At 71.1% G+C, this 56,327-nt stretch carries 50 protein-coding genes and 3 pseudogenes (2 of these 53 only partly in view); 26 read left to right on the top strand and 27 right to left on the bottom strand.

All coding sequences use genetic code 11. The features are described 5' to 3' along the window. From ACIQI8_RS36335 to ACIQI8_RS36320, 4 genes are all read right to left on the bottom strand, one after another. Positions 1 to 794, bottom strand: partial view of an ABC transporter substrate-binding protein gene (locus ACIQI8_RS36335; protein ID WP_402360412.1) — the 5' portion only. The gene continues 232 nt to the left of window position 1, outside the view; the window shows 794 of its 1,026 coding nt (coding positions 1–794); it begins with the start codon at positions 792 to 794; the stop codon falls past the left edge of the window. Between the two features lie 105 nt (positions 795 to 899). Then, positions 900 to 1,646, bottom strand: coding sequence for an ABC transporter ATP-binding protein (locus ACIQI8_RS36330; protein ID WP_402360409.1), 747 nt, complete (start codon positions 1,644 to 1,646; stop codon positions 900 to 902). Further along, positions 1,619 to 2,521, bottom strand: coding sequence for an ABC transporter permease (locus tag ACIQI8_RS36325; RefSeq protein WP_402360406.1), 903 nt, complete (start codon positions 2,519 to 2,521; stop codon positions 1,619 to 1,621). The genes ACIQI8_RS36330 and ACIQI8_RS36325 overlap by 28 nt, the downstream gene beginning before the upstream one ends. 252 nt (positions 2,522 to 2,773) lie before the next feature. Continuing rightward, on the bottom strand, positions 2,774 to 2,857 hold the full coding sequence (locus ACIQI8_RS36320; protein ID WP_402361345.1) for a putative leader peptide: 84 nt from the start codon (positions 2,855 to 2,857) through the stop codon (positions 2,774 to 2,776). A 121-nt stretch (positions 2,858 to 2,978) separates the two neighbouring features. Between ACIQI8_RS36320 and ACIQI8_RS36315 the strand changes: the two genes are divergently transcribed. Then, positions 2,979 to 3,401, top strand: coding sequence for a secondary thiamine-phosphate synthase enzyme YjbQ (locus tag ACIQI8_RS36315; protein ID WP_402360403.1), 423 nt, complete (start codon positions 2,979 to 2,981; stop codon positions 3,399 to 3,401). 61 nt (positions 3,402 to 3,462) lie between these two features. Here ACIQI8_RS36315 and ACIQI8_RS36310 read toward each other — a convergent pair. Next, positions 3,463 to 3,567: pseudogene (locus tag ACIQI8_RS36310) on the bottom strand (IS5/IS1182 family transposase); the annotation flags it as partial. 24 nt (positions 3,568 to 3,591) lie between these two features. Here ACIQI8_RS36310 and ACIQI8_RS36305 point away from each other — a divergent pair. Both ACIQI8_RS36305 and ACIQI8_RS36300 read left to right on the top strand, forming a co-directional pair. Continuing rightward, a pseudogene (locus ACIQI8_RS36305) lies at positions 3,592 to 4,434 on the top strand (RHS repeat-associated core domain-containing protein); the annotation flags it as partial. Between the two features lie 27 nt (positions 4,435 to 4,461). Beyond that, the gene (locus tag ACIQI8_RS36300; protein ID WP_402360400.1) at positions 4,462 to 5,013 is read left to right on the top strand and encodes a hypothetical protein; all 552 of its coding nucleotides are present in this window, start codon (positions 4,462 to 4,464) and stop codon (positions 5,011 to 5,013) included. Between the two features lie 149 nt (positions 5,014 to 5,162). Here ACIQI8_RS36300 and ACIQI8_RS36295 read toward each other — a convergent pair whose 3' ends face one another. Then, entirely contained in the window at positions 5,163 to 5,705 is a 543-nt protein-coding gene (locus ACIQI8_RS36295) for an EF-hand domain-containing protein (RefSeq protein ID WP_402360397.1), read from the bottom strand. 245 nt (positions 5,706 to 5,950) lie between these two features. On the opposite strand from ACIQI8_RS36295, the gene ACIQI8_RS36290 reads away from it, so the two are divergent. The 5 genes from ACIQI8_RS36290 to ACIQI8_RS36270 all read left to right on the top strand — a co-directional run bounded on the left by ACIQI8_RS36290 (position 5,951) and on the right by ACIQI8_RS36270 (position 13,416). Continuing rightward, positions 5,951 to 6,850, top strand: coding sequence for an NAD-dependent protein deacetylase (locus ACIQI8_RS36290; protein ID WP_402360394.1), 900 nt, complete (start codon positions 5,951 to 5,953; stop codon positions 6,848 to 6,850). A gap of 423 nt (positions 6,851 to 7,273) precedes the next feature. Next, positions 7,274 to 8,842, top strand: a complete 1,569-nt coding sequence (locus ACIQI8_RS36285) for a class I adenylate-forming enzyme family protein (protein ID WP_402360391.1) — start codon at positions 7,274 to 7,276, stop codon at positions 8,840 to 8,842. 91 nt (positions 8,843 to 8,933) lie between these two features. Beyond that, positions 8,934 to 10,163, top strand: a complete 1,230-nt coding sequence (gene hemA / locus ACIQI8_RS36280) for a 5-aminolevulinate synthase (protein WP_402360388.1) — start codon at positions 8,934 to 8,936, stop codon at positions 10,161 to 10,163. Between the two features lie 88 nt (positions 10,164 to 10,251). Further along, a complete protein-coding gene (locus tag ACIQI8_RS36275) occupies positions 10,252 to 11,820 on the top strand; it encodes a long-chain fatty acid--CoA ligase (RefSeq protein ID WP_402360385.1) in 1,569 nt (522 codons plus the stop codon). 75 nt (positions 11,821 to 11,895) lie between these two features. Further along, positions 11,896 to 13,416: a DHA2 family efflux MFS transporter permease subunit gene (locus ACIQI8_RS36270; protein WP_402360382.1), complete on the top strand. Its 1,521-nt coding sequence runs from the start codon at positions 11,896 to 11,898 to the stop codon at positions 13,414 to 13,416. A gap of 293 nt (positions 13,417 to 13,709) precedes the next feature. Here the strand turns inward: ACIQI8_RS36270 and ACIQI8_RS36265 are convergent, their stop codons facing one another. The 5 genes from ACIQI8_RS36265 to ACIQI8_RS36245 all read right to left on the bottom strand — a co-directional run bounded on the left by ACIQI8_RS36265 (position 13,710) and on the right by ACIQI8_RS36245 (position 17,506). After that, complete coding sequence (locus ACIQI8_RS36265) at positions 13,710 to 14,003, bottom strand: chorismate mutase (protein ID WP_402360379.1); 294 nt, start codon at positions 14,001 to 14,003, stop codon at positions 13,710 to 13,712. Next, positions 14,000 to 14,431 carry a MaoC/PaaZ C-terminal domain-containing protein gene (locus ACIQI8_RS36260; RefSeq protein ID WP_402360376.1) on the bottom strand — a complete coding sequence of 144 codons (432 nt, stop codon included), beginning with the start codon at positions 14,429 to 14,431 and terminating at the stop codon, positions 14,000 to 14,002. Before ACIQI8_RS36260 ends, ACIQI8_RS36265 begins: the two co-directional genes overlap by 4 nt. Further along, complete coding sequence (locus ACIQI8_RS36255) at positions 14,428 to 14,880, bottom strand: MaoC family dehydratase N-terminal domain-containing protein (protein ID WP_402360373.1); 453 nt, start codon at positions 14,878 to 14,880, stop codon at positions 14,428 to 14,430. Before ACIQI8_RS36255 ends, ACIQI8_RS36260 begins: the two co-directional genes overlap by 4 nt. Continuing rightward, complete coding sequence (locus tag ACIQI8_RS36250; protein ID WP_402360370.1) at positions 14,877 to 16,289, bottom strand: class I adenylate-forming enzyme family protein; 1,413 nt, start codon at positions 16,287 to 16,289, stop codon at positions 14,877 to 14,879. The genes ACIQI8_RS36255 and ACIQI8_RS36250 overlap by 4 nt, the downstream gene beginning before the upstream one ends. Before the next feature lie 98 nt (positions 16,290 to 16,387). Next, the gene (locus tag ACIQI8_RS36245) at positions 16,388 to 17,506 is read right to left on the bottom strand and encodes a 3-dehydroquinate synthase II family protein (protein ID WP_402360367.1); all 1,119 of its coding nucleotides are present in this window, start codon (positions 17,504 to 17,506) and stop codon (positions 16,388 to 16,390) included. Positions 17,507 to 17,768: 262 nt separating this feature from the next. Here ACIQI8_RS36245 and ACIQI8_RS36240 point away from each other — a divergent pair, with 262 nt between their 5' ends. The 7 genes and pseudogenes from ACIQI8_RS36240 to ACIQI8_RS36210 form a co-directional block, all read left to right on the top strand. Continuing rightward, positions 17,769 to 18,578, top strand: a complete 810-nt coding sequence (locus ACIQI8_RS36240) for a 2-amino-3,7-dideoxy-D-threo-hept-6-ulosonate synthase (protein WP_402360364.1) — start codon at positions 17,769 to 17,771, stop codon at positions 18,576 to 18,578. A 61-nt stretch (positions 18,579 to 18,639) separates the two neighbouring features. Next, positions 18,640 to 18,918, top strand: a complete 279-nt coding sequence (locus ACIQI8_RS36235) for an acyl carrier protein (RefSeq protein ID WP_402360361.1) — start codon at positions 18,640 to 18,642, stop codon at positions 18,916 to 18,918. Continuing rightward, a complete protein-coding gene (locus ACIQI8_RS36230) occupies positions 18,915 to 19,163 on the top strand; it encodes an acyl carrier protein (RefSeq protein ID WP_402360358.1) in 249 nt (82 codons plus the stop codon). The genes ACIQI8_RS36235 and ACIQI8_RS36230 overlap by 4 nt, the downstream gene beginning before the upstream one ends. Beyond that, positions 19,153 to 20,346, top strand: a complete 1,194-nt coding sequence (locus ACIQI8_RS36225) for a beta-ketoacyl-[acyl-carrier-protein] synthase family protein (protein WP_402360355.1) — start codon at positions 19,153 to 19,155, stop codon at positions 20,344 to 20,346. Before ACIQI8_RS36230 ends, ACIQI8_RS36225 begins: the two co-directional genes overlap by 11 nt. After that, the gene (locus ACIQI8_RS36220; RefSeq protein ID WP_402360352.1) at positions 20,343 to 21,200 is read left to right on the top strand and encodes a beta-ketoacyl synthase chain length factor; all 858 of its coding nucleotides are present in this window, start codon (positions 20,343 to 20,345) and stop codon (positions 21,198 to 21,200) included. Before ACIQI8_RS36225 ends, ACIQI8_RS36220 begins: the two co-directional genes overlap by 4 nt. 32 nt (positions 21,201 to 21,232) lie before the next feature. Next, complete coding sequence (locus ACIQI8_RS36215; protein WP_402360349.1) at positions 21,233 to 22,492, top strand: FAD-dependent oxidoreductase; 1,260 nt, start codon at positions 21,233 to 21,235, stop codon at positions 22,490 to 22,492. Positions 22,493 to 22,515: 23 nt separating this feature from the next. Next, positions 22,516 to 23,433, top strand: a pseudogene (locus tag ACIQI8_RS36210) (LLM class flavin-dependent oxidoreductase); the annotation flags it as partial. A 236-nt stretch (positions 23,434 to 23,669) separates the two neighbouring features. On the opposite strand, the gene fabG reads toward ACIQI8_RS36210, so the two are convergent. From fabG to ACIQI8_RS36195, 3 genes are read right to left on the bottom strand one after another with little or no spacing between them, the layout of a single operon-like run. Then, positions 23,670 to 24,374 (bottom strand): 3-oxoacyl-ACP reductase FabG, encoded by a 705-nt coding sequence (gene fabG / locus ACIQI8_RS36205; protein WP_402360346.1) that lies wholly within the window; start codon positions 24,372 to 24,374, stop codon positions 23,670 to 23,672. Positions 24,375 to 24,411: 37 nt separating this feature from the next. Beyond that, complete coding sequence (locus ACIQI8_RS36200) at positions 24,412 to 24,972, bottom strand: flavin reductase family protein (RefSeq protein ID WP_402360344.1); 561 nt, start codon at positions 24,970 to 24,972, stop codon at positions 24,412 to 24,414. A gap of 19 nt (positions 24,973 to 24,991) precedes the next feature. Continuing rightward, on the bottom strand, positions 24,992 to 25,384 hold the full coding sequence (locus tag ACIQI8_RS36195) for a PaaI family thioesterase (protein WP_402361342.1): 393 nt from the start codon (positions 25,382 to 25,384) through the stop codon (positions 24,992 to 24,994). A 340-nt stretch (positions 25,385 to 25,724) separates the two neighbouring features. Here ACIQI8_RS36195 and ACIQI8_RS36190 point away from each other — a divergent pair, with 340 nt between their 5' ends. The 8 genes from ACIQI8_RS36190 to ACIQI8_RS36155 are packed head-to-tail and all read left to right on the top strand — an operon-like array spanning position 25,725 to position 36,076. Continuing rightward, a complete protein-coding gene (locus ACIQI8_RS36190) occupies positions 25,725 to 26,573 on the top strand; it encodes an arylamine N-acetyltransferase (protein WP_402360341.1) in 849 nt (282 codons plus the stop codon). A 32-nt stretch (positions 26,574 to 26,605) separates the two neighbouring features. Then, positions 26,606 to 27,658: a 3-oxoacyl-ACP synthase III family protein gene (locus tag ACIQI8_RS36185; protein WP_402360338.1), complete on the top strand. Its 1,053-nt coding sequence runs from the start codon at positions 26,606 to 26,608 to the stop codon at positions 27,656 to 27,658. Further along, on the top strand, positions 27,655 to 28,755 hold the full coding sequence (locus ACIQI8_RS36180; RefSeq protein WP_402360336.1) for a beta-ketoacyl-ACP synthase III: 1,101 nt from the start codon (positions 27,655 to 27,657) through the stop codon (positions 28,753 to 28,755). The genes ACIQI8_RS36185 and ACIQI8_RS36180 overlap by 4 nt, the downstream gene beginning before the upstream one ends. Beyond that, the gene (locus tag ACIQI8_RS36175; protein ID WP_402360333.1) at positions 28,752 to 29,006 is read left to right on the top strand and encodes an acyl carrier protein; all 255 of its coding nucleotides are present in this window, start codon (positions 28,752 to 28,754) and stop codon (positions 29,004 to 29,006) included. The genes ACIQI8_RS36180 and ACIQI8_RS36175 overlap by 4 nt, the downstream gene beginning before the upstream one ends. 43 nt (positions 29,007 to 29,049) lie before the next feature. Beyond that, the gene (aroA, locus tag ACIQI8_RS36170; protein WP_402360330.1) at positions 29,050 to 32,001 is read left to right on the top strand and encodes a 3-phosphoshikimate 1-carboxyvinyltransferase; all 2,952 of its coding nucleotides are present in this window, start codon (positions 29,050 to 29,052) and stop codon (positions 31,999 to 32,001) included. Beyond that, positions 31,998 to 33,185 carry an acyl-CoA dehydrogenase family protein gene (locus ACIQI8_RS36165; RefSeq protein ID WP_402360328.1) on the top strand — a complete coding sequence of 396 codons (1,188 nt, stop codon included), beginning with the start codon at positions 31,998 to 32,000 and terminating at the stop codon, positions 33,183 to 33,185. Before aroA ends, ACIQI8_RS36165 begins: the two co-directional genes overlap by 4 nt. After that, a complete protein-coding gene (locus tag ACIQI8_RS36160) occupies positions 33,182 to 34,015 on the top strand; it encodes an SDR family oxidoreductase (protein ID WP_402360325.1) in 834 nt (277 codons plus the stop codon). Before ACIQI8_RS36165 ends, ACIQI8_RS36160 begins: the two co-directional genes overlap by 4 nt. Further along, positions 34,016 to 36,076: an FAD-dependent oxidoreductase gene (locus tag ACIQI8_RS36155; protein WP_402360323.1), complete on the top strand. Its 2,061-nt coding sequence runs from the start codon at positions 34,016 to 34,018 to the stop codon at positions 36,074 to 36,076. It begins immediately after the preceding gene. Here the strand turns inward: ACIQI8_RS36155 and ACIQI8_RS36150 are convergent. The 8 genes from ACIQI8_RS36150 to ACIQI8_RS36115 form a co-directional block, all read right to left on the bottom strand. Further along, positions 35,991 to 36,578: a TetR/AcrR family transcriptional regulator gene (locus ACIQI8_RS36150; protein ID WP_402360320.1), complete on the bottom strand. Its 588-nt coding sequence runs from the start codon at positions 36,576 to 36,578 to the stop codon at positions 35,991 to 35,993. The two genes, ACIQI8_RS36155 and ACIQI8_RS36150, sit on opposite strands and share 86 nt — an antisense overlap. Positions 36,579 to 36,814: 236 nt before the next feature. Beyond that, positions 36,815 to 37,411 carry a response regulator transcription factor gene (locus tag ACIQI8_RS36145; RefSeq protein WP_402360317.1) on the bottom strand — a complete coding sequence of 199 codons (597 nt, stop codon included), beginning with the start codon at positions 37,409 to 37,411 and terminating at the stop codon, positions 36,815 to 36,817. A gap of 139 nt (positions 37,412 to 37,550) precedes the next feature. Further along, positions 37,551 to 38,195: a 4'-phosphopantetheinyl transferase family protein gene (locus ACIQI8_RS36140; RefSeq protein WP_402360314.1), complete on the bottom strand. Its 645-nt coding sequence runs from the start codon at positions 38,193 to 38,195 to the stop codon at positions 37,551 to 37,553. Between the two features lie 384 nt (positions 38,196 to 38,579). Then, positions 38,580 to 41,822: a S8 family peptidase gene (locus ACIQI8_RS36135; RefSeq protein ID WP_402360311.1), complete on the bottom strand. Its 3,243-nt coding sequence runs from the start codon at positions 41,820 to 41,822 to the stop codon at positions 38,580 to 38,582. A gap of 245 nt (positions 41,823 to 42,067) precedes the next feature. Continuing rightward, positions 42,068 to 43,087: a LacI family DNA-binding transcriptional regulator gene (locus ACIQI8_RS36130; protein ID WP_402360308.1), complete on the bottom strand. Its 1,020-nt coding sequence runs from the start codon at positions 43,085 to 43,087 to the stop codon at positions 42,068 to 42,070. After that, a complete protein-coding gene (locus tag ACIQI8_RS36125) occupies positions 43,084 to 44,043 on the bottom strand; it encodes an ROK family protein (RefSeq protein WP_402361340.1) in 960 nt (319 codons plus the stop codon). The genes ACIQI8_RS36130 and ACIQI8_RS36125 overlap by 4 nt, the downstream gene beginning before the upstream one ends. Positions 44,044 to 44,108: 65 nt before the next feature. Then, positions 44,109 to 45,830, bottom strand: coding sequence for a class I mannose-6-phosphate isomerase (locus ACIQI8_RS36120; protein WP_402360305.1), 1,722 nt, complete (start codon positions 45,828 to 45,830; stop codon positions 44,109 to 44,111). 135 nt (positions 45,831 to 45,965) lie between these two features. Then, entirely contained in the window at positions 45,966 to 47,903 is a 1,938-nt protein-coding gene (locus tag ACIQI8_RS36115) for an SMI1/KNR4 family protein (RefSeq protein ID WP_402360302.1), read from the bottom strand. A 184-nt stretch (positions 47,904 to 48,087) separates the two neighbouring features. Between ACIQI8_RS36115 and ACIQI8_RS36110 the strand changes: the two genes are divergently transcribed. Then, positions 48,088 to 48,747 (top strand): MSMEG_1061 family FMN-dependent PPOX-type flavoprotein, encoded by a 660-nt coding sequence (locus tag ACIQI8_RS36110; protein WP_402360299.1) that lies wholly within the window; start codon positions 48,088 to 48,090, stop codon positions 48,745 to 48,747. A gap of 57 nt (positions 48,748 to 48,804) precedes the next feature. Here the strand turns inward: ACIQI8_RS36110 and ACIQI8_RS36105 are convergent, their stop codons facing one another. Next, positions 48,805 to 49,905: a dipeptidase gene (locus tag ACIQI8_RS36105; RefSeq protein WP_402360296.1), complete on the bottom strand. Its 1,101-nt coding sequence runs from the start codon at positions 49,903 to 49,905 to the stop codon at positions 48,805 to 48,807. Positions 49,906 to 49,961: 56 nt separating this feature from the next. After that, complete coding sequence (locus tag ACIQI8_RS36100; RefSeq protein WP_402360293.1) at positions 49,962 to 51,275, bottom strand: amidohydrolase family protein; 1,314 nt, start codon at positions 51,273 to 51,275, stop codon at positions 49,962 to 49,964. 133 nt (positions 51,276 to 51,408) lie between these two features. Between ACIQI8_RS36100 and ACIQI8_RS36095 the strand changes: the two genes are divergently transcribed. Together ACIQI8_RS36095 and ACIQI8_RS36090 are read left to right on the top strand one after the other, a co-directional pair. Then, entirely contained in the window at positions 51,409 to 52,179 is a 771-nt protein-coding gene (locus ACIQI8_RS36095; RefSeq protein WP_402360290.1) for an IclR family transcriptional regulator, read from the top strand. After that, on the top strand, positions 52,176 to 53,120 hold the full coding sequence (locus ACIQI8_RS36090) for an ornithine cyclodeaminase family protein (RefSeq protein ID WP_402360287.1): 945 nt from the start codon (positions 52,176 to 52,178) through the stop codon (positions 53,118 to 53,120). Before ACIQI8_RS36095 ends, ACIQI8_RS36090 begins: the two co-directional genes overlap by 4 nt. A 199-nt stretch (positions 53,121 to 53,319) precedes the next feature. Here ACIQI8_RS36090 and ACIQI8_RS36085 read toward each other — a convergent pair whose 3' ends face one another. The 3 genes from ACIQI8_RS36085 to ACIQI8_RS36075 form a co-directional block, all read right to left on the bottom strand. After that, positions 53,320 to 54,816, bottom strand: a complete 1,497-nt coding sequence (locus ACIQI8_RS36085; protein WP_402360284.1) for a HEAT repeat domain-containing protein — start codon at positions 54,814 to 54,816, stop codon at positions 53,320 to 53,322. Between the two features lie 105 nt (positions 54,817 to 54,921). Next, positions 54,922 to 55,668 (bottom strand): phosphotransferase family protein, encoded by a 747-nt coding sequence (locus ACIQI8_RS36080; RefSeq protein ID WP_402360281.1) that lies wholly within the window; start codon positions 55,666 to 55,668, stop codon positions 54,922 to 54,924. 122 nt (positions 55,669 to 55,790) lie between these two features. Further along, on the bottom strand, positions 55,791 to 56,327 hold the 3' portion of the coding sequence (locus ACIQI8_RS36075) for a glucosidase (RefSeq protein ID WP_402360278.1). The gene runs 1,005 nt beyond the window's last position; only the last 537 of its 1,542 coding nucleotides appear in the window; the start codon falls outside the window, past its right edge; it ends in the stop codon at positions 55,791 to 55,793.

Genomic DNA, 56,327 nt, shown 5'->3' with positions numbered 1-56,327 from the left:
TCCTTCGCCCACACCTTGGCCCACTCCTCCTGGTGGCTGTGGACCCACTCCGTGGCCCGGTCGAGGCGCGCCAGATAGTCCTTGATCGCGGCCGCCTTCTCCTTGTTCCCGAGGGCGCTCGGCGCCGCCACCTGGAAGGTCAGCCCGTTGGTCACGCCCTGCCCGGTGGTCAGGACGCGCCCCTGCTTGGCCTGCAGAACCTGAGAGGTGTACGGGTCCCACACGGCCCACGCGTCCACCTTGCCGGACGTGAACGCGGCCAGCGCGTCGGCCGGTTGGAGGTACTTGACCTTCACGTCGCTCAGGCTCAGCCCGGCCGCCTTGAGGGAGGCCACCAACTGGTAGTGCGCGGACGAACCCTGCGCCACCGCGATCGACTTCCCCTTCAGCTCCTGGGGTTTGGTCAGCTTCGAGCCGTCCGGTACGAGGATGGCGTCGCCCTCGGACGTGCCGTGCCAGGCGGCCACCACCGAGATCTTCGAGCCGGCGCCGGCCGCGAAGACCGGCGGGGTGTTTCCGACGCCGCCGATGTCGACGGCCTTGGCGTTGACGGCCTCCAGGAGCGGCGGGCCGGAGGTGAAGGTGGACCACTTGATCTTGTACTTGAGGTTCTTGAGCTCCCCGGCAGCCCGCAGGATGGCCTCCGAACCACCCTTCTGGTCACCGACGTTGAGCGTGACGGAGCCGGTGCCGTCGGTGTCGGTCCCCGTGCTGGCGGACGAACTCCCACCGCAGGCGGTGAGCAGGAGGGCGAAGGGGAGAAGCAGTGCGGCGGGGACGAGGCGACGTCGCATGGAGGTCCGTTCCGTTCAACTGGGGTGTGGGTGTGGGGAAGGCAGGTGGGATGGGGGCTGGGGTGTGGGTGCCGGCAGTTCAGGCGGGACGGGGACTGGGGGAGTTCAGGCGGCTTGCGCGGCGGTGTCGACGCCGAGCCGTTCCAGCAGGCCGGCGCGGAGTTCGGCGAACCGGGGGTCGGTGATGTCGCGCGGGCGGTCGAGGTCGATCTGCTGCTCGTGTGCGATGACGCCGTCGTCCATCACCAGGACGCGGTCGGCGAGCAGGACGGCCTCCTCGACGTCGTGCGTGACCAACAGGACCGCGCAGCCGCGCCGTTGCCACAACTCGCCGACCAGTTGCTGGGCCTTGATGCGGGTCAGCGCGTCGAGCGCGCCGAACGGCTCGTCGAGCAGGAGGAGATCGGGTTCGCGAACCAAAGCCCGTGCCAGGGAGGCGCGTTGGGCCTCACCGCCGGACAGGGTCTTGGGCCAGGCGTCGGAGCGGTGGCTCAGGCCGACCTCGGTGAGAGCCTGTTCGGCGACGGAGCGGGTCGGCTTGCCGGGCAGTCCGAGCAGTACGTTGCGCCAGACCTTCTTCCACGGCATCAGGCGAGGCGCCTGGAAGGCGACGGCCCTGCGGCGCGGCACGAGGACCGTGCCCTGGATGTCCCGGTCGAGGCCGGCGAGGATGCGCAGCAGCGTGGACTTGCCGCAGCCGCTGCGACCGAGCAGGGCGACGAACTCGCCCGGCCGGACGTCGAGTCGGAGGTCGTCGATGACGGCACGGCCGTCGAAGGACCGGGTCAGCCCCTCGACCTGGACGGCGTGCGTGACGGTGGGGCTCACCGGCCGGTGAACGTCGGTCGCCATTGCAGCAGCACCTTTTCGAGGGAGCGGACGATGAAGTCGGCCAGCAGACCGAGGAAGGCGTAGACGATCAGGCAGACCACGATCACGTCGGTCTGCAGGAAGTCCCGTGCCTGCACCATGAGGAAGCCGATGCCCGCGTCCGCGTTGATCTGCTCGGCGAAGACGAGGGCGAGCCAGGCGATACCGAGGGAGTAGCGCAGCCCGGTGAGCGCGCCCGGCAGTGCCCCCGGCAGTACGACGTGTCGGACCAGTCCCCACCGGGACAGTCCCAACGACTCGCCTGCCTCGATGAGTTGGGAGTCCACGCCGCGAATGCCGGCGTACACGTTCAGGTAGAGCGGGAAGGTCACGCCGAGCGTGATGATGGCGACCTTCGGGGCCTCGCCGATGCCGAACCAGATGATGAACAGCGGGATGAGACCGACGAACGGCACGGTCCGCAGCATCTGCACCGGCGCGTCCACCAGATCCTCGCCGATCCTGAACAGCCCGGAGACCAGGGCGAGTCCGGTACCGATGAGGGTCCCGAACAGCAGCCCGAACGCCACGCGCTGGAGCGAGGTGCCCATCGCCGAGGTCAGCGACCCGTTGCCGATCAGATCCCCGGCGACGTGTGCGATCCGCCCCGGAGACGCGAGCACGTCGGAGGTCAACACCCCTGTGCTGCTGAGGAGTTGCCACAGCGCGAGCAGCAGAACGGGCCCGGAGGTCCGGCGCAGCCAGCGCGGGACGCGGGTGCCTCGGGAGGAGGCGGGGGCGATGGGAACGAGGTCGAGGGCTGCGCCCGGACCACCGCCGACCACGCCGTCCTTCTCTACGGATATAGGAGATATATCGGGTTCGGAGGCGCCGGGTGGCGCGTGGCTGATGCTCATGGAAGCTCCACGGGGAGGAGAGCGGCCGGTGGGGGTGGGTCTCGATGCCGCCACACCGGCTGAACCGGCGCTGATCGTCGTCGATCAGTACGGATCAGTACGGATCAATACGGATCAGCGCGGATCAGTGGGCGTGCGGGACGGTCGGCGTACGAGCCCCAAAGGCGGTCGGCGAGAGCCGGAAGGCGTCAAGGCATCAAGGCGTAGGCATGGAACGCCGGGGCCGACATGCCAGGGTGTGGGGAAAAGGCGTCAGCGGCCGCGACAACACGCGGCGGAGGCCACCCGCAGCAGGTCGATGTGACCGCGCGTGGTGAGCAGAACTGAACGCAACATGCGGCGAAAGTAGTCAGATCGTCGGGTCACGGTCAATGGCGTCTCGCGGACTGGACCCCTCGTATCAACCGGCGGTCGTCCCCTCATGTGTCCAACCGGGCGTATGGGTCAGGATGGGGGCATGTCAGATGCCTTCACCACGCGAGTCCTGAACATCACCACGGGTTCGAGGGAACGGGTCGTCGATCTCACGAGCGACTGCGAGGCGTTCCTGAGGGAGGCGGCCGCGGGCCGCGACGGCCTCCTCAACGTTTTCGTCCCGCACGCCACGGCCGGGATCGCGGTCATCGAAACGGGCGCAGGCAGCGACGACGACCTCCTCGCCGCCCTCCACACCCTTCTCCCGGCCGACGACCGCTGGCAACACCGCCACGGCACCCCGGGCCACGGCCGCGACCACGTCCTCCCGGCGTTCGTGCCGCCGCATGCGACGCTGCCGGTGGTGGGCGGGCGGTTGGAGTTGGGGACTTGGCAGTCGGTGTGTTTGGTGGACACCAACATCTCCAATACCAACCGTCACGTGCGATTGAGCTTCCTGGGGTAGACAAGATCATCCTGGGGGTGGTCCTTCATTCCCCGTACCTGGTATGCGGAACAGGAGAAGGGATCCGCAGACGTCGGAAGCCGTGCAGCCACGCGAAACTCCTCTCCACGACCTACCGGTAGGTGCCCAGTTCGGTGCCGTAGAGGGTGCCGCGTCTGGCAACCGCACCTTCCTCAACAAGACCACCGACACCATCACCGGCCTCACTGACGTCGGCGCCCGGGAATTTGCCCCCGTACTCGGCCGCTTCGTCAGCCTCGACCCCGTCTTCGAGGACGACAGCCCGCAGGAACTCGGCGGCTACGCCTACGCCTCGGACAACCCCGTCACGTTGTCCGACCCAACCGGCGAGGAGATCGGCTCGCGCCCCAACTCCTGCCAGTACGATCTGGCGAACTGCTCGAAGAAAGTACAAAAAGAGGTCGGCTACGACTCGAAAACCGGGCTTGCCGACTACCGTCGGGGCACGGTGGTCTCCAAGGGCACGGCGGCCTCCATCAGCAGCCACTACAGCAACCCGGTCACCGACAGCGGCTACACCCCGCCCGCGCCTAAACCGCAGCCGCACCGGTCCTGGTGGTCGAAGTCCTGGAACTGGACCAAGCAGACCTTCGGCACATGGGACGGATGGAAGAACAGGGTTCTGCCCGCCGCTGGCTTCGGCGCATGCCTTGTGGTCTCGGCGGGCCTGTGCACCGGCCTGGGCCTGGTCATCGTGGGAGCGACTTTCGCGGGTGACGGCGTGACCACTGGCAAGTGGGACTTCGGCCAGGCGGGCCGAAGCCTCGCCTGGACCCTTGCCGGAGGGGCTGCGGCAAGGGTGCTCGGAGGTTCCTGGTCGGAGTCCGCCATTATGAGCCGTATTCGCGTCAAGACCGTTTTCCAGGACGAGAACGTCACCATCCATGGCTACCGTCACGTGGTCGACTGGGGCGCCACCTATGCCAATGTGAGCCTCAACGTCGGCATTTCGGCGTCATTCTGCGGAGCCGGTGCCGCGAGCCCCGCTGCTGTCCGTAAGCATGTTTGCTGAGACCTGGAGAACAACATGGAAACGGCGATGAATGCAGTCGTACTGAGGCGGAGTTCTTGGCTGGCCTTTTCAGGGGTGGCCGTCGTCGGCCTCGGGATCGGCATGGTCGCGGCGGTGTATCACGTCACCTCGGTGCACGGATTCCGTGACGGGTGGCAGGGCATTCCGGTATACCTGGCCATCGCGGCGATCCTCGGGAGGATCGCGAACTGCAAGGTCGTCCTGCGGGAGACCGAGCTGCTGGTGGTCAACCCCCTGCGCACCCATGCCGTCCCGGTATCGAGGATCCGTGCGGGGGCGGTCGGTGACGACGGCACGCTAGTGGTGCGTCTCGACGGCGGCCAGGACATTCGGGTCTTCGCGTTCGGTGGCTCCGTCGTCGACCGTTTGCGGGGCACGAGCGGCGAGGCGGCACGGAAGATCAACGACTGGCTCCGTACGGAGCACACGGTGCGCCGCGCCGAAGCAGACGCCGGGGACGTGGCCGTCCGCTGGACCCTGATGCCCGTCGCTGACGCAGCGCTGGTCCTGTGCGTGGCCGTGGCGGCAGGCGGTGCCGTCTGGATGGTGGTCGGCTGAGGACCATAGGAGAGGAACACGGGCGCCACAGTCGCGGACCTTCGATGAGGCTTTGCGTGGGCGACTGCCGGTGTGATGTCCGGTCGCGTATGCAGCTCACCTGGCAGGAGGCCCGCCGTGGCCGGGTCTGGACGGTCGTCGCCGGTGCCTCACCCGGCGTCGATCGGGCCACACATCAGGTTGCCGGGTTCGGCAGGGTCGTCGCTGGTCCAGAACTGGGTCCACAGTGCGGCGAACTCGGGGCGGCTGAGGTAGCCGTCGGCGTCCTGGTCGAGCCGGTCGAAGGCGCCGCCGGTCTCCACGGGCCGCCCGTGCCAGGTGTCGACGAGACGCTGGTGCTCGCCGCGCGAGATGCGTCCGTCGGCGTTCTCGTCGACCGCGTCGAAGATGGTGTCGGCGGTGGCGGTGACGGCCTCGGGGATGGTCGGCAGCAGGTCCACCATGGCGAGGAGGTCGTCCATGTCGATCCGGCCGTCCCGGTCCGTGTCCACGGTCTTTGACAAGTGCTGCCACCAGCCCTTCAGCACGCCATCCACACGCGCCGCGAGTTCCGATCCCTCTCTCACTCGCGGCAGCCGGCCCCAGCGGTCCGCCAGGGCCACGAAGTCCGCCTCCTCCAGATAGCCGTTGCCGTCCGCGTCGAACGCCTCGAACATGGCCTGGAGCTTGGTCCGCTGGAACTCGCTGGACATCACATGTCTCCTTACTTCACTCGCGGTACTGGGGACATGCTGTCCGCGGCAGGCCGCCCCGCAACGGCGCTCGCGCTCACCGCGGCGGATGTCCGCGCGCCCACGAGCCCGCCCGGTGCGCCGGGCGCCGGTTTGCCCGCTGCGGAGGGAGCAGGGGACGTCACACGCACAGTCGTCCGGCGGCCCCTGCACCGGCAACCGTCCACGCCCGCCGAGGGCCGCCGCCGATTCCGTACCCTTGCGGCATGCGCATGCGCCCCACTCTGAGCTGGACCCCCGCGGCGGCGGACCTGCTGCCGGGCACCACCGACCTGGAGCCGGTCGTCGACGCGCTGAGCGCAGGCGGTGTGCTGGTGCTCAGCGGGGCGGGCATCTCCACGGAGTCGGGCATCCCCGACTACCGGGGCGAGGGCGGGAGCCTGAGCCGGCACACCCCGATGACCTACGAGGACTTCACCGGCGGCGCGCAGGCGCGGCGCAGGTACTGGGCGCGCAGCCACCTCGGCTGGCGCACCTTCGGGCGGGCCCGCCCGAATGCGGGACACCTGGCGGTGGCCGCCTTCGCCCGGGACACCTGCCTCTCGGGCGTGATCACCCAGAACGTCGACGGCCTGCACCAGGCCGCCGGCAGCGAGGACGTCGTGGAGCTCCACGGCAGCCTGGACCGGGTTGTCTGCCTCTCCTGCCGCGCGATCAGCCCGCGCCGCGAACTCGCCCGGCGCCTGGAGGCCGAGAACCCGGGCTTCGACCCGGTCGCCGCCGGGATCAACCCGGACGGTGACGCGGACCTCACCGACGCGCAGGTCGGGGACTTCCACGTCGTGCCGTGCGCCGACTGCGGGGGCGTCCTCAAGCCGGACGTGGTGTTCTTCGGCGAGGCGGTTCCGCCGCAGCGTGTCGAGCACTGCCGGCGGCTGGTCCGCGAGTCGACCGCCCTGCTGGTCCTCGGCTCGTCGCTGACGGTGATGTCCGGCCTGCGGTTCGTCCGCCAGGCGTCGCAGGAGGGCAAACCGGTGCTGATCGTCAACCGGGACCCCACCCGTGGCGACCCGCACGCCCGCACCCGGGTGGCGCTGCCGTTGGGAACGGCCCTGACGACCGTCGCCGACCGACTCGGCATCCCCGTCGGTGAGCAGGCGGGCTGAGGAACAGGTCCGGATGACGGCATGGAACGAAGCCGCCTTCACCGGGATCACGCGTTGATGCGTCGCCGTCGACAGTCCTGAGCCGCACACCGAGTTCTCCGGGCTGGTGGCGTTGATGTGCGGTGACGTTCGCCGCCGAGTCCGCAGCGGGGCGGTGGCGCGGTCCGGGGCCGGACCCGCAGCGCGCCACGCACCGCCCGACCCCGGCGCACCGGTCGCGAGGGGCGTCCACGGGCTCGTTCGGGGTGCCCTAACTGCGCCCGTCGTGCGCTGCCTGATCGGTCACCGGGGCCGCGCCCGTCGCTCGTTCAGGCACGCCATTCGCACATTGTCGCCGGGTTCGCCCGCCGGGAAGCTGATCCGCGTCGGTGGAGGACAGCGGCGACCCGTGCCAGGGCCACCGCACGCTGAAACGAGGTGACCATGGGTGCCGCACAGGACCTGCCCGCCGATCCTGGGGGCTACGCCGCCCGGATCCTGGCCCGACTGGCCGCAGCCCCGCACCGGACCGCCACGCACTGGCGCGGACGGGCCACTACGGCGGGGGAGTTGGCCCGGGCCGTGACCGGCGCCGCCCGCACCCTGCGTGGGCTCGGCGTGGGACCCGGCAGCGTTGTGGGCATCCTGGTGGCGCCCAACAGCCCCGACACTCTCGTCGCCCGGTACGCGGCCCACCTGTTGGGCGCCGCCGTCACTCACCTGAGGTCCGCCAATCCCGGCTCGACCGCGCCCGTTCTGCCGCTCGGCGCCCAGCTGCGGATCCTGCTGGACACCTCGACCGACGTGCTGTTCACCGATGCCGAGAACGCCGGGCGTGCCCAGGAGCTGTGCGCTCGCGTCAACCGACGGCCCGCCGTCACCGGGTTCGGAGTCGGAGCCGGCGGCGCCGTACCCGTGGAACCCGCGGACCCGGCTCACCTCGGCCCGCTCGCCGCGCCCGATCCGAGCGACCTCGCCGCTGTCGTCTTCACCAGTGGAAGCACCGCTCAGCCCAAGGGGATCCGGCTGTCGGTGCGCGCCTGGGAGAGCACCGTCGCCGCCACCGCAGCCTCCGTCACCGAGGACGATCCACGGCTGCTCGTCGTCACACCGCTCAGCCACACGGCGGGGCCGATGGCCGACGCCGTCCTCGCCGCGGGCGGAACCGTGGTCCTGCACGAGGAGTTCGAACCGGCGCGCGCCGTGCGGGCGGTGACCGAACACCGCATCACCCGCACCTTCATGGCCACCGCGCATCTGTACCGGGCGGTGGACCACGTCCGCGGCGAACCGGCCGACCTCTCCTCGCTGCGGCAGCTGATCTACAGCGGCAGCACCGCCGCGCCCGCACGGATCGAGGAGGCCGTGCAGACCTTCGGGCCCGTCCTCGTACAGGGCTACGGGACCACCGAGGGCGGCCGGATCACGCTGCTCGACCCCGGAGAGCACATGGACCCGCGGCTGCGGACCACGGTGGGCAGACCCTTCGAGGAGACCGCCGTCAAGATCTGCGACCCCGGCACGGGTGACGAACTGCCCACCGGGCACAGCGGCGAGGTATGGGTGCGCTCACCCCACGTCATGGACGGCTACCTCAAGGATCCCGGCCTGACCGCGTTGGTCCTGCGCGCGGGCTGGTACCGCACCGGCGACATCGGACGCGTCGACGGGCAGGGCTATCTGCACCTGCTCGACCGGGTCGCGGACATGGTGAAGGCCGAGGGCGTCAAGATCTACCCCGCCGTCGTGGAGCGGGAGATCGCCGCGTTGGCCGGTGTCGCGCACGTCGCCGTCTACGGCGTCCGCGACATGGACGGCATCGAGCACCTGCACGCCGCGATCGTGGCGAGGCCCGGCGCCCGGGTCGGCTCCGCCGAGGTCTGCTCCCGGGTCGGCAGCGCGCTGACCGCGGCTCACGTACCCGAGGAGATCCGGTTCCTCGACGAACTCCCGCTCAACGACTCGGGCAAGCCCGACAAACGGCGTCTGCGCCGGCTGTCCGCCACTGTCTGAGCGCCTCTGCCCGAGTACGGCCCTTCTCGCTCCGGTTCCGTCGGATGCCGGCGAAGGCTCAACGACCCTTACCAGAAAGTGAGTTCGCGCCATGACCCAGCATTTGGACTTCTTTGCGAGCGAGATGCAGGAGTTCGCCGACAGCAAGCGGTCCTTCCTCGAGATCGGCCGTCGCGCCGGGCGGTTCCCCAGTGCGGTCGCCCGGACCCCCGGCGACGGCCGCGACCTCGACATCAGCGTCTGGTGCAGCAACGACTACCTCGGTATGGGGCAGCACCCCGCGGTGCTCGATGCGATGCGTACCGCCCTCGACGCGTTCGGCGCGGGCTCCGGCGGCTCGCGCAACATCGGCGGCACCAACCACTACCACGTCCTGCTGGAGAACGAACTCGCGGCGCTGCATGCCAAGGAGAGCGCCCTGATCTTCAGTTCCGGCTACACCGCGAACGACGGCGCGCTGTCCGTCCTGGCCGGCCGGATGCCCGGCACGCTGGTCTTCTCCGACGAGCTGAACCACGCGTCCATCATCGACGGGCTGCGCCACAGCCGCGCCGAGAAGCGAATATTCCGTCACAACGACGTGGCACACCTTGAAGAGCTCCTCGCCGCCGCCGACCCGCAGCGGCCCAAGATGATCGTCCTGGAGTCGGTGTACTCGATGTCCGGCGACGTGGCGCCGCTGAAGGACATCTCCGCCCTCGCCCGGCGCCACGGGGCGACGACGTTCATAGACGAGGTGCACGCGGTCGGCATGTACGGTCCCGAGGGCGCCGGAATCGCCGCCCGCGAGGGCATCGCCGACGACTTCACCGTCATCATGGGCACGCTGGCCAAGGGGTTCGGCACCTCCGGTGGCTACATCGCCGGACCCGCGCCGCTGATCGACGCGGTCCGCAGCTTCTCGCGCTCGTTCATCTTCACCACCTCGCTGCCCCCGGCGCTGGCCGCGGGCGCGCTCGCCGCGGTCCGTCACCTGCGCGCGAGCGAGGAGGAGCGCGACCGGCTCCGGGACAATGCCCGGTTGCTGCACCGCCTGCTGGACGAGCGGGGCATCCCGTACGTCTCGCCGATGTCGCACATCGTGTCCGTGTTCGTCGGCGACGACGCGCTGTGCCGGCAGGCCTCCGCCCTCCTGCTGGAGCGGCACGGCATCTACGTCCAGGCGATCAACGCGCCCAGTGTCCGGGCGGGCGAGGAGATCCTGCGGGTTGCGCCCTCGGCCACCCACAGCACCAGCGACGTGGAGAAGTTCGCCGAGGCGCTCGGCGGCATCTGGCAGGAACTGGACATTCCCAGGACGCGGACCGCGCACACCCTGTGACCGGTGCCGTCCTGCGCGGTGCCCCGGGCCTGCGGGCCGGGGCACCGCGCACGAGAGCGCACGTCGAGCACTGCTGAGCGGAGGCCTCATGTCCCTGTCGGTGGCGGCGATCCTCGCCGAGTCCGCGGCCCGGCGCCCGGACCATCCGGCGGTCGTCTTCGGTGACGATCGGGTGACCTACGAGCAGCTGTGGCTGCGCGCCAGGAAGTACGCGGCGGCCCTGGCCGGCCTCGGCGTCGGGCCGGGTGACCGGGTGGCTCTGCTGATCGGCAACTCGCCCGAGTTCCCGGCCGTCCACTTCGGGGCGTTGGCGCTGGGCGCGGTCGTGGTCCCCGTGCACGCGCTGCTCAAGGCGTCCGAGATCGAGTACGTGCTGCGCGACTGCGGCGCCTCGGTCCTGGTGTGCGAGGGGGCGCTGCTGACCGAGGGCGCGCCGGGTGCGACGCTCGCCGGGGTGCGGCTGGTCACGGTGCTGGCGCCCCGGGCCGCGGACGCGCCCCGGTTGGACGCGGTGGCCGACCGGGCCGAGCCGATCGAGGGCTGGAGGCCGCAGGAGCCGGGCGACCTGGCTGTGGTCCTCTACACCTCGGGCACGACCGGCCGGCCCAAGGGAGCGATGCTGACGCACCGCAACATCGTGAGCAACGTCGAGGTCGGGATGGTCTCGCCGTTCGACTTCCGGCCCGGTGACGTGCTGCTCGGCTGCCTGCCCCTGTTCCACACCTTCGGGCTGGTCTGCGCGATGAGCACCTGCTTCCGGGCCGGGGCGACCATGGTCCTGATGGAGCGGTTCGACGCCGGTCCCGCCCTTGAGCTGATGATCCGTCACGGCTGCACGGTGTTCATGGGCGTGCCCACGATGTACCTGGCGCTGCTCGAAGCGGCGCGGCACGAACCCCGGCGGCCCCCACTCGACCGTGTCTACTCCGGCGGCTCCGCTCTGCCGGTCAAGGTGCTCGACGAGGTCCGGCGGACCTTCGGCTGCCCGGTGTACGAGGGGTACGGACTCACCGAGACCTCCCCGGTGGTGGCGTACAACCAAAAGGCCTGGCCGACCCGGCCGGGCACGGTGGGGCTGCCCATCCGGGGCGTCGAGGTGGAGATCGCGCGGGCCGACGCGGAGGGCCGGATCGAACTGGTGGCGGCGGGCACGGTGGGCGAGATCGTGGTTCGCGGCCACAACGTGATGGCCGGATACCTGGGGCGTCCCGAGGCGACCGCCGAGGTGCTGGTGGACGGCTGGTTCCGGACGGGCGACCTCGGCGTGAAGGACGAGGACGGCTATCTGTCGGTGGTCGACCGCAAGAAGGACATGGTGGTGCGCGGCGGCTACAACGTCTACCCGCGCGAGATCGAGGAGGTGCTCGTGCACCACCCGGCCGTCGCGCAGGTGGCCGTCATCGGCCTGCCCGACGAGCGGCACGGCGAGGAGGTGTGCGCGGTGGTCGTGGCACGGCCCGGGGTGGCCGCCGGGCAGCCGCTCGGCGAGCGGATCGTGAACTGGAGCCGGGAGCGGCTCGCCGCCTACAAGTACCCCCGGCGAGTGGAGTTCGTCGACTCCTTCCCCCTCGGACCCAGTGGAAAGGTCCTCAAGCGCGAGTTGGCCGCACTGGTGGGCGACGGGCCCGCGGTTCCGGCCCGATCGATGCGCGATTAAGCGACACGTGTTGCACACACGACATGTGTCGTGGAACGATCTGGGTCGACGATCCTCCGAAGGGAATGGACACCCATGAGCAAGGACAACGCGGCGCCGTCGGCGGCCGCGGTCGACTCCGAACGCATCGGCCCCGATCTGTGGTGGCTCACCGGCATCCTTGTGCTGGGCGGTTTCGCCACCCTGTTGGACAGCACGATCGTGAACGTGGCGGTCGGCACGCTCGCGAAGGAGTTCGACGCCGAACTGTCCGCCGTCCAGTGGTCCGTGACGGGCTATCTGCTGGCCCTGTGCATGACCATCCCGCTCAGCGGCTGGGCCGTCGAACGCTTCGGCGCCAAGCAGACCTGGCTCTTCTCGCAGGTGGTCTTCCTCGCCGGGTCGCTGCTCGCCGGACTGTCCTGGTCGGTGGAGAGCCTGATCTTCTTCCGTGTGCTCCAGGGCATCGGCGGCGGTCTGGTGATGCCGGTCGGCCAGTCGCTGCTGGCGCAGGCCGCCGGCACCAAGCGGCTGGGAAGGCTGATGGGCATCGTCTCCATCCCGGCCATGTTCGCCCCGGTCGTCGGACCGACGCTCGGCGGAGTCGTCATCGACAACATCGGCTGGCGCTGGACCTTCTACCTCAACCTGCCGCTCGGCCTCGTCACCATCGCGCTGTCCCTGATGAAGATCAGCAATGTGGTCACCCCCGGCCGCTCCCGCCTGGACGTGCTGGGTCTCGTCCTGCTCGCGCCCGGCCTCGGCGCCTTCCTGTACGGCCTGTCCGAGGTGGGTGAGGAGGGCAGCTTCGGCAATGGCCGCACGATCATCGGGCTGATCGCCGGTGTGCTGCTGATCGCGGCCTTCAGCGTGCACGCGCTGCGGACCCGCTTCGCGCCTCTCATGGACCTGCGGCTGCTGCGGGAGCGCAACTTCACCAGCGGCACGGCGGCGACGTTCTTCCTCAGCATGGCGATGTTCGGCGCGATGATCCCGCTGCCGCTGTACTTCCAACTGGTCCGCGGCGCGGACGTGATGGAGTCGGGCCTACTCCTGATGCCGCAGAGCATCGGTTACTTCCTCGCCATCGTGGTGGTCGGCCGGCTCACCGCCATGTACGGCGCGCGGTCGGTCTCGATCGCGGGCGTCCTCCTCGCGGCGGCCGCGACCCTTCCGTTCGGTCTGATCACCGCGGACAGCAGCAAGCTCCTGCTCTGCTCGTCGATGGTGGTCCGCGGCTTCGGTTTCGGTGCGGCCATGCTCCCGTGCATGACCACGGCCTACTCGGGTCTCACGGCCGCCACGGTGCCGCACGCGACCAGTGCCTTCAACATCTTCCAGCGGATCGGCGCCTCGGTCGGTACGGCCGCGCTCGCCGTGGTGCTCCAGCAGCGCGCGACGGCCGAACTCGACGGCCGTTCCGCCGGGTTGACCCAGGTGCTGCCGGACAGCGACATCGCGCATTCGCTGGCGGGTGCCTTCTCCACGACGTTCTGGTGGGCGCTGGGGCTGACCGTCCTCGCCTTGCTGCCGTGCGTGGCCTTGCCGGGCAGGCAGCCGCGTGAAGCCTCTTCGCCGGCCGCCGAACCCGTACCACTGGGCGAGGCCGCGGTCTGATCTCCTGAGCGGCCCCGGCAGCGGGCGGCGCGGCCGAACGGACCACCCGGTCCGGGTCGCGCCGCCCGTCCGCACCCTCGGGCCGCGCGTCGCCCTGTACCCGGGCGGACCTGGTGCACGGGCGGACGTGCATGACCTCCGCGTCGTGCACGGGTCGCACCAGGAGAGACACCGTCCCGCGTCGGCCCACCCCTGGAGTCCCGCCCGGCGCAGGCACCCGGCCCGAAGGCAGGGCCGCCGACAGAACTGGGGCCGGGCACGTCCGTGCGTGCCCGGCCCCAGTTTCTCCGCCCTCACCCTCTCTCGTGCGGCTCCTCCTCGGCCGGATTGGGCTCAGGTCGCCCCAGGCCCAGCAACAGCAGCGCCAGCGAGGTGCCCGAACGGCCGAGCGCCGAGTGGTAGAGGCGCAGTACGGCGTTCTCCCGGGCCAGCTCCGCACTCGGCGAGCCCAGCCGGCGGCGCAGCGAGGCGAGTTCCGCCGCCGCCTCGCTGCGCCGGACGACCAGATCGATCAGCGACCGGTCCAGCTCGCCGATGTAGTCGTGCTGCTCCGCCACTCGCTCGGCGGCCGACCGCACCCCGCTCACCGCTTGGCTCCCGGCAGCCGTACGAAGGCCTCGCCGCGCACGGTGACCGGGCCGTCCTCGATCCGTACGGTGACGGACAGCCGGGCCCGGCGCACCCCCTCGTCCTCGTCGATCGCCGTGACGCGGGCAGCGCAGCGCACCACGGCGTGGACCGGGGTGGGCGCCGAGAAGCGGACCTTGAACGACAGCAGGTCCTGGACCGGTACCCAAGTCGTAAGAAGCCGCCCCAGCAGGGCCATGGACAGCATGCCGTGCGCGATCACATCGTCCAGACCGGCAGCACGGGCCGCGTCCGAGTCGATGTGGATCGGGTTGTGGTCGCCGGACGCGCCCGCGAACAACGCCAGTAGTGTCCGGGTGATCGATACGCCCGGAAGTTCGGGCAGTTCTGTGCCGATCTCGGCCGACGCGGGGGAGAACACGCTCATGTTCCCTCCCCGCCCTCGCTCGCCGCCCGGACCGCGATCACCTGGTGCAGGTCCGCCACCGGCTCTCCGCCGGGACCGGTCACCGCCGTGTCGCGTACCACGAACTCCAGTGCGCCACGGGCCCTGATGTCCGTGATGACGGGCGCGAAGGTGAGGGTCTGGCCGGCGAACGCCGGGTGGTGGTAGACGAAGCCCTGTTCCACGTGGAGCACCCGGTCGAGGGCCACGCCCATCTCGGTCAGCAGATCCGACGGATCCGCGAGGTCGAGGCCGAACAGAAAGGTGGGCGGCACCGGCAGATCCGGGTGGCCGGCTCGCCGGGCGGCGTCCAGGTCGGTGAACTTCGCCCCGGGCGCCCCCACCACCTCGTTGAACATCCGCAGCCTGCCGCGCTCCACCTCCGCCGTGAAGGGCGCGGACCTGGTGCCCACAAACGCCGTGTCGATCACCGGATCACCGCCTGACGGCCCTTCTCCCGCGCCGCGTGCAGCAGGTCGCGGTTGCGGATCAGCTTTCCGTTGCTGGTGCGCGGCAGCGCGGCCGCGTTGAAGTGGAACACCTTGGGAATCTTGTGCGCACTGAGCCGGACCCGGCACCAGTCGAGCAGGGCGCTCTTGCTGAGCGCCCCTTTGGCCACCACGTGCGCCTCGATCGCCTCGCCGAAGACCACCACGGCTTCCCCGACCTCGGGATGGTCGGCGAGGACCGCCTCGATCTCCGTGAGGTCGACCTTCAGCCCGCCGATCGCGACCACGGAGTCGGCCCGTCCGTTGATCTCCAGGACCCCCGAACCGGGCCGCGCCCGGCACCGGTCGTACGTGTTGAGCCAGCCGTCCGTGAACCGATCGGCGCGGTCCGTGTGCAGGTAGGGGTCCTCTGCGAGTCGCACCCGCAGAGTCCCCTCGACCACGGCCGTCCCGACACCGGGGGCTGGGAGCCCCACCGCCGACGGGCCATGACGTCCCGTCAGGTCGGTGGCGATGATGCCCGCCTCGGTCATCCCGTACGCCTGGCCCACCCGGACGCCGTAGCGCCGCGCGAACCGGTCGAAGACCTCACACGACAGCATCTCGCCGCCGGAGACCGCCAGCCGCAGCGCGGGCAGCGGTGGCGGCGCGGCGGTCCGGCTCAGCAGGTCGAAGTGGACCGGCACTCCGAACACCGCGTCCACCGGCCGCTCCGCCATCAGCTTCAGCAGCTCGAAGGGCTGCGGGCGGGCGGCGAAGTGCAGCGCCACCCCGGCCGACAGCGAATGCAGCACACCGCCGATCAGTCCGAAGGAGTGCATCAACGAGCTGAGCAGCAGCAGGTTCTCGCCGCGCTTGGGCATGTCGGGCAGGTCGGCGAACCGCTCCACCTCCGCGAGCAGCGACCGGCCCGAACGGCCGATCACCTTCGGCAGCCCGGTCGAACCCGAGCTGAACTGGAGCAGTGCGTGCTCGCTCTGAGCCGGCCGGCCGGTCCTGCGGCGCTCCACGACCACCTCGCACTCGTCCCGGAAGACGGCCGTGGACCGGCCGGAGGCGGGCGAGGTCAGATGGAACTGCGGCTCGCACAGCTCCAGCAGCCGGGTCGTCTCGGCGGCCGTCAACCGCGGGTCGAACAGCATCACCTGCGCGCCCGCCGACCACAGTGCGAACACCGACCACAGCAGGGTGAGACTCGGCGGTACCTGGACGGCGACCGTGCTGCCGCCCCTGACTCCGTGCGCCGCGAGGGCCGCACCCGCGCGCTCGGTGCCGGTGCGCAGCCGGTGCCGGGTCACCACGGTCTCCCCGTGGGCCCACACCTCGTCGAAACGTTCCCGGTCCGACAGGAGAGCGGCGAGCCAGGAGCCGAAGTCCGTGGCGGCAGCCATCACGTCATCCCTTCCGTCAGGCTCCGTGCAGAGCGTGAACGTGGAGGCGGGGACCGGCATCCCGCTCGGGCGGATGCCGGTCGTACCTCGCGCGTCGGTCACTTCTCGATGCAGAACTCGCCCACCGGCCAGCCGACATGGCGCTTGTCGGTGGCCAGGTAGCCCAGCAGCTTGTCGCCGGGCTTCAGCTCGGTGCAGTTCAGCACCGCCGCGCCCGGACCGAGGACCCGTACGTGCCAGTCGTCCTGGAGCGTCAGGCTGACCTCGACACCGCTCTCCGAACGCGCCCGGACCGTCAGCAGCGGACGCGACTCCAGCTTCACCCGGCCCACCACGATCCGCCGGGTCCGCCCGTCGGCCGTGACACCGAGAACCGTGCTGCCCGCCTTGAGTTCGCTGAGGTAGTTGGTCCGGTTGTCCGCGCCCAGCACGTACGAGTGCAGCGCGCCGGCGTTCACCCGGAACGGCCGGGTGGGCATGTACGGCAGCGGGTGCGTCTCGCTCACGCACAGCACGAAGCCGTGCGCGTACGAGCCGACCAGGATGCCCTCGTCCTTCTCGAAGTGCGTGCAGGTGTCCACGCACACCCGGTCGCCGAGCCCGTTGTGCTCGATCGACTCCACGGTCAGCGTGGTCAGGTCCAGATCGGGAGTACTGCTGGCCAGCAGCGCCGTCAGACCGAAGATGTCGTTGGCGTCCTTGGGGGCCAACAGCAGACCGTCCGAGCCCTTCTCCAGGACGTCCACGATGATGCCGGCCTCCTCCAGGCCGTCCGCCTCGCAGATCAGGCGCCCCGGGGACTTGTCGGCAGCGGCGATCACGATCTCCAGCGGGATCTTCGTGGGGTCGCGGAACTTCACCACCGTGTACTCCAGCGCCTGCGCGGCGGCGCACGCCACGCGCAGCGTCGGGTCGTCGACGACCTCGACGAACGCGCCGAAGCGATCGGGCCGGTCGGCCGCGGACAGCTTCAGCTTGTCCAGCTCCGCCGTGGTGCTGATCCGGGTGAGCACCACGTCGGCGACGTCGGCGGCCTCCGGCGCGAGCGTCGCACCGTCCTCGGTGACCAGCAGCTTCTGCACCGTCGGCGGCAGGAGTGCGAGCGTCTCCAGCCGGTCGTCCAGCACGCCGGCCAGCCGGGCGTGGACCGTGGCGTCGACGATCGACTCGCGCCGGTCGGCGGCGACGGAGCGGAGATCAACCCAAGCGAATTTCACAACTACCATCCCTACGATCGGCTCGCTGACAGCCGAAACCCTCGCATCGGCCACCCGTGCCCCACATGCTCGATAGGACTGCTCGACCGGGCTCCGTACAGGCGGGGCCCCACCTGCCTGTACGGCTACCTCCATCGCGCTGCCCGCGGCTGCCCTACTGACGCTCCATTCGGGGGCTGCCGCGCCAAGGCACCCGCGCAAGACTCCAGCTTGCCTGCCGAGGTGCGGCAACACCCGCATGGAAACCAGGAGTTGATGGAGTATGACTGCACGGTCCGACGGGCTCGCCGTTCGGCTGGCCCGGCTCTCCCGGCACCGGGATGGACGCTTCCTCTTCGTGCCGATGGACCACTCGGTGGCCGACGGGCCGATCGTCGACGCCGCCCGCTTCAACGGGCTGGTGAGCGACGTGGTGGCCGGCGGCGCCGACGCGATTGTCGTGCACAAGGGACGGGCCAGGACGGTCGATCCCCGGCTGCTGCGCGAGTGCGCCCTCGTCGTCCACCTCAGCGCGAGCACCCCGCACGCGCTCGACGGCGACGCCAAGGTCCTGGTCGGCGATGTGGAGGAGGCGGTCCGGCTCGGCGCGGACGCGGTGAGCGTCCACGTCAACATCGGCTCCGACTCCGAGGCCGCGCAACTGTCCGACCTCGGCTCGGTCGCCGAGGCCTGCCAGCGCTGGAACGTCCCGCTGCTGGCCATGGCCTACCCGCGCGGACCGCGCGTCACCGACCCGCATGCCCCGGCGTTGCTCGCGCACGTCGTGAACGTGGCGGCCGACCTCGGCGCCACCCTCGTCAAGACCTCGTGGCCGCGGCCGTTCGAGCGGCTCGCCGAGATCGTCGACAGCTGCCCCATCCCGGTGCTGCTCGCGGGCGGCCCCGCGGGCACCGCGCTCAACGAGTTCGCCGCCGCCGCGATGGCCGCCGGAGCAAGCGGCCTCGCCGTCGGCCGCGGTGTCTTCCAGCACCCCGAGCCAGTCAAGGCGGTCCGTGAACTCGCCGAGGTGATCCACGGGTTGCCCGACTCCGCGGAACTGCTGACCGGCCCGGTCCCGGCCGTCGTGCGCTGAGCCGGCGCGCCACGCGCCCGACACCTCCCGCCCTGTCCACCCGCTGCCGAAGGAACCACCCATGCATGAGGAAACCCGCGCGTTCGTCCTGACCGTGGTGCGCGACGTGATCAACCTGCCCCTCCCGGACCGGGTCGACGACGACACGCCCCTCGGCGACTCCGGCCTCGGCCTGGAATCCCTCGCCACCATCGAGCTGATGCTCCAACTGGAGGGCGAGTACGACATCGAGCTGCCGGAGTCGGAGCTCGATCCCGAGGCCGTCTCCACCCTCGGCGAACTCGTCGCGGTGGTGGTCGAGCGCCGTTCGCGCGTGGCCGCGGGCGGGGCCGCTCAGTGATCTCCGTCCGCGACGTCGTACGGATGCTCGGCGAGTGCGGCTTCCTCGCCGAGGACGCCGACCCGGACGACGAGTTCGTACTCGACTCCCTGACCCTGGTCTGGCTGGTGCACCTGCTCCAGGAGGAGCACGGCATCACCGTCGCACCGGACGACGAGGAGGACCTCGCCTCCTGCACCTCCGTGGCCGAACTGCACCGCCTGCTCACCCGCACCACGGCCAAGGAGGTCGTCCATGACGCATGAGGTGGCGATCACCGGGTTCGGCGTGTTCACCGCGTTCGGGTTCGGTGCCCAGGCCCTGCGCGACGGCGTGTTCGCCGGACGGCCGGGCTTCTCGCCGGTCACCCGCTTCGACCCGGCCCCCTACCGGGCCACCTACGCCGGGACCTACGAGGGTGACGGTCCGCCCGTGCCCGACGTGCCTGTCAAGCCCGGATACACGCCGGCTCAAGCCGACGTACTGGACGCGTGCGCCGCCGAGGCGCTGCGGATGGCCGGCGCCGACGCCGCCGACGCGCCGGTCCTGCTCGGAACCAACGGCGACTACGCGGCGGCCCGCTCCTTTTGGGAGGACAGCGCGGCCGGACACCAGCCCGCCGACCGGCGCATGCTGGACAGCCTTCCAGCCCGCCTCGCCCACCGACTCGGCGAGCGCCACGGCCTCGGCGGCACCCGGCTCGCGTTCGTCAACGCCTGCGTCGCCTCCACCAACGCCATCGCGCACGGCGCGGCCCTCATCGCGAGCGGCGCCGCGCACACCGTGGTCTGCGGCGGCGCGTACCTCGTCACCGAGGACGTGTTCGCCAAGTTCGACTCCGGCAAGGCCCTCAGCCGCCGCGACCGCGTCCGCTCCTTCGCCGCCGACCGGGACGGACTCCTCCAGGGCGACGGCGTGGCCGTCCTCGTCCTGGAGGACGCCGCCCGTGCCCGTGCCCGAGGCGCCGAGGTGCAGGCCAAAGTCGCCGGATGGGGCATGGCGGCCGACGCCCACCACGTCATTCAGCCGCACCCCCAGGGCCTGGGTCTCGCAGCGGCGGCCCAAGCCGCGCTGCGCCGCGCCGGGATACGGCCCGAGCACCTCGGCTACGTCAACGCGCACGGCACCGGCACCCCCCTCAACGACGTCGCCGAGACCGCTGCCCTGCACCGCCTCCTCGGCCCGCACACCGGCGACGTACCGGTCAGCTCCACCAAGAGCAGCACCGGTCACATGCTGGAGGCCACCGGAGCCGTCGAGGCCGTGATCACCCTGCTCGCCCTGCGTGACGGCGTACTGCCGCCCACGGCGGGCCTGACCGAGCCCGACCCCGCCTGCGACCTCGATCACATCCCGTCCGCGGCCCGCCCGTCCGACGCCCGCTACGCCCTCTCCCTCAACGCCGCGTTCGGCGGGGTCAACGCCGCCCTCGTGCTGGAGCGGCCATGACACCCGCCACGCGCCACCCGACCTCACCGACGAAGGACGCCCGTATGCCGACCGCGCTCACCCGGCCGCGCGCCATCGCGGGCGCCGCCTGCCGCACCCCGTGGGGAGAGGCGGCGGCCGGGCTGCCCGGCGCCGCCGACACCGAACTGCCCAAGGTGGTCGGCTTTGTCGTCTCCCGCTTCAGCCCCCTCGTGCACGACGTGGTCACCGCCTGTCTCGGCGCGCCCGGCACCCCGGACGACCTGGTCGGCGACCTCGGGCCGCGAACCGCCGTCGTCCTGGCCACTCTCTACGGCGACACCACCACTACGGACACCGCCACCCAGCGCCTGGTCGCCGGACAGGTCCACAGCCCCCTGCTGTTCTTCCAGTCCGTCACCACCTCGATCCTCGGCCATCTCACCAAGCGGTACGGCATCACCGGGCAGCTCACCTGCATCTCGGCGGGCGGCGACCTGGCCGCCGACGCCCTGCGCACCGCCGACCTGCTGCTCGACCAGGACGACGTGGAACAGGTCCTGGTGATCGGCGTGGAGACCGAGCCGGGCCGGCGGGCCACCTGGGTGCACGAGCGGATCGCCGCCGAAGAAGGCCTTGAGGCGCTGCCCGCCGGTGATGCGGCGGTCGCCCTGCTGCTGCGCCGCACCACGTCCGGACTGCCCGAACTCAGGTCCGTACCCGCCGAGCCTGCTCCCGCGGACACCACCGCCGCGTGGAGCGCACCCTTCGGCTGGCTGCGCGCCCTCGTGGAGACCGCGCAGGCCGCCGAACGGGTCAGCGGCGGCCGGGTGACCCGCGCGGTCGTCCATACCGGCGGCCCCGACCGCTTCCAGGTCGGCCCCACCGCCCCCTGACCGACCCGAGAACCCCAGGAAAGGTATCCGCATTGAACGCGAACGCATCGAGCGGCCCCACCGGGCCCGTCCCTCCTGCCGGGGACGACACCGCCCCCGACTGCGTCGTCGTCGGCGCCGGACCGGCCGGACTGCTGGCGGCGCTGCTGCTCGGTCGCCGAGGCCGGCGCGTCACCGTACTGGAGCGCCGCCCCGACCCCGCCGGCGCCGCACCCGCGGCCGGCGGGTCCGTCATCGTGCAGCCGGTCACCCTCGGCCTGCTCGACCAGGCGGGGCTGCTCACCGCCGCCTCCGTGGGAGCCGGCCGGATGCTAGGTGCCGAGGCCTACTTCGGCGGCGCCCTCGCGGGCAGCTACCGGTACGAGGATCTCCCCGGCAGCCCCGTGCCGTACGCGCTGTCGCTGCGGCCCGGCGCGCTGCTGGGCGGGATGCTCGCCGCGCTGGACGCCCTGCCGAACGTGACGCTGGTGTGGGGTGCCGAGGTCGAGTCGCTCGGCGGCACCCCCGGCGGCGCCCGCACCCTGACGGTCCGTACCCCCGGCGGCACCCGCGACTACCGGCCCGCGTACCTGCTGGCCGCCGACGGCCGCGACTCCGCCGTCCGCGCACTCGCCGGGATCCCCGCGGAGGTCACGGCATCCGGCGGCGGCTACCTCGACGCGGGCGTGCCCATCCCGCCCGGCTGGGACGAGCTGACCCGGGCGCACTTCGGCGCGCACGGCTACCTGCTGGAGACCCGCCGCGGCGAGGACGGTCTGGTGATCGTGTGGATCACCGACGCGGCAGCCGCCGCCGCGGTCCTGGACGGGCCGGTGGAGGGCCTGGTGAAGGTGTGGTCCGACGTCGTGCCCCGGCTGGCCGACTGGTTCGCACAGCACATCACCGACTGGGACCAGGTACGCCGCGTCCAGCACCACTCGGTACGGGCGCGGGCATGGAGCGCGGGCAACGTCGTCCTGCTCGGCGACAGCGCGCACGGGATGCACGCCTTCGCGGGGCAGGGCATGAACACCTCCCTCCAGGACGCCGTGTGCCTCACGGACGCCGTGGACCAGGCGCTGACCGGGCAGGGCGACGGCGGCTTCGACGTGTTCGAGCAGATCCGTCGCCCTTATATAGAGGCCCTCCAGAACCTCCAGGCCACCAACACCCCCGCCCGCGCGGACCAGGCGGCACCGGAGCGGGAACGCGCCCCTGAGTTCGAGGTCCTCGCCCTCGGCCAGCCCGAGATCAGGCCGCTGCTCGCGCGGGCCGCCGCCCGCCAGGCGCGGTACGCCACCGCGAAGCACTGACACACCACAGAAGGAGTCTCCCGATGGACCGGATCGGCTTCGGCGCGTTCCTCTCCCCCCTGCACCCGCTCGGCGAGGACCCGACCCTCAGCATGTGGCGGGACATGGATCTGGTCGTATGGCTCGACCAGCTCGGCTACGACGAGTTCTGGGTGGGCGAGCACCACTCGGCCGGCTGGGGCACGATCGCCTCGCCCGAGCTGTTCATCGCCGCCGCCGCCGAGCGCACCCGGCACATCAGGCTCGGCACCGGCGTCACCAGCCTGCCGTACCACCATCCGTTCATGGTGGCCTCGCGCGCCGTCCAACTCGACCACATGACGCGGGGCCGTTTCCAGCTCGGAGTCGGCGCCGGCTCGCTCCCCTCCGACATGCACATCCTCGGCATCGACCCGGCGGACACCCGCCCGCGCACCGCCGAGGCACTGGAGGTGATCCTGCACCTGCTGCGCAGCGAGGAACCGCTGACGCGGAGCACCGACTGGTTCGAACTGCGCGACGCGCGCCTTCAGTTGCGCCCCTACTCGCCGGGTGGCATACCCGTGGCGGTCTCCAGCGCCTCCTCGCCGAGCGGGATGCGGCTGGCCGGACAGCACGGCCTCGGGCCGCTCTCCCTCGGCACCCCCCGCCCCGGCACCTCGCCCAGCGACCTGCGCGCGCAGTGGGAGTACGCGGAGGAGGCCGCCGCCGAGCACGGCCGGACCGCCAACCGCGCCGACTGGCGGGTCACCCTGCCCGTGCACATCGCGGAGACCCGGGAGGACGCGTACCGAGACGTCGTGGAGGGCTGGCTGCGCTACCGCAACGAGTACTGGGCGCAGACCCTCGGACTGCCGATCGCGCTCTCGCGCGCCGACGCCCGCAAGGCGCTGGAGGCGGCCGTCGACAACCACGGTGCGATCATCGGCTCCGTGGACGATGCCATCCAGGCCGTGGCACGTGTCCAGGAGGCCACCGGCGGCTTCGGCCGGCTGCTGGTCACGGTCCAGGACTGGGCGCCCCGCGACCGTATGAAGCACAGCTTCGAACTGCTCGCCCGGTTCGTCGCACCACGCTTCAACGGCTCGCTGCGCGGCCTTGAGGCCTCCCAGGAGTGGACCTCGCAGCAGACCGGCGCTTGGACCGAGCGGCACGGCGCCACCCTGCTCGGCCGCCCGGCTTCGTTCGGTGGGTGCGCTCAATGGCCCATGCCGAGCCCGCCGTCCACCGGCAGGACCGCCCCGGTGATGTACGCGGCCTGGGGCGAGGCCAGCCAGAAGACCGCCTCCGCGACCTCCTCGGCGGACGCGCTCCGGCCCAGCGGCACCTCGCCGAGGATCTGTTCGCGGCGCCGCTGCCCGAGGACCTCGGTCATCTCGGTGTCCACCAGACCCGGCGCGACCACGTTCACGGTGATCGAGCGCGGCCCGAACTCGCGGGCCAAAGACCTCGCGAGACCCACCATGCCCGCCTTGCTCGACGCGTAGTTGGCCTGCCCGGCCGAACCGCGCAGCCCGGCCACCGACGACAGGAACACCATCCGGCCCCCACGCCTGCGCACCATGTCGGCGGACGCCTGGCGGGCCACCCGGAAGGCACCCCCGAGATTGGTCTCCAGCACCCGGGAGAACTGCTCGTCCCCCATCCGCATCAGCAGCCCGTCGTCGGTGATGCCGGCGTTCGCCACCAGCACCTCCACCGGCCCGTGCGCCGCCTCCGCCTGCGCGAAGGCCTCGGCGACCTGCGTGGCGTCCGTGACATCGCACTTGACGCCGAGCAGGCCCTCCGGGGCGCCCGAGCCGCGGTGGGTGACGGCCACCGAGTCGCCGTGCGCGGCGAACCTCTTGGCCACCGCGAGCCCTATGCCGCGGTTGCCGCCTGTGACCAGTACCGAACGTCCCACAGTGGTGTGCTCCTTCTTGAGTCGGTTCACGGATCGCTCAGGTTCCGGCCTGTGCGGGCGGGGACCCCAGGACGGCGTAACCGCCCTGGTGGTGGATGAGCGGACGCCGGATCGGGTCGGCCGCGTGCACCGCGCCGACCCGGCCGAGGAACAGCACGTGGTCGCCGCCCGCGTAGACGTGCTCGGTACGGCACTCCAGGGAGAACACCGCACCGGCCAGCAGCGCGTGCCCGCCGTCGCCGATCCGGCCGCCCAGGTGCTCCTGCGCCCGGTCGCCGCGTGGCCGGTCCCGGCCGGCGAACACGGCGGACAGCTCCGCCTGGTCCTCGCCCAGTACGTTCACGGCGAAGCCGCCCACCGCCTCGATCGCCCCGCGCAGTCTCCCGGTCGCGCCGACGCTCACCATCACCAGCGGCGGGTCCAGCGAGATGGAGGTGACCGAACTCGCCGTCACCGCCTCGGTCGTGCCGCCGCTGCCGGCGGTGACGACCGTGACGCCGGTCGGCAGCAGGCCCATCGTGCGGCGAAAGAGCGCGGCGTCCACGGAGGCGGTACGACCACCCGCGCCGCCCGGCCGCCGCGCAACGTGCATCGACATGCGTTCGCCTCTCTCGGGTTCAGCGCTTGTAGACCAGGCAGGTCAGCCTGGCCGTGCACGTCAGCCGCCCCTGGTCGTCGGTGATGGAGACCTGGTACGACGCCACCCGGTCGCCCCGCTCCAGCGGGGTGCACACACCGGTCACCAGGCCGCTGCGGGCGGAGCGGTGGTGCGTGCAGGACAGTTCGATCCCGGCCACCGTGCCCCGCGGGGCGACGTGGATGCCGGCCGCGACCGATCCGAGGGTCTCGGCGAGCACCGCGTTGGCGCCGCCGTGCAGCCAGCCGAACGGCTGCTGGTTGCCCTCCACGGGCATCGTGCCGACCAGCCGATCCGCGTCCCAGGACACGATCTCGATGCCCATCCGCGTGGCCAGCTGCCGATCCGCGAGCGAGGGCGGCACGGACAACATGCTGCGGGGCACCGGCGGTTCGGCCGGCGCCGGGACGTCGGCCTTCACGGCCCTGCTCTCCATAGGTCTCTTCTCCTGGGTCGCGGGCCCGAGCACCGTGGGGCACCGGGCTTCACCCCGTACTGTCGCGCGCCCGGACAGGTCGGCCAAGACCTGATCCACGTACCCGAATCTCATCCGTCGGTGACGTCATCGGGGTGCACCATCGAGCAGGGCAGTCGGGTCTTATAAGCGCGAATCAGTTCTTCCAGGATTCATCGCGGCAGCGTTTCACCGAACCGCCCGAATCCCGCATCCCGAGCCACCGGAGAACTCCTTGGAATTCGCGCCCCATTCCTCCGTGCCCGCGGATTCCGACCGGCTCCCGTGGCCGGAATACCTGGACCGGATCGGCTACGCCGGGCCGGTGGAGCCGACCGCGGACTGCCTGCGCGCCCTGCTCGCCGCCCACCTCGGCGCGGTCCCCTACGAGATGCTCGAATCCCTCGAAGGGGTCCGGCCCTCGCTGGAGTACGCCGACATCTTCGACAAGCTGGTCCGCCGCCGTCGCGGGGGCACCTGCCTGGAGGCCACGCCGCTGTTCGGCGCGTTCCTGCGGTCCGCCGGATTCGACGTGCGGCTGGTGGCCGCGCAGATGTGGCGGGTCAGCGGCGAGTGGTGGACGCACTGGGACCACCTGGTGCTGCTGGTCACCGTCGAGGGCACCACGTACCTGGTGGACGTCGGGTTCCTGATGCTCTCCCCGCTGCACCCGCTGGACATCTCCGGTGCCCCGGCGGATCAGGGCGGATGGACGTTCCGCGTGGCGGCCGACGACGAGGGTCCGACCCTGCTGCGGGCCGGCTCCGACGGGGTGTGGACGCCGGTCTACCGCTTCGCCGGGCAGCCGCTGGACATCCCCGACTACGCGTGGATCGTGGACTTCCACCTGGAGGCCGAGGACTCCCCGCTGACCGGCAGCCTGCTGTGCTCGCGCACCCTGTCCGACGGCAAGATCGCCGTCCTCGGCGACAACGTCGTACGGGCCCGCGGCGGCACCCAGACCATCGACTACCTCGCGGACGCCGACGACGCCGCACAGGCGCTCGGAGAGGTTCTCGCGGGTCATCCGGAACTCGTCACCGAGGCACTCGACGCCTGGCGCAAGGTCAGGGCTAACCGGCGCGAGAACGCACGCCGAATCATCTGAACCCGCTCACCGAAACGAACAGGAATCGTCGCATGGGCATATTCGGAAAACCGCTTGAGCGGTCCTGGGGCATGGGAATTCGGGCGGTCGGCGGGTATCTCCCCGAGAAGTCGGTCAGCAATACCGACCTGGAGGACATTCTCCTCACCCGCGACGACTGGATCAGGGCGAACATCGGTGTCGAGACACGCCGGATGGCCGCCGACGACGAGCACACCTCCGACCTCGGAGCCGCTGCCCTCAAGGACGCCTGCGCCCGCGCGGGCATCGATCCCGCAGAGGTCGACCTCGTGATCTGCGGTACCTACACCCCCGACAACATGGCACCGCCCGCCGCGATGCTGGTGATCGACAAGGCGGGCGCGCACGGCGCCACCGGATTCGACATCAACAGCGGCGCCTGCCCCGGGGGAGTGTTCGCCCTGGACGTCGGCGCCAAGTACCTCGCCTCCGGCGAGTATCGGCGCGTCGCCGTGGTGCTCGCCGACGTCAACACCCGGACCATGGACTGGAAGGACCCGGGCCCGGCCGTCATCTTCGGCGACGGAGCCGCCTGCTACCTGCTGGAGCGTTGCCGTCCCGACCGGGGCCTCGGCCTCACGCTGCTGCACAGCGACCCGACCCGCTACACGTCGGTCTGGGTGGCCCGCGAGAAGCGCGCTCTGCGTGACGGCACCCCGCTGACCAGCGGGTTCGGCGACAACTTCGCCCAGCTGTCGGGCCGTGACGTGCACGACTTCGCCGTCGGTGAAGTCCCCGGCATCATCCAGGAGTTGCTCGCCCGGGCCGACCGCAAGGCCGACGACATCGCCCTGTTCGCGCTGCACCAGGCCAACCTCTACATCGTCCGCGGCATCATGGCCGCCCTCGGCGTCCCCGAGGACCGCACCGTCACCAACATCGAGAAGTACGGCAACACCTCGGGCGCCAGCGTGCCCCTGGTGCTGCGCGAGGCCCAGGACCTCGGCCGGCTCTCCCCGGGCGACGAGGTCGTGCTCGCGGCGTTCGGCTCCGGCCTGAGCGTCGGTGTCGCACTGGTCCGCTGGTGCGGCGCCGAGGACTTCGAGACGGTGACGGCCGCGTGAACACCCCGCCCCCGCCCACCCGTTCCGCTTTCCGCGGCGCCCTGACCGGTCTGCTCGGCCTCGGCACCTATCTGCCCTCTCGCAAGATCACCAACGAGGAGATCTGCGAGCGGATCGACAGCTCCGACGAGTGGATCCGCAGCCGCTCCGGCATCCGCGTCCGCTATTGGGCCGAACCCTCCGAGACAGTCGAATACATGGCCGCCATGGCCGCCGAACGGGCCCTGGAACACGCCGGGATCGACGCCCGCGAGGTTGGGTGCGTGATCGTGTCGACCGTCTCCCACCTGCACCAGTTCCCCTCCCTCGCGGCCGGGGTCGCCCACCGCATCGGCGCCGACGCACCCGGTGCCTTCGACATCTCCGCCGGCTGCGCGGGCTTCTGCTACGGACTGTCCCTCGCCTCGGACATGGTCGCCGCGGGCAGCGCCCGCCACGTCCTGGTCATCGCCGTCGAACGGCTCTCCGAGCTCCTCGACCACACCGACCAGCACACCGCGTTCCTGTTCGGCGACGGGGCGGGCGCCGCCGTCGTCGGACCCAGCGACCAGCCCGGCGTGGGACCCGTGGTGTGGGGATCCGACGGCTCCCAGAAGGACACCATCCGGCAGACGCACTCGTGGGCGGCGCTGCGCGAGACACCCGGACTGGGCCAGCCGTACATCACCATGGACGGCCGCGAGGTCTTCCGGTGGGCCGCCTACCAACTCGGCCCGATCGCCGAAGAGGCCCTGGCACGGGCCGGGGTGAGCGCCGCCGACCTCGACGCCTTCGTCCCCCACCAGGCCAACGCCCGGATCACCGACGAACTGGTCAAGGGCCTCGGCCTGCCCGCCGGAGTCGCCGTGGCCCGCAGCGTCGAGATCCACGGCAACACCTCCGCGGTGTCCGTCCCGCTCGCCATCGAGGAACTGCTCGCCCGCGGCGACGCCCGGCCCGGCGGCCTCGCGCTGCTGCTGTCCTTCGGCACCGGCCTCGTCTGGGCCGGACAGGTCGTACGACTGCCCCCGGCGCCCGCCGGGCCGCCCCGAGGGGCCGTCACCGCACCCGCCACCGACACCACCCCGACCGCACCCACGAAGGAGTCCCGATCATGACCGCAGTGCAGAGCGACACCCTCCAGACGCTCAAGGAGATCCTCGACGAGGTCGCCGGAGTGCCGGCCGAGGACGTCACCCCCGACAGCTCCTTCACCGAGGACCTCGCTCTGGACTCGCTGACCGTCGTGTCGCTGTTCGTCCTGGTCCAGCGCCGCTTCGGCATCGAGGTGCCCAACGAGGTCTTCGACCAGCTCACCACCGTCGGCAAGGCGGTCGCCTACCTCGAACGCGGAGAGATCCCGGCCTGACGGCCGCCTCCCGCCCCGACTCGACGAGCCGGAAAGGCAGTTCATGCATCTCATGGCCAGGCCGAGCAGAAAGCCGCTGCGCGGCGAGCTGCAGGTCCCTCCGTCCAAGTACCACGTGCACCGCGCACTGATCCTCGCCTCGCTCGCCGACGGCACCAGTCGCATCCAGGGCGTCTCCGACGCCCGCCACGTGCGGTACACCGTCCGCCTGCTGCGCGACCTCGGCACCCGCATCACCGTCGAGGGCGACACCTACGTGGTGACCGGCGGACGCTACCGGCCGCGCGGCACATCCGTCTCGGCCGGCAGCTCCGGTACGACGCTGTACTTCATGCTCGGCCTCGCCTCACTGGCGGACACCCCCGTCACCGTGACCGGCCAGAAGTACTTCCGGCGCAGGCCGGTCGGGCCGCTGCTCGACGCGCTGCGGGACCTGGGCGTACGGCTGGAGTCCGCCGACGGCTGCCCGCCGGTGCACCTGACTCCCGGGCGTCCCACCGGTGGCCGGGTGGTCATCCCCGGCACCCTGTCGCAGTGGATATCGGGGCTGCTGCTGCTCGCCCCGTTCGCCTCCGGGCCCACCGTGGTCGAGGTCGAGGGCGAACTCAACGAACGCCCGTACGTGGAGCTGACCGTGGCGATGATGCGCCGCTTCGGACTGCGGGTCGGTGTCGCCCACGACTGGCGGCGCTTCGAGATCGAGCCCGGCCAGCATGCCCGCCCCACCGACCTGGTCCTCCCGCCCGATCTCGGCTCGGCCGCGTTCGGCATCGCCGCCGCCGCCCTGCACCCCTCCGACGTCCTGCTGCGGGGGATCACCCGGCTCGACGGCGACCCGGGTGACCACCCCGAGATCGGCTTCCTGGACGTCGTACGGCGCATGGGCGTACCGATGGTCCTCGACGAGGCGGCGGGCGGGGTCCGCATCCGCCACGACGGCACCCGCCTGCGCGGTACCACCGTCGACTGCCGCCAGGTCCCCGACATGCTCCCGGTGCTGTCCACGCTGGCCGCCCTCGCCGACGGCGAGACCGTCTTCGAGCACGTCGGGCACGTCCGGCTCAAGGAATCCGACCGGGTCGCCGCGATGCTCCAGCTCAACGCGATGGGCGCCGACCTCACCCTGGACGGCGACCGACTGCGGGTGCGCGGCGTCGGCAGCCTCACGGGCGCCCGGCTGTCCTCGTACAACGACCACCGGATCCTGATGTCGCTCGCCCTGGCCGGCACCCGGGCACATGGCGTCACCACTCTCACCTACCCGAAGGCGTACCAGATCTCCTACCCGGGGTTCCTGACCGATCTGACCGGTCTGGGGCTGCGGCTGACCGTCGAACAGGGCCGCGGGCCCGCCGCGTCCACCGCCCCCGCCGACCAGTTGCGCTACTGGGCCGCCCGCCGCCCCGACGAGACCGCCCTGATCGACGCCCGGGACGACCACGAAACCACTCTGACCTGGGCCGAGCTCGACCAGCGCGTCGACCGCGCCGCCACCGCCCTGCTCGGCCTCGGGGTGCGACCCGGCGAGGCCGTTGCCTACCAGCTGCCCAATTGGGCGGAGTTCGTCGAGGTCTCCCTCGCCGCCCTGCGCATCGGCGCCGTCTGCTGCCCGCTCATGCCGATCCTGCGCCAGCGCGAGATGGCGTTCGCCCTGCGCCGCTCCGGCGCGAGCGTGCTGCTCGTCGCCGACCGCTTCCGCAACCGCGACCACTGCCGCGAGACGGAGGCCTGGTTCGCCGAACAACCCACGGGCCGCGCCCGGGTCCGGCATGTCGCCGTCGTCAGCGGCGACCGCGAGCCCGTGGAACTACCCGTCGACACACCCGGCGTGACCTGGCACGACTGGGGCGCCCTCACCGCCGCCGGCGAGGTCGACCACGAGGCCATCGCCACCCGTCGCCCCGCCCCCGACGCGCTGGCTCAACTGCTGTTCACCTCCGGCACCACCGGCGAACCCAAGGGCGTCCTGCACCGCAACGACACCCTCGCGCACGCCGCCCGCCTCCAGGCCGAACGGCTCGGCCTCGACGACCGTGACGTGGTCTTCATCCCGTCCCCGCTCGCCCACCAGACCGGCTTCCTCTACGGCATGTGGTCGGCGATCGCCCTCGGGGCGCCTCAACTCCTCCAGGCGCACTGGAACCCGCGCACCGCGCTGCGTGCGATGACCGCGCACGGCGCAACGTTCATGCAGGCCGCGACGCCGTTCCTGGCCGACCTGGTCAAGGAGGTCGAGGCGGGCGGCGCCGCTCCCGCGACACTCGGCGCGGTCGTGGTGACCGGAGCCGCCGTGCCGCGGACCCTGGCCGAGCGGGCGACCGCCGTCCTCGGCACCGCGGTGTGCGGGGCGTTCGGCACCACCGAGACCTGCCTCGGCTCGCTCTCCGCCCCCAGCGACCCGCCCGCAAAGGTATGGGGCACCGACGGCCGCGCCCTGCCCGGCGTCGGACTGCGTGTCACCGACGACACCGGACAGGTCCTGCCCGCCGGCAGCGAGGGTAACTTCGAGGTCCACTCGGACACCGCCTTCGTCGGCTACTTGGACCGCCCCGACCTGACGGCCGAGGCCTGGGCCGACGACGGCTGGTACCGCACCGGAGACCTGGCCGTCATCGGCTCCGACGGTTACGTCCGCATCACCGGCCGGGTCAAGGACGTCATCAACCGCGGCGGCGAGAAGGTGCCCGTCGCGGAGATCGAGGAACTCCTGCACCAGCACCCCTCGATCGACGAGGTCGCCGTCGTCGGCACACCCGACGAGCGGCTCGGCGAACGCGCCTGTGCCTTCGCGTCCCTCGTCGACGGCGCCGACCTCGACCTGGAGGCCATGCGCAAGTACCTCGACCAGCAACAGGTCTCCAAACACTACTGGCCGGAGCGGCTCGAACTCGTCGACCGGCTGCCCCGCAACCCCGCGGGCAAGGTCCAGAAGTTCATCCTCAGGCAGTGGGCCGAGACCCGCCGCCCCGCCTCACTCCAGGAGCAGCAGGCATGACCCTCACCACCGAGACCGCGACCGCGGCGCCCGGCATCGACACCGCCGAGTTCGAGCTGCTGCGCGCCGAGGTCGCCGCGTACGTGGCCGGCCCCGCCGAGGCGTGGGCCGAGCGGATCGAACGCACCGGGGAGGTCCCCGAGGAACTGTGGAGCGAACTACGCGAGCGCGGTTACCTGTCCCTGGCCGCCCCGCGCGAGTACGGCGGGCGGGGACTGTCCTTCCCGCAGTGGATGGACCTGATGGAGCTGTTCTCCCGCTCCCACGGTTCGCTGCGCATGATCGTGCACGTCGTCAACGGCACCTGGCGGGCCATCGACCGCTTCGCCACTCCCGAGCAGCGCGAGCGGTTCGTGCTGCCGTCGATCGCGGGCCGCATCAAGGCCGCCTTCACGCTCACCGAACCGGACGCCGGCTCCGGGGCCGACATCCGTGCCAGCGTCGTACGGGAGGGCGACACGTACTACCTGACCGGCGTCAAGCACCTCATCACCTTCGGGGTTCGCTGCGACTACTGGCTGCTGGCCGCGCGGCTCGAAGGCAGCACGGGACACGAGGGCACCGTCGCCCTCATGGTCCCGCGGGACGCGCCCGGCGTGAGCGTCGAGGACACCTCGCAGACCATGGGCGTCACCGGCACCGACCACGCCCGGCTCACCTTCGACCGGACCCCCGTCCCGGTCGCCAACCGGCTCGGCGCCGAGGGCGACGGCCTCACGGTCGCGCTCGGCGGATTCCTCACCCCGTCGCGGATCTCGGTGGCGATGAGCTGCGTGGGCCTGGCCCGCCGCGCCCAGGAACTGGCCCTCCAGTACGCCCGCAACCGGGTCACCTTCGGTCGCCCGCTGACCTCCCGGCAAGTCCTCCAGTTCATGCTCGCCGAGAACGAGGCCGACATCGAGGCGGCCAGGCAGCTCACCCTGCATGCCGCCCGCCGCTGGGAGGCGGGCGACGCCGACGCCCCGATGCTCTCCTCGATGGCCAAGCTGACGGCCGTCGACATGCTCGGCCGCGTCACCGACAAAGCCCTCCAGCTCCATGGCGGTTCCGGATATTGGAAGACCAGCCCGATCGAGCGGGTCTACCGGGACGCCCGGGCCCAGCGCTTCGAGGAAGGCACCAACGAGATTCAGAAGACGATCGTCTTCCGCGAGCTGCTCAACCGTACGGAGGCCGGCCGATGATCACGCCGGACAGACCGTTCCAGGACCGGGTGGCGCTGATCACCGGGGCGTCCCGTGGCATCGGGCGGGCGCTCGCGCTCACCCTCGGCTGCGGCGGTGCCACCGTGGTGGTGAACTACAAGAAGAACGCCGACCTCGCCGAGAAGACCGTCGCCGACCTGGAGGAGGCCGGCGGGCGCGGCTTCGCCGTACAGGCCGATGTGGAGACCGTGGAGGGCGTGCAAGCCCTGTTCGATGCGGTCCGCGAGGAGTACGGCAGGCTGGACCACTTCGTGTCCAACGCGGCGGCGGGCGCCTTCAAGAACATCCTCGACCTCAAGCCGCACCACCTGGACCGCACGTACGCCATGAACCTGCGCCCGTTCGTGCTCGGCGCCCAGCAGGCCGTCCGGCTGATGGACTCCGGGGGCCGGATCGTGGCCCTGTCCAGCTACGGCAGCATCCGCGCCTACCCGACGTACGCGGCGCTCGGCTCGATGAAGGCGGCCATCGAGTCCTGGGTCCGCTACATGGCCGTCGAGTTCGCCCCGTACGGCATCAACGTGAACGGCGTCAACGGCGGCCTCATCGACTCCGACTCCCTCGCGTACTTCTATGAGGTCCCCGGCATGGCCGACATGAGGACCGTCCTGGATCGCGTACCCAAGGGACGGGCAGGAACGGTCCAGGAGGTCGCCGACAGCGTCGCGTTCCTGCTGTCGCCCGGCGCCGAGTACATCACCGGGCAGACTCTGGTGGTCGACGGCGGGATCAGCGTCGTGGCACCGCCGTTCTTCGCCGACACCTCACCACCGCTCAGCCTCGGCGAGCGGCCCGCGTGGGAGGCGTAGGTGCTGGAGCACGCCCTTGGGCCGGGCACCCTGGGCGGCCTGCGGCTGGCCAACCGCATCGTCATGGGAGCCATGCACCTCAACCTGGAAACCCGCGACGACGGCGGCGCCGGCATGGCCGCCTTCTACGCGGAACGCGCCAGGGGCGGAGCCGGTCTCATCGTCACAGGAGGCTGCGCGGTCGGCCCGGAGGGCTCAGGCGGACGGCACTACGCCAGGATCGACGACCCTGCCCGGCACGCCGCCCTCGCCGCCTGGGCGGCCGCCGTGCACCGCGAGGGCGGCCGGATCGCGCTCCAGCTGTTCCACGCCGGACGCTCCACCGACAGGCAGACCACCGGACACACTCCGGTGGCACCGTCGGCGCTCGCCGGGGGACTGAGCCGCGAAGTTCCCCGGGCGCTGGACGAGGCCGGCGTCCACGAACTGATCCGCCGCTTCCACGACGGCGCCCTCCGCGCCCGCGAACTGGGCTTCGACGCGGTCGAGGTGATGGCCTCGGAGGGGTATCTGCTCAACCAGTTCCTGTCCCCGCTGGCCAATGTCCGCGACGACGCCTGGGGCGGTGACCCCGAACGCCGCACCCGCTTCCCGCTGGCCGTGCTGGACGCGGTACGGGCTGCCGTCGGCCCCGGATTCCCGGTGGTGTTCCGGGTCTCCGGCACGGACCTGATGCCCGGCTCCAGCACCCCCGAGGAGATCGACCGCTTCGCCGTCGCACTGGCCCGGGCCGGCGCCGACGCGCTGAACGTCGGCGTGGGCTGGCACGAGTCGCGGGTACCGACCGTCCAGAGCCTGGTCCCGCCCGGCGCCTGGACCGGCGAGGCGGCCCGGATCCGCCGCGCGGTGCGGGCGGCGGGCCTGAACACGCCGGTGATCGCCTCCAACCGGATCAACCGGATGGACCTCGCGGACCGCGTACTCGCCTCCGGCCAGGCCGACTTCGTGTCCATGGCACGCCCGTTCCTCGCCGACCCGGAGATCGTGCGCAAGGCGCGGCGCCCAGGTGGCCCGCTGACCAACATCTGCATCGCCTGCAACGAGGCCTGCATCGACCGCTCACTGGGCGACGAACCCGTCTCCTGCCTCGTCAACCCCCGGGCGGGACGGGAGCTGGAGTTCCCGCGCCGCAAAGGCCGCCGGCGACCCCGGCAGCCCAGGCTCGCGGTGGTCGGCGGCGGACCGGCCGGACTCGAGGCGGGCCGGACCCTGGCCGCACTCGGCCACCGGGTCGAGCTGTACGAGGCGGCCGACGAACTCGGCGGCCAATTCCGGCTGGCCCGCCTCGTCCCCGGCAAGGAGGATTTCGGCGACACCATCCGCTACTTCGCCGCCGAACTGCACAGACTCGGCGTGAGCGTCCACCTCAACCGGCCGCTGAACACCACCGACACCGACCTTCTGCGTGGCTTCGACGGGGTGCTGCTCGCGACCGGCGTCGCCCCGCGCCCGGCCGCCCTGCCCGGCGAGCACCTCCCGCACGTCGTCGGCTACCAGGACGCCCTGCGCCACCCTGAACACCTGGGACACCGGGTGGTGGTGATCGGCGGCGGCGGCATCGCCGTGGACCTGGCGCACCTGCTCGCCCAGCGTGGGCACGAGGTGTGCCTGCTGCGCCGCTCGGGACGCGTCGGCGAGGGCATCGGCCGCAGCACGCGGTGGGCCGTACTCGCCGAGCTGCGCGAGAAAGGCGTGCGCTGGCGGACCGGGGTGCGCTACCGGGCCGTATTGCCGCAGGGCGTGCTGCTGCGGGACGACGCGGGCACCGAACGGCTGGAACCGGCCGACACCGTGGTGATCTCGGCCGGGCAGACGGCGGTGGACGCGCTGCGTCCGGTACTGGCCGCAGCGGGCATCACCCACCGCGTCGCGGGCGGCGCGGCCGACGCCCGCGACCTGAACGCGGTCCGGGCCGTGGAGGAGGGTATGCGGGCCGCGCACGCCCTGGCCCGCGAGGCGTCCGACGGCGCAGGCCTCAGGGGGCGCGCCGCAGTCCTTCCCACGCGGCAGCCGCTGCTTCCCGGTAGGACAGGCGGTCCGGCCTCGTCAGCCACTGGGTGATCAGGCCCACGAAGGCGCCGGCGAGGTAGTGCGCGCGCAGGTCGTCCGGCAGTGCGCCGGACGGCCGGGCACCCGAGGTCCGCAGTTGGGCCATCACCTCCTGCGCGAGCAGGTCCCGCAGCCGGTTGACGAACCGGGCGGTGCCGGAGGGGCCCAGCAGCCGCCGGTACAGCGTGGCGTTCGCATCCACGTGCTTGAACAGCTCCACCAGCTCGGGGGGCATCCGGTCCGGCGGGTGGGCGAGCGGGCAACTGGCGGCGGCGCGGGCGAGACCGCTGATCTCGTCCTCCATCGCCGCGAGCAGCAGCTCGTCCCGGTCCTTGTAGTGGAGGTAGACGGTGGCCCGGTTGACCGTGGCCCGCTCAGCGATGTCGGCCATCGTGATGGTGTCGGCGTCGCGCTCCGAGGCGAGTTCCAGCGCGGCCGTGCGAAGCAGCGCGCGCGTCCTGAGCACCCGAGGGTCGACGCGGCCTGTCGAGGTCTCTGCGTGGGGTTCCAGCACCCCGCCACCCTACCTGTGAACGACACAAAGTGGATAAGCGACGCCTGTTGTATAGTCTGGAGTCGTCCTGCACCCGATCATCAGGAGGCTGACCGTGCGGATCGAGGCCCGGACCGATCTGACCTGTCCCTGATGCCACGTCGGCAGGCACTGACTCGCGCCCAAGCGGACCGACGAGAGGCCGGTGAGCGGCGCGTGAGTGGCGCGCCGCTCATGTCGCGCGGGCGACGGGCGGTTCACACCGCCAGCAGGCCGTCCTCCATGGCGCGGACTACGGCGAGGGTGCGGTTGGGGCAGTTCAGCTTGGCCAGCACATTGCCCACCAAGCGCTTCACGCCGTGCTCGGAGATCCGGAGCTGGCGGGAGACCTGCTTGTTGCTCAGGCCCTCCGCGACCAGCCGCAGCACCTGCAGCTCACGTGGGGTCAGGGTCGCACCGGTCGAGCCCCAGGGCTGCACCCCGCCTCGTGAGTTGGGGCCGGCTCGTCCCAGCAGCCGCCTGGCCAGTGAGCCCGATACGTGGAACTTGCCCTCGGTGACGTCGGCCACCGCGTCGGCCAGGATCCGCGGTTCGAGGTCCGTCCAGTCGACGAACCCCTGCGCGCCGCTGTTCGCCAGCCACGGCACGTCGAGGCCGTCCGGGCCGTCGATGAGCAGGAGCACCTTCACGCCGCGGTCGCACAGCGCGCGGATGGCGGCGCGGGCCTCGTCGGTCGCGAGGTCGTCGGCCGCCGCGAGCACGGCGTCGAACTGCTGCCCGTCCCAGGTGCTGATTTCCTTCAGGCTGAAGCTGACGCTGTGGACCGAGCTGATCCCGCTCAGGGAACGGATCATGCCCTCGATACCGTAGCGGTGAATTGTGTTCTCGATAATCAAGGAAACGCGCAACCCAGCGTCGCCCGACTGAGTTCCCACTGTGAGAAATCTCCTTCAATAAGGCAGGGGAGGAGTAAGAGACGGAAGAATTGGCCGCCTAGTCGGCAGGGAATGCCACAGCGGCGAAATGGTCCGGCCCGGTGGGCAGGTTCTGCACCCTCCAGGTATCCGCCGGACAGCCGCCGACGGTGTGGCGGACCAGTGCGCGCGAGCGTTCCGGCTGAACATCGAGGCGCCCCATTGCGGCCTCGATACCGATGCCGCTCGCCTTGGTCACGGCTTCCTTCCGTGTCCAGCAGCGAATGAACTCGGCCGGGATCCGTTCGGCGGGGACCTCGGCCAGATAGGACCGCTCGCCGCCCGTCAGGACGGCTCCGGTCAGTCGCGTCAGACGCTCGGCGCTGATCGGCCGCAGCATCTCGATGTCGGCACCCACCCGCATCCCGTCGGCGACCACGCACAGCCAATATGGCCCTGACCTGGACAGGCTCAACTCCAACGAGGTTCGCGGCGCCCGGATGTAGGGACGGCCGTGGCTCGTCCGGCCGCAGCCGGGACAGGTGTGACGACCGAAGCGGACGTCGCTCGCACCGCAGCCGAGCAGGCCGGAGATCAGTCGGCGCACCGCCGCGTGCGTGGCGGCGTAACGGGCTCCCCGGACCGGGTCACGGAAGGCCGAGAACCTGGCCCTCTCCTCCTGGTCGAGCAGCGCGAGATCCTGCGACTGAAGGGTTCCTGACACCCGTCCGGATCGGAAAACGATTCTGCTGTCGAGTATCGTCCCGACTGTCATGGCCAGTCCGAGGAAAATTCGTGCCGGACGGCATTTCTGTGCACGGCCTTCGCCATATGCTCCCCCGTCGAGTGATAGCGCAGATGGAAAGATCGTATGAATACGCTGCGGAAGTTGCAAGGGGAAAGAACCCGCCAGTCCTCCGCCACCTTTGGACAGCTTTCCGGTCGCCCTGGCGTTCGTTTGGTGCTCTGTGATATTACGGGCTGAGCGTCAGGGTATCCTTATCGTAAATTCGCAACTCTGAGGTTTATCGACCGTGCGACCGGTCCAAAGTTCTGGCGTCTCCGAAGGCCCGCAGCCCATGTGAAGGCTGCGGGCCGACGTGATCTGTCACTTGGTGCGGTAGGCGTCCACGATCGTCTGGCTGAACGTGTTGCCGTGGCGGTCCTTCACCTCGGCGCGCAGCGATACCGTGCCGCCCGCGGGCGGGTTGGTGACGGTGACCGCGTGGTGCCGGACGGTCGTGCGGTGCCAGGTCTTCCCCGCGTCGTACGACACGGACACCTTCAGTGCGGCCGGGCCCCGGCCGGCGGCCGAACCCTGCACGGTGACCGGCACCTTCTGCCGTTTGCCCGCCGACGCCGTTGAGTCCAGGGCGAGTTGGGGCGTGTAGCGGACCACGCTCGATGGGACGGCGGAGGGTGACGACGTACGGGACGAGGTGAACTCGGCCTGCCAGGTGACCATGGACGTGACCGACGAGATGCCCGTCGCGCGGAGGACGGTCGTCGTCAGCGTGTAGCGGGCCCTGTCCGGCGGCAGGGTGAAGCTCGTGGCGTCGAGCGGCCCGTCGGCGGTGGCGTAGGGCTTGCCGTTGCGCAGGAGCGTGGTGCTCGTCGACGTCGGGTCGTACAGGCTGGTGCCCGTGTGCCCCGCGCCATCGGTGAACGGGGCGATCCCTCCTGTGAGTTGGTCACCGTTCCTGACGAGTCCGCCGCCGGCGCCGAGCGCGGGTCCGAACACGCCCACGCCGACCGTCTCGGTGCGGCGCGTGGACGCGGGGTAGGCGCGGGCCGGGATCTCGTAGCGGGTCTGGACGCTGCCGTTGGTCGGATTGACCTGACTGGAGATCTCCGACCAGGTGTATCCGCCCTGGACGTACACGGTCCGGGTGCCGGGCAGGTCGCTGTAGTGGCCGATGGCCACGCCACCGGGACCCGACTGCACCGTGTAGTTCACACCGAGGGTCCCGGGTAGCGAGGCACCCTGATGGAGCGTCAGTTCGGCCAACTGGCCTGCGGTGACGTGCTGGACGTGGCCCGAATAGAAGGCGTCACGCAGTGTGTGGGCGATGTGGTACTCGGTCGCGCCGTCGTACCAGTTGGAACGGAGGTACGAGGTGACCTCGCCCGGTGCCGGTGCGGGGCCGAAGGTGCCGACCCGGGCGCCCCGGAGACTGGCGGTCAGCCCGACGCCGAGGGAGCTCTCGGCCTTGCCCGAGCGCACCACGGTCGTCAGGAGCGTGGAGTAGCCGACCGCCTCCGGGTCCGGCACGGTCACCTCGACGGGCCGGGCGTCGCGCGCGTCGAAGGCGAGGGTCATGTCGTGGTCGACCGTCACCTTGGGGGCGACGAGCGTGTCGATGCCGCCGTCGGCGAAGTTGCGGCCGGCGACGATGTAGTCACCGGCGGGCAGTTCGACCGTGGCGGTGCCGTCCTCGCCTCTGATCACCTCGAAGACATCGTTGCCGATGCCGGTGAACCAGGCGGCCCAGCTGAAGGAGTCGGGCCGCCCGCCGTCGCGGTCGGTCGCCTCGACGGTGACCTCGAAGGTGTTCGCGGGCCGCTCCAGACCGCCGGTGCTGCGCACGGTCGTACCGCCGCTCGTCGCCACGAGGGTGATGCTGTATGCGCCGGTCGCGTCGCCGCCGACGCGGGTGTCCGCGGTGACGTCGACGCCCGCGGTGCCGCCCGCGGGGACGGTGACCCGCTGGGCGCCGAGCGTGAACAGCCCCGAAGGGGCGGGGCCGCCGTCCGGGCCGGTGGTGGTGGCGGCCAGGTCCAGGGTGACCGGCTGGTCGCCGAGGTTGCGGTAGGCGACCGTGCGGGTCTGCGGCTCGTCGTCGGTGTGCGGCCACTGCGCCTCGCCGAAGTTCAGCGAGCCGGGCTCGGCCACGACGGTCTGCGCGGACGCCCGGGTCAGGTCGATCCGGCCGGTGCCCTGCTGGTACGCGGTGTAGTCGCCGGGCTTGGCCGAACCGGTCAGCAGGCTCTTGATCCGGCCGGGGCTCCAGTCCGGGTGCTGCTGCATCAGAAGGGCCGCCGCGCCCGTCACATGCGGGGTGGCCATCGAAGTGCCGTCGAGAGTGACGTAACCGGGCGCGGGGTGCGGGTCGTTGGGCCGGGTGCCGGCCGCGGCGGCCGCGGTGATGGCGACGCCGGGCGCGGTGACGTCGGGCTTGACGCCGCCGTCCAGGCGCGGGCCGCGCGAGGAGAAGCCGGCCAGCCCGTCCAGCTTGTCCACCGCGCCCACGGTCAGCGCGGACTCGGCGACACCGGGGGTGCCCACGGTCCCTGAGCCGGAACCGGAGTTGCCCGCGGCGATGACGAACAGCGCTCGGTCGGAGAGTGCGTTCACGGCCTCTTCGAGCGGGTCGGTGCCCGGCTCGTCCGCCGAGCCGAGGGACATGTTGATCACGTCCGCGCCCTGCGCGACCGCCCACTCCATGCCGTCGACGATCCCTGAAGTCAGCCCGGAACCAGCGGAGTTGAGCACTTTTCCGTTGATCAGCTCGGCGCCCGGTGCCACGCCCTTGTACTTGCCGTCCGAGCCGGCTCCGGTTCCGGCGGCGGTCGAGGCGACGTGCGTGCCGTGCCCGTTGCCGTCCCGCAGTTCGGTGTCCGTCGAGAAGTTCCGCTCGGCGACGACCCGCCCGGCGAAGTCGGGGTGGGTGGTGTCGATGCCGGTGTCGAGCACGGCGATCTTCACGCCCTTGCCGTCGAAGCCGGACCGCCACATGCCCGGGGCGCCGATCTGCGGCACGCTTACGTCCAGGGCGGCCGTCACCACCCGGTCGAGACTCAACTCGGCCACGCCGGGCGCGAGTTCACTCCTACCGTTCGCGGTGTCGGTCAGCGCGGCCCATGCGGTCGAGGCCTCGTCGGGCGACACGACCACGGCTTCGGCGTGCACGGAGGACAGATCCCGAACGGGCGCCTCGGTGTCCGCGTGCAACTGTCCACGGGCGGCGGGGTGTTGTGCCGAATACCGCACGAGTACGGGGGCGCCGCCGTGGGTCAGATCCCGGTACTCGGGGCGATTCAGCTCGGCCACGTCGAACAGGCCCAGGTCCAACTTGCCTTGTCCGAGCAGGACTTCGGCGTCGGCGGGGACGACGTAGGTGTGGTCCCCGGTGCGGCTGGTCTGGAGCGGGACACCGGAGCGGCCCTTGGCCGGAGTGACCCCGACCGCGTTGCCCTTCTGGTCCAGGAGGACCTGGTCACCGGTGATCAACGTGACTGTTGTGTATGAGCTGTTGACTGCGGTGGAGCCGGCCGTGGGAGTGCCGGCCGTAGGGGTTCCGGCCGCCGAGGCCGGGTCGGATATCAACCCCGTCGTGAGCGCCACCGTCATGAGCAGCGCCCCGGACCAGCCTGCGGGGCGGGTGATCCGTCTCTTTTTTCTTGATCCCGACAATGTCGTCCCTGTCTGTGTGGGGAGGTGGGGGTTCACCCCGACTCGATTCAGGTGATGCAGGATCGTGCCGGGGGAGATCCTTCCCAGCCCTCACCTTCTGACGACATTGGTTCGTACCTTTAGTGTTCCGGGATGGTGTTCGCAGTCGCCGACGGGGTGGGTGTGGGTACTGCGGTCAACCGTTAGGGCGTTCCCCCGGGTTGCGGGCCGTAGCGCACCACATGGGTCGGGACCGTGACGCGCCGGGAGGCAGGGGGTTCGGAGTCCCGGTGGCCGAGGCGGTCGATGAGGAGCCGCGCGGCCTGTCTGCCGATCTCGTCGGCGTCGTAGGAGACGAGTGTCAGTGGCAGGCCGAGGATGTCGGAGTAGTCGAAGTCGTCGAAGCCGGCCAGGGGGAGGGCGGTACCGGTCCTGTGAAGGGCGCGGATCGCCCCCTGGCTGATGCGGTTGTTCGTGCAGAACAGCGCTGTGGGGCCCGCGGGACGGTCGAGGAGTTCGAGGACCGCGCGCTCAGCCGTCGCGGCGTCGACGAGGCCCTGTCGAATCAGGGCGTCGTCCGGCTCCACGGCGGCTTCCTCGTGTGCCGCCCAGAAGCCGCGCAGCCGTTCGGCCCCCGTGTACAGCGCTGGCGGATTGCCGAGGAAGGCGATGCGCGTGTGTCCCTCCGCCAGGAGGCAGGCGGTGACCTCGCGGGCGCCGTGGAAGTCCTCGACCAGCACACAGTCGGTGTCCAGGCCGACGGGCGGCCGGGCGGCGAGGACGACGGGGACATGGCGCATCGCGGCGGCCAGGTGCTGCTGCCGGCTGCCGGCGGGGACCACGATCAGCCCTTCGACCCGGTGGTCGATGAGGCCGTCGACGAGACCGGCTTCGACATCCGCCTCTTCGCCGGTGTTACTGAGCAGCATCCGGAAGTCGTGTTCGGAGAGGACCTCCTGGACCCCCAGCGCGAGGCGCGAATAGAACGGGTTGGCGAGGTTGGTGACCACGAGACCGATCATCCTGCTGCCGCCGAGCCGTAGGCTGCGCGCGGTCTCGTTGAGGCGGTAGCCGAGACGGTCGACCGCGGCGAAGACCCGTTCTCGGGTCGCTTCGGAGACCGAGGGGTCGTTCTTGAGCACCCGCGAGACCGTCATGGCGCTGACCCGCGCGAGTTTCCCGACGTCGTGCATGGTCGGCCCGCCGCCCCGGCGAGCGGTCATACCGCTTCTCCTTCTTGCGTCAGCCGTGGCGGCGTCCCGGACCCGGCCGGTCCCCGACGCGCCGCGTTCGATGCGTCCTGTGCCCAGTGCGCGGCCCCGATCAAGGGTGCCTGCGCCGGCTGCCGGGCCGGCGACACACGGGCAGTCGTCCCGCCCGCCAGAACCAGCCCGGCGAAGAGCGCGGGCCGGATCAAGTCCCAAGACTGGGCCATGGATCCACCGATCACCACCGCGCTGGCTTCGAAGCGGTCGACCCACGGGGCCACTGCCTGGCCGAGGGCCTCGAAAGCGTAGCGGAAGGCCTTCGCGGCGGCGGGGTTGCCCGCCCTGGCCAGCGCGGCGATCTGGTGGACGTCGAGCGGGGACCGATTCCCCGGGACGCCGTCGAGGCGTGAGTAGTGGGCGCGGATGGCGCGGCGTGAGACGGACTCCTCCAGCGGCAGGCCGCGCACGGTCAGCCGGTGCACGTGACCGTCGGGCGGCACCCGCGTGCCGTCATGCACGGGTCGCCCGTCGCGCAGGAACGACGAGCCCACGCCCGTGCCCAGCGTCAGGCACACCACGCGCTCGTGTCCCGCCGCGGCTCCCGCGTGATACTCGCCGATGGCGAAGGCGTCGGCGTCGTTGAGAAACCGCAGGTGCTCGGCCCGGTGAGCCAACCGCCTGCGCAGTCCGGCTCCGACATCGACACCGGACAGGGCCTCGAACTTCCCGACGCCCGTGAAGCGGCCCACCCCGGTGTCGTAGTCGAAGGGGCCCGGTATGGCCACGCCCCAGTGCGACCGGTGCCCGGCAGGCAGTTCCAGGGCGGCCAGGGCGATGGCGTCGAGGACGCTGTCGGCTGCGGCGTCGGAGCGCAGGGGCCTGCGGAGCACCGAGGACGGGAGGGGGCGACCGGTCGCGGGGTCGACCAGGGCGGCGGTGACATGTGTTCCACCGATGTCGAGTACGGGGATCGGCGCGCCGGGCCACGGGGCGGCACCGGCCGGCTGAGCGGCACCGGTCCGCCGAGCGGCACCCGTCACGGCTCGACCACCAGTGCCTTGACGACGTGCACCTCGTCACCGCCCACCGCACGGATGCGGTAGGGGCCGGCCGCGGCGGGCACGGTGATCGTCTCCGCGAAGGCCAGGAAGTGGCTGCTTCTGCCGGCGGTCTCGATGACGGCGCCCTGGCCCGCGGAGACGTTGAGGATGTGGAAGCGGCCGGCGGTGTCGTCGGCGATGCCGGAATCCGGGGCCAGCACCAGGCGGTGCACCGCGTAGAACATCTCGGGCAGCGCGCCGATGACCTCCTCGCGCCAGCCCTTGCCCGCGCGCAGGGTGCGTGGCTGCTGGATCAGCTCCTTCGTCACGTCCTCGCCGCGCCGAGCGGTGTCCAGGTTGGCGAAGCCGTGTTCGTAGGGGAGCGGCCGGGACGCGCCGGCGGCGTCCTTGCGGAGCCAGTCGTAGAAGCGCAGGGAGTACAGGTACGGCGTCGCGCTCACCTCCAGCACCAGGTTGCCCGCTCCGGAGGCGTGCGGGGTACCCGCGGGGATCATGAACAGTTGGCCGACGGTGGCCGGATGGACCTGGACGTGATCCTCGACCGGCAGGGGAGTGCCCTGCGCGACGGCGTCCTCCACCTGGCGGCGCATGACGTCGAGATCCGCGTGCTCGGTGAGCCCGAGGAGAACCTGGGCGCCGGGCTCGCTGGCGGTGACGTAATACGTCTCGTGCTGGGTGTAGGGCCAGCCGAAGACCTCCCGCATGTACCGCTCCTGCGGGTGGCAGTGCAGGGAGAGGTTGCCGCCCCCGACCGTGTCGAGGTAGTCGAAGCGGATCGGGAAGGAGGTGCCGAAGGCGCGGTGGACTTCCTCTCCGAGCATGGCCTGCGGGTGCAGGACACAGAGGAGTTGGAAGGGGACCTCGACCTGCGGCCCGTCCTCGCGGCCGATGAGGACTCCCGCTTCGGGAGCGATCAGTTCGTAGCCGAGGGCGGTGTTGCCGGCCTGCGGCGTGAAGCCGAGTTCGCTCGCCGCCCATTGGCCGCCCCAGGGAGTGGAGTTGAAGTAGGGACGGGTGCGCACGGGCCCACGCGCCAGGTGTTCCAGAGTGCTGCGCAGGGCCGCGCCGTCCAGCGAGGTGGGGGTGGTCGCGTCCTGTACGTCGATCCATCGGTCGACCCCTGTCGCGTGCGCGTCGCGGTGTCGGTCCAGCACGGGCCAGTCGGTGTAGAACAGCCGCACCAGGTGGCCCGGTTCGCCGAGTCGGGCGAGGTTGACGCCCACCGGCCGATGCCCGTGTGCCACGGCGGCCTCGGCGTACCGCTTCGGCAGGTCCGCGTACCACAGCAGATCCGGCTCGCACAGCACCGCGCCCGGCCCGAACACCACCACCACATCGTCGTCCGGGAGCCTGCTCTCCTGAGGGACCGAGTCGAAGAGGTCGGAGACCTGCGCCTCGGACAGCGGAGTGAAGAAGGGATCGTCGGCGGGGACGGGGTGAGCGGTGATCCGCTCGGCAGCGGCCGGTGCGTAGTGGCGGCGCACATCCACCGATCTCACCTGTCGTCCGGCGGAGCGGATGGCCGAGGACAGTCCGTCGACCAGGGCGTCCCAGTCCAGCGCGGCGGGTCCGTCCACCGCCAACGTGAGCGGACCGGCCGACAGCGTGGCAACCGCGGCCGGCCAACCTGCGACCACCTGTCCGTCCACGGGCTCGTAGCTGGGGTTGGGATCGTATGAACGAGGCGTGCTCGACACATGTTCTCCTTGGCGGTCCACGAGGTTGAAGTTAACGTTAACATCTGCTGAGGGGGCGGCCCATGCATGTGCCCCAGCACGACACCCTGGCGTTCCAGGGGCGCCGCGACACCGTCGTGAACCTCGTCCCGACACCTAGCTGATGCGGATCACCATGTAGGTCTCGCCGTCCCTCGGCGGTCGGGTCCATGAGCGGGTGGTGAAGGTCTGCAGCCGCCCGTTCACGAGGGCGTGACGAGGTAGCGAGACACCGAACTCCCCGGCCACCGCTTCCAGCAGCGCTCGTTCCGCTGCGGCGGCGTCCTCCGGGTCACCGAAGAACCGGCTCGGATCCAGCGCCTGGGGTATGTCCCCGCTGCGCTGGATCTCTCCGTCCGCGTAGGTGAATGCGTACAGCTCGGCACCGTCTCGTGCCACCGAGAGGTGGAAGAACGGTTGAACGTGCTCTGCCCGCAAGCCGCTCCACACCACCACCGTGCGTCTGTCCGTGCCGGCGGTTGCGACCGGGGAGACGAAGCGCCGCCGGTCGAACGGGGAGGGATTGCCGTCGAAGCCGAAGCTCCAGCCGGTGCCGGCCCGGCCGACTGCCATGAGAGCCCTGTCGTCGTAGGACGAGAACTCCCTCCGGTTGTGCGCCGACCTGCGGCGCGCCTCCCAGAGGGTCATGGAACCGTTCAGCACAGTGCCGCCCTTGTCCTCATTTCCCTCTCCAGCCGTGTCATTTCCAGCCCCGTCCACGTCCGCGAGATGTCCGGGCAACTCCTCCGGCTCCGCGCCTTCCACCAGGACGAACCGGTAGGACGTGCGGTTGTTTCCCGGGTCCGGGTCCGCGAGCCACGCCAGGTCGCCCGGGTCGAGATCCGGTGTCGGCTCCGGCGCCTCGCCGGCCTGTCCGCCCCTCGGCGTGGACAGCAGCTCGCGACCCCGCTCCGGGGTCAGCAGCGACCCGAGCACCGGATCGGCCACCCACCCCAGCGGCGCGAGGTGATCCGGTCCCAGCGGCTCCCAGAGCGGAAGGGCGTCCCTCAACGTCCGCCATGCCTCGTCGGTGTCTCCCCAACGCGCCAACTCCCGTGCCCGCTCGACCGCTTCCCCGTACGGTCCGGCCGCGGTGTACCGGTACGAGCCGTCCCTCACCTGACCCAGCGTTGCGTAAGCCAGTGACATCAGGTCGGCGTCGGCGCCCCGCAGCTGGAACGTCAGCGTCGAGTCGTCCCGGTACGAGTGCGCCGCGTGCTCGGCGACCAGTGGTGGCAGCAGTTCGGGCGTGTACCGCGGGTCCGTCACCAGCCCGTCGAAGTACACCGTGTGGGTCTGTCCGAACAGTCGGCGTATCTGATCACCCAGCCCGGCGGCCCGAGGCCTGCCGTACCCCCTGGCCTCGTCCAGTGTCTTCACGGCCTGTTCCCAGCCACCACGCAGCGCCTCCAGCCGGGCCTCCTCCACCAGGGCGTCCAGCTTTCGAGTCGTGTCGTTGACGAACTCCGGCTCCCCTTCGCCCCGGTGCGCCCGCAGACTGTGGAACTCCCTGTGCATGTCCCGCATGAACGTGAGGAAGTTCGCGTACCGCTCGGGCGGGGCGGCCCGCCAGCCCGCCCATGTGTACACGGCCCACTCACCGTCCTCGTCCACGTCCTCGGGATCGAAGAGGACGTAGGTGGCGTCGGACTCGACGTCGAGTTGCAGCCCGCGCCGCCAGATGTCCGCCGCCCGCTGCTCCTCGGGCCCGGCGTCCTCGTCCAGGTACTCCTCGAACATGTCCGCGAGCCCCGACTCGTTGTCATGCCAGTGCGCGTCCTCGGTCCCCGCCAGCAGCGAAACGAACCCGCCCGCGTGCCGCCACCCGTCGCTCACCTTGAGGAACTCCCGGTACGACCGAGGCATTGGTCGGCCGAGACGCTCCTCCATGGCTGAGATCCGGTCCTCCGGCGCGGACGGAAACCCCAACCAGCGCGCCTGCCGAGCAGCCTCTTCGTCCTCGCCCCGCACCTCGCCGTCCAGCAAGGAATCCGCCCACTCCCCGCTCCACCCGAGCAGGAAGGACCGCCAGTCGAACGCCGTGGAATCCGTCATACGCCCGATGCTGCCACCCACCACTGACAGCGCCCCGCTGCTCCCGGCTCGGGGGCCTTGGCGCAGTGGGCCACGACGGGGGCCGGGGCCTGTTGTGGACGGGAGCGAGCGGCACGGAGCACGCCAACACCCCCGCCCTCACCGACCAAGACCAGCCGCAGGTCGGCCCATTAAGGTCGGAGGTATGACGACTTCCCTTGCTGGTAGTGCCTTCGACGCGCTTCGCCTCGACGCCGTGCCCGATCAGGAGGCGTTGCGTGAGGTGTACGCGCTTCCCGGTGACGCGGCCGTGCGGAAGCAGATGACGGAACTCACCGCGCAGACCCGGCAGTTGATCGGCTGTTCGTCGCTGGTTCTGGTCGCGAGCGTGGACGCCGAGGGCAACTGTGACGTCTCGCCGCGCGGTGGTCCCGCCGGGTTCGTCGCCGTGCTGGACGGGCGGACGGTGGCGATACCGGACGCGACCGGCAACAAGCGGCTGGACACGCTGCAGAACGTCATCGCCACCGGACGGGCCGGGCTGCTGTTCGTCATCCCCGGGCGGACCACCACGCTGCGGGTGAACGGCCGCGCCGTCGTCTCCACCCGCCCGGAACTGCTGTCGCAGCTGACCGCCGTGGGCAAGCCGCCGGCCAGTGCGCTGGTGGTGGGGATCGAGGAGGTCTACCCGCACTGCCCCAAGTCGCTGCTGCGCAGCGGGGCTTGGCAGCCGGAGCAGTGGCTACCGGCGGACGCCCAGCCGGCCTCGGCCGAGGTGACGCTGGCCCAACTGCGGATGCCGGAGCTGACCATCGCCGACATCGAGAAGGTGGAGGCGGACTCGCTGAAGTACCGGTACGAGTAGCGAGTAGCGGGCCGCCCGGCGATCGCCGAACCACGCCGGCGGGCTCAGGGGCCGGACTCAAGAGCTCCAGACGCGCTCCGCGTAGTCCGCGAAGTTCTTGCCGAGGATCTTCTCGATGCGCTCCGAACGGTAGCCGCGCCGCTCCAACAGCCGGATCAGCTCGCGGAATTGGTCGACACCTCGCAGGTCGACGACGAACGGGTACACGTCGTCGCCCTCGCCCGTCGCGCTGACGCCGGCCTCCCGGCGCCGGGCGACCTGTTCGGCGAGGTCGGCACGGTAGGCGTCCAGGTCGTCGACGGCGGTGACGGGTCCGTCGGTGCCGATGCCGACATGGTCCTCGCCGCAGATGTTGACGGCGTGGTCGATGTGCTCGACGACGTCGGCGGCGCGGGCATGGCCGGTCGGGTTGAGGAACGGCATGAAGTAGATGCCGACGAACCCTCCGCGCGAGGCGACCAGGCGCAGTTCCTCGTCGGTCTTGTTGCGCGGGAGGTCGGTGAGCGCGCGGCAGCCGGTGTGGTTGACGGAGACGGGTTGCCGGGAGATCCGGGCCGCTTCCAGGCAGGTCCGCTCCCCGCTGTGGGAGAGGTCGACCATGAGGTGGCGGTCGTTGAGGCGCTCGACCACCTCATGCCCGAAAGGGGTCAGGCCCCGGTTGCGCGGTTCCATCGAACCGTCGCCGAGTGCGTTCGCCTGGTTGTACGTGAGCTGGACGACGCGTACGCCGAGTCGGTCGAAGGTGTCGACGCGGGTGATGTCGTCGCCGAGCGCGACGGCGTTCTGGAAGCCGTAGATGACGCCGATCCGGCCCTCCCGCCGGGCCCGGTGGAGGTCGGCCGCCGTGCGCACCTTGACGAGATCGGCCGCGTTGTCCCGCAGGATCGTGTCCCAGACCGCGATGTCGTGCAGCGTGTACTCGTACGGATCCATGTCGCCCATCACGTATCCGAGCGTGATGTTCACCGCGGTCAGCCCCGAGGCATGGGCCTCGGCGAGCGTGCGCGCGTCGACGGTGATGTCCTCGCCGGTCTGCACGAGCTTGCCGGCGGTCGCCGACGAGCGAGGCGCGTTGGGGTTGTCGAGCACCCCCAGCGCGTTGACGATCATGCGGCCGTGCTCGAAGTGGTCGGTGTCCGCAAGGGAAATGGCGGTCATCGGGCGTCGTGTCCCTTCGGTGGGTGCGTGTCTCGTGGCTGTGGTTCCGATGGGTGTCAGCGGCCGGGGGCGACCGGCTCGTAGTCGCTGCGGTCGTACCGGCGGCCGCGTTTGACCACGAACTCGATCTCGGAGAGATGGGCCATGTCGTCGAGCGGATTCGCCGACAGGACGGCGAAGTTGGCGAGCTTGCCCTTCTCGACCGTGCCCATCACGTCCTGTGCGCCCATGCTCATGGCGCCGACGAGGGTGGCCGCGCGAATGACCTGCACCGGGGGGATGCCGCATTCCCGCGCCAGGAAGACCATCTCGTCGTGCAGCGCGGGGAGTTGATGCTCGGGGGAGTTCTCGTAGTCGCTGCCCGCGGAGACGGGGACGCCGGCGCGGTAGGCGTGGGCGGTGATCCCGGCCGCCAGACGCGAGTTGGCCCGAACCCGCTCCTGTGCCTCGGGATCCGTCGCGTCGGGGCCGAAGTAGTTCGTCCACATGCCGGCGGTCGCGTCGAGAATCGTGCCCCGCGCCAGCATGCGCTCGAACAGCGACTGGAGGTGCGGGTCCTCGCCGTCCGCGAACCGGTCGTGGTCGATGGGCGGCTTGTCCTTGTACGAGGTCAGGGGGTGCCGGGTGCCCTCCTGCGCGAGGGCCGTGGCGTGCGAGACGGTGTCCACCCCGGCGTCGACGACCTCGCCGGGGCTCGCGGGATAGACCGTGCCGTGCGCCCAGGCGGCGAGCCCCTGCCGGTGTGCCTCGGCCGTGATCGCGGCGACCGTGTCCGCGGTCAGGTCGGCGTAGATCTTGACCGCGCGGGCACCGGTGCCCCGGGCCACCGCGACCGCCAGGGGCAGGTCGGTCTCGGCGGTGATCGCCTGCATCCACGGCACGGCACCGGGCGTACCGCCCTGGGACACCTGCTGGGTGCGCGGGTCGTCGAAGAAGGTCGGCCCGGCCATGAGGGCGGCGAAGTGGATGTCGGGTCCGGGGATCTCGCCGACCAGTGCGGCGCGGCCGAGTTCGGCCACCTGGCGGAGGTCGTCGGCCATGTCCCGGATCGCCGTGACACCGCCGTGGACCTGCCTGCGCAGTACGGCCTCGGCGGTGGCGCGATCGGGGGGCGTCGCGATGTGCTGGTGGGAGTCGATCAGTCCGGGGACGACGAAGCGTCCCGTGATGTCGACGACCGTCGCTGTCGTGTCGGCGATCTCGGCGTCGGGGACGACGGCCCGGATGGTCGCGCCGTCGGTGACGATCGACGTCGCCGTCCGCGCCGGGCCGCCCGTCCCGTCGATCACCGTCGCCCCTCGGTAGACCACCACGGTGCCCGCCGCGGGCGGGGCCCAGGGAGTCGGCGCACCGAGAACCTCATGACCCATGGAACTGACCTCCGTGGTGGTGACTAGGGCAGTGGTGTTGCGTCCTACAGTGGTGTTACGTCAGGCGTAACATATGTATCCTCCTGCGTAACATCGAGAATGTAGCACCGGAGTGCGACAAGGGGCGCCACGCATGTCGAAGCCAGCCAGCTCCGCTGTCGACAAGGCACTGGATCTGATCGAGGCACTCGCCCGGTCCGACCGGCCGCTGCGCCTCAGCGAACTCGCGGTCGAGGTCGGCCTCCATCGCGCGACCGCCTACCGCGTCCTCATCGACCTCATCCGCCGCGGCTGGGTGCTGCGCACCGACGACCACTACCTCCTCGGCGCGGCAGCGCTCCAGCTCTCGCACTCGGCCGCGCACAACTCCCTTGTGGCGGTGGCCCGTCCGGTGCTGGAAGCCCTCTCGGAACGGACCGGCATGATGGTGAACCTTCAGGTGCTGGAAGCCGAGAGCTCGAGCGTGATCGACGTCGTACGACCGTCGCGGCTGGAGATGATCAGCCACCTGCGGGACGAGTTGCTGCCCGTCCACAGGTTCGCCGGTCCGGTGGCCCTGGTGGCGCTGCTCGACGAGGACGCGCGGCGCCCCTATCTGCGCCTGGCGGAGGAGGCCGGTCATCCGCTCACCGGGCCGGCAGGCCTGCTGGCGGACATCGAGGAGGCCGAGCGCATCGGTTACGCCTTCGAGCGCGGTCGTGCCGAGCGACTCGTCGCGTCGGTGAGCCGGGCCGTGGTCTCCGCGAAGGGGTGGCCGATCTGCGCGCTCACCCTGGTCGGACTCGACGCCGAGTTCGACGAGCCGCGGCTGTCCGAGCTGAAGCGGCGGCTCCGTGAGGCGACGGACGCACTGCAGGAATCGCTGACGGGCCTCTCCTCGACACCGCAGGCGGACCTCGCGTGAGCGGCGTACTGGTCCTCGACCGCGCGCAGACCCGGGCCTGCCTGGATCCGGCGCGGGTGCTGACGGCCGTCACGCGGGCGCTCGTCGCGATCAGTCGCGGCGAGGTCTCCGCCCCGGCCCGGATCGCCGCGCAGGCGCCCGCCGGACTCCTCGGCGCGATGCCCGGTTACGTGCCGGGCCTCGGTCTGGCCGCCAAGCTGGTGTCGGTCTTCGCCGCGCCCGGTCGGACAGGCGGCAGCGCACACCGCGGAGTCGTCGCCCTGTTCGACGAACACGACGGCCATCCGCTCGCGCTCATGGACGCCGAACCGGTCACCGCCGTGCGCACCGCAGCCGTCGCGACGATCGCCATGCGGGCGCTGGCCCGCCCGCGCCCCGACCGGATCGCCGTACTGGGCACGGGAGTTCAGGCCCGCGCCCAGGTCGAACTGCTCGCGACGACAGACGCCGACGCGACTCTCGTCATAGGCGGGCGAGACCTTCAGCGCGCCCGGCAGCTCGCGGAACTCCATCCGAACGCCTGGGCGGGCTCCGTCGAGAAGGCGGCCCGTGGAGCCGACGTGGTGTTCTGCTGCACCGGCGCGCGTGAGCCCGTGCTCGATCCGTCGTGGCCGGCCGAGGGGGCTCACATCAGCTCCGTCGGCGGCTCCCACGGCCACGAACTCGCCCCCGACACCGTCCGCACCGGCTCCCTCTTCGCCGAATGGCCGGGTGCCGCCGCCTCGCCTCCGCCGGCCGGGGCCCACGAACTGCAGGGCATCCCGGCACACCGGATCACCCTCCTCGGCTCGGTCCTCGACGGCCGCCATCCCGGCCGTCGGGCATCCACCGAACTGACGGTCCTCAAGTCAACGGGCCACGCCGCGCTCGACGTTGCCGCGGCGGCGGTGGTCCACGACGTCGCCCGCGCCGAAGGCATGGGTACGAGGCTGGAGATGTGACGGCCGACAGCCTGGCCGCCGCCCTGTTGTCGTCTTGTCATCGGCTGTCGTCGGCCAGGGGGTGCCCGATGCGTCTTGCTGCGGGCCCATAACGAGCCCTGGGCGATGGCCATTTGGCGCGACTCCCCATCGGAGCCCTTCGCACGGCCGGAGTGAGATCGAGGCCGGACCTGCGCCGCAACGCCCGTGTCCCTGCCCGTCAGTTGTTCCGGCAGTCGTCCAAGGCCCGCAGCGCCTTGGCGGCCGTCCCGCGTACGAATTCGGACGAGTCCGAGGCCATGGCGGTGAGCCGGTCGCGCACGTACTCCTCGTCCGGGGGGAGTGTGCCCGTCTCCTCCACCCAGTGGGCGAGTCCCTCCGCGGCGGCCTGGCACACCGACCCGTTCGTGTCGTCCAAGTGCCGTACGAAGATCGGCAGATCGTGCGGGGTGCCGGTGTCCGTCGCGTTGTGCGGGTCCAGCAACGACAGCGCGGTGGCACGGACAAGGGGGGAGGGAGTTCGGTCCACCAGTTCCCGTAGCCCGGGCAGGGCTTCCGACAGGCCCGTGAGGACCCTCTCCGTCACTCCGGTCAGGACGGGTTCGATGTCGAGACGGGTCACCAACGCCCGGGCGACCGCTGCGCGTTCCCACGGCCGGAACCCGGTTTTCGCCATGGCGTCCAGGCCGTGCAGCGCACCTGCGTACACCCCGGGCGCGGCGTGGTCCAGCAGGGGGAGCAGCAGCCACACGGCGTCCCATCTCCCCATCGTGCCGTAGGCCGTGGCGGCTGCCGCGAGCGTGGGGGCGGGAGTTGTCGGGTCGGTGAGGAGAGCCCGCAGGAGTTTCGTGGCGGCCTTGCCGCCGACGTACCCCAGGGCCATGGCGGCCGTCGGCCCTGACCGCTCGTCGCTCAGCCAACGCGAGGCCGGATTCAGCAGCCGCTCGTCACCCGATCCTGCGAGCAGGAACAGCAGGTGTGATGCCGTCTCCGGGTCCCGCTCCGCCTCCAGAGCCGCGAACAACGCGTCCCGCGTCTCCGGGCGTTTCACGTGCGCCAGTCGGAAACCCACGGCGCGGCGCACCTTGGCGGAAGGATCGTCCGTCAGATCTCTCAGCAGGGTCGGCAGCAGTCGGTCGGTGGGCTGGTCCGGCAGCATCAACAGGGCGCGCGCACGGGCGGTCTCCTCGCCCCACTGGGCTGTACGGACCAGCTCCGCCTCGACGTCCGCGTCCTTCTTAAAGTCCGAGACCACGTTCCATGCCCGCCCCGAGACACGGTCTGCCGGATCCCCCAACAGCCAGACGAGCGCGGGAACATCGCTGGGCACGCCGAGCTCCCACAACGCATCCAAGGCGTTGATCCGCAGGTGATGGTCGGGGTCGCCGAGCAGTCGCCCATAGGCGTCCACGACCTCTCGGTCGCTCAGCCCGAGCCGGATCGCCGCCAGAGAGGCCTTACTGCGCACCCACGGATCGTCGTCGTCCATCAGCGCGGGCAGAATCTCCGCCCCGGCCTCGGGGACCCCCAGCCTGCCCAGTCCCACTGCCGCGCCCGCTCGCACCTCGGGCGCGGGGTCGGCGGCTGCCCGGACGAGCACGGCGACGTGCTCCGTATCGCCGAGTTTGCCGAGCCCTTTCGCCGCGGCCGCCTTCCCGCAGGTGTCGCCCGTCGCCAACTCCCGCAGGAAGAAGGCGACCTGGTGTTCTGCCGTCATGTGCACCCCGGGAGTAAGACCGCCGAACCGACGGGAGGTTGTGCGGAAGGGGGCATATGTGACTCGTCTGTACGTTCAGCCCGGGACGGTCGAGGCCGAATGCCTTCACATCCGGGATTTCAGTACGTCGACCTCACAGCCCGGCGCGAAGGGGTCGAAGCCGTGCTCGACCAGCCAGCGAACGATCAGCAGGCTGCGCACCGACCACCACGCGTGGATGATGTCGAGGTCGACGTCGGTGCCGTAGCCGGCGACGAGGTCGTCGAGGTGATCCTCGTGTCCGAGCGTGAAGGTGGCGAGGTCGTACAGGGCATCACCCTGTCCCGCCTCGGACCAGTCGATGATGCCCGTGACCACGTCGGCGTCGACGAAGATGTGCGAGATCTGCAGGTCGCCGTGCGTGAACGCCGGTGTCCATGGCCGGAGCGCGGCCTCGGCGACCTGGCGGTTGCGGGCGACCAGGTCGGCGGGCAGGACGCCGTTCGTCACGAGCGACTCGCACTCGGCGTCGAGTTCCGCCCTCAGCGCGACGATGCTCCGCCCGGCCCCGCCGGTCCGGGGCGGCAGCGGCGCGTCGTGCAGCTTCCGGATGGCGGCGCCCGCCGCGGCCCAGGCCGTCGGCGACCCGGTCGACGGCCCGCCGAGGCGCCCGAGCGTCGTCCCCGGGAGTGCGGCGATGGCGAGCACGTGCGGCTTGTGCCACAGCACCTCGGGGGTCGGGACCGGCGCGAGGGCCATCGCCTCGACCTCGACGTCGAGGCGCGCCTGGTCGGCGTCCACCTTCAGGAACACATCACCGACGCGCAGGGTCGTGCGCTCGGAATGGGCGACAACGACTTCCACCTCATCCATGGGTGACCAGTATCCCGGGGGTGATCGCCGGCGTCGCCGGGTTTGTCGCGTGCGACCGCGGGGCCGGCCACGTCGGATGCCGTAGCCGTGGACCAGCCCCATCGGTCAGCGGGTCAGGAGGTTCACTTCCAGCGGTAGGTGGCGAAGGAACCCGCCGGTACGGTCGTCACGAACTTCCGTCCGCCGACGGTGACGCGGACCGTGCGGTCGGCGTCGGAGCTGTTGCCGAGGACGGCGACGTAGCCGCTCCTGCCGGAGCGGTAGATCACGTTGCTCACGCCGTTCTGCGCGGCGCTGGACTCCAGGCGTACGTCACCGGGGGAGAGGTATTTCGCGAACTGCCCCATGGCATAGAGCTCGTCGCGGACCGTGAAGTCCTTGGTGTTGGTGTTGACCTTCACCAGCCGGTCGGGCCACTTGGTGGTCGCCGCGACCTCGTCCCAGTCGATGTTGTTGTCGCGGGCGGGTGTCCAGTGCAGCGTGCCGCCGTCCTGGTCGGTGGCCTGGGCCCACAGGATGTAGGAACCGGCGTCCAGGCGGAAGTAGTCGAGGATGGTCGACGGCGACAGGTCGCTGGTCTCCGTCATCTCGACCGGCTTGCCCGTCTGCTCGTAGGCGTCGCGCATGACGGTCGGGTCGCCCCAGTAGGGGTGGAAGGC

It is taken from the genome of Streptomyces sp. NPDC092369, assembly GCF_044755245.1.
GTDB lineage: Bacteria > Actinomycetota > Actinomycetes > Streptomycetales > Streptomycetaceae > Streptomyces.
Note: the sequence above shows the minus strand (reverse complement) of the source record. Positions and strands in the feature narration are given on the sequence as shown.

Bases quoted from the DNA above. Each gene is read 5' to 3' on its own strand.
- ACIQI8_RS36225 (WP_402360355.1), top strand. From the start codon at position 19,153: ATGACGCATGAGGTGGCGATCACCGGGTTCGGCGTGTTCACCGCGTTC.
- ACIQI8_RS36270 (WP_402360382.1), top strand. From the start codon at position 11,896: ATGAGCAAGGACAACGCGGCGCCGTCGGCGGCCGCGGTCGACTCCGAA.
- ACIQI8_RS36250 (WP_402360370.1), bottom strand. From the start codon at position 16,289: ATGGCTGCCGCCACGGACTTCGGCTCCTGGCTCGCCGCTCTCCTGTCG.
- aroA (WP_402360330.1), top strand. From the start codon at position 29,050: ATGCATCTCATGGCCAGGCCGAGCAGAAAGCCGCTGCGCGGCGAGCTG.
- ACIQI8_RS36330 (WP_402360409.1), bottom strand. From the start codon at position 1,646: ATGGCGACCGACGTTCACCGGCCGGTGAGCCCCACCGTCACGCACGCC.
- ACIQI8_RS36135 (WP_402360311.1), bottom strand. From the start codon at position 41,822: ATGACGGTGGCGCTCACGACGGGGTTGATATCCGACCCGGCCTCGGCG.
- ACIQI8_RS36275 (WP_402360385.1), top strand. From the start codon at position 10,252: ATGTCCCTGTCGGTGGCGGCGATCCTCGCCGAGTCCGCGGCCCGGCGC.
- ACIQI8_RS36300 (WP_402360400.1), top strand. From the start codon at position 4,462: ATGAATGCAGTCGTACTGAGGCGGAGTTCTTGGCTGGCCTTTTCAGGG.
- ACIQI8_RS36080 (WP_402360281.1), bottom strand. From the start codon at position 55,668: ATGGATGAGGTGGAAGTCGTTGTCGCCCATTCCGAGCGCACGACCCTG.
- ACIQI8_RS36290 (WP_402360394.1), top strand. From the start codon at position 5,951: ATGCGCATGCGCCCCACTCTGAGCTGGACCCCCGCGGCGGCGGACCTG.
- ACIQI8_RS36110 (WP_402360299.1), top strand. From the start codon at position 48,088: ATGACGACTTCCCTTGCTGGTAGTGCCTTCGACGCGCTTCGCCTCGAC.
- ACIQI8_RS36145 (WP_402360317.1), bottom strand. From the start codon at position 37,411: ATGATCCGTTCCCTGAGCGGGATCAGCTCGGTCCACAGCGTCAGCTTC.
- ACIQI8_RS36235 (WP_402360361.1), top strand. From the start codon at position 18,640: ATGCATGAGGAAACCCGCGCGTTCGTCCTGACCGTGGTGCGCGACGTG.
- ACIQI8_RS36315 (WP_402360403.1), top strand. From the start codon at position 2,979: ATGTCAGATGCCTTCACCACGCGAGTCCTGAACATCACCACGGGTTCG.
- ACIQI8_RS36105 (WP_402360296.1), bottom strand. From the start codon at position 49,905: ATGACCGCCATTTCCCTTGCGGACACCGACCACTTCGAGCACGGCCGC.
- ACIQI8_RS36095 (WP_402360290.1), top strand. From the start codon at position 51,409: ATGTCGAAGCCAGCCAGCTCCGCTGTCGACAAGGCACTGGATCTGATC.
- hemA (WP_402360388.1), top strand. From the start codon at position 8,934: ATGACCCAGCATTTGGACTTCTTTGCGAGCGAGATGCAGGAGTTCGCC.
- ACIQI8_RS36240 (WP_402360364.1), top strand. From the start codon at position 17,769: ATGACTGCACGGTCCGACGGGCTCGCCGTTCGGCTGGCCCGGCTCTCC.
- ACIQI8_RS36220 (WP_402360352.1), top strand. From the start codon at position 20,343: ATGACACCCGCCACGCGCCACCCGACCTCACCGACGAAGGACGCCCGT.
- ACIQI8_RS36260 (WP_402360376.1), bottom strand. From the start codon at position 14,431: ATGAGCGTGTTCTCCCCCGCGTCGGCCGAGATCGGCACAGAACTGCCC.
- ACIQI8_RS36195 (WP_402361342.1), bottom strand. From the start codon at position 25,384: ATGTTGTCCGTGCCGCCCTCGCTCGCGGATCGGCAGCTGGCCACGCGG.
- ACIQI8_RS36185 (WP_402360338.1), top strand. From the start codon at position 26,606: ATGGGCATATTCGGAAAACCGCTTGAGCGGTCCTGGGGCATGGGAATT.
- ACIQI8_RS36325 (WP_402360406.1), bottom strand. From the start codon at position 2,521: ATGAGCATCAGCCACGCGCCACCCGGCGCCTCCGAACCCGATATATCT.
- ACIQI8_RS36085 (WP_402360284.1), bottom strand. From the start codon at position 54,816: ATGACGGCAGAACACCAGGTCGCCTTCTTCCTGCGGGAGTTGGCGACG.
- ACIQI8_RS36295 (WP_402360397.1), bottom strand. From the start codon at position 5,705: ATGTCCAGCGAGTTCCAGCGGACCAAGCTCCAGGCCATGTTCGAGGCG.
- ACIQI8_RS36100 (WP_402360293.1), bottom strand. From the start codon at position 51,275: ATGGGTCATGAGGTTCTCGGTGCGCCGACTCCCTGGGCCCCGCCCGCG.
- ACIQI8_RS36130 (WP_402360308.1), bottom strand. From the start codon at position 43,087: ATGACCGCTCGCCGGGGCGGCGGGCCGACCATGCACGACGTCGGGAAA.
- ACIQI8_RS36175 (WP_402360333.1), top strand. From the start codon at position 28,752: ATGACCGCAGTGCAGAGCGACACCCTCCAGACGCTCAAGGAGATCCTC.
- ACIQI8_RS36285 (WP_402360391.1), top strand. From the start codon at position 7,274: ATGGGTGCCGCACAGGACCTGCCCGCCGATCCTGGGGGCTACGCCGCC.
- ACIQI8_RS36160 (WP_402360325.1), top strand. From the start codon at position 33,182: ATGATCACGCCGGACAGACCGTTCCAGGACCGGGTGGCGCTGATCACC.
- ACIQI8_RS36165 (WP_402360328.1), top strand. From the start codon at position 31,998: ATGACCCTCACCACCGAGACCGCGACCGCGGCGCCCGGCATCGACACC.
- ACIQI8_RS36115 (WP_402360302.1), bottom strand. From the start codon at position 47,903: ATGACGGATTCCACGGCGTTCGACTGGCGGTCCTTCCTGCTCGGGTGG.
- ACIQI8_RS36320 (WP_402361345.1), bottom strand. From the start codon at position 2,857: ATGTTGCGTTCAGTTCTGCTCACCACGCGCGGTCACATCGACCTGCTG.
- ACIQI8_RS36200 (WP_402360344.1), bottom strand. From the start codon at position 24,972: ATGTCGATGCACGTTGCGCGGCGGCCGGGCGGCGCGGGTGGTCGTACC.